The 57,671-nt window shown below is 41.7% G+C and carries 55 protein-coding genes and 7 tRNA genes (1 of these 62 running past the window's edge); 24 read left to right on the top strand and 38 right to left on the bottom strand.

The genetic code is table 11. The features are described from left to right. The 4 genes from QZZ55_RS09975 to QZZ55_RS09960 form a co-directional block, all read left to right on the top strand. Positions 1-305, top strand: the 3' portion of a protein-coding gene (locus QZZ55_RS09975; RefSeq protein ID WP_293267176.1) for an amino acid ABC transporter permease. The gene continues 898 nt to the left of window position 1, outside the view; only the last 305 of its 1,203 coding nucleotides appear in the window; its start codon lies beyond the left edge, outside the window; the stop codon is at positions 303-305. A 13-nt stretch (positions 306-318) separates the two neighbouring features. After that, entirely contained in the window at positions 319-1,416 is a 1,098-nt protein-coding gene (locus QZZ55_RS09970; RefSeq protein WP_293267175.1) for an amino acid ABC transporter permease, read from the top strand. 14 nt (positions 1,417-1,430) lie between these two features. Next, positions 1,431-2,201, top strand: a complete 771-nt coding sequence (locus QZZ55_RS09965; protein WP_293267174.1) for an amino acid ABC transporter ATP-binding protein — start codon at positions 1,431-1,433, stop codon at positions 2,199-2,201. A gap of 135 nt (positions 2,202-2,336) precedes the next feature. Next, entirely contained in the window at positions 2,337-2,687 is a 351-nt protein-coding gene (locus tag QZZ55_RS09960; protein ID WP_293267173.1) for a HopJ type III effector protein, read from the top strand. Positions 2,688-2,719: 32 nt separating this feature from the next. On the opposite strand, the gene QZZ55_RS09955 is transcribed toward QZZ55_RS09960, so the two are convergent. The 3 genes from QZZ55_RS09955 to dinB all read right to left on the bottom strand — a co-directional run bounded on the left by QZZ55_RS09955 (position 2,720) and on the right by dinB (position 6,147). Next, positions 2,720-4,279, bottom strand: a complete 1,560-nt coding sequence (locus QZZ55_RS09955) for a SulP family inorganic anion transporter (RefSeq protein WP_293267172.1) — start codon at positions 4,277-4,279, stop codon at positions 2,720-2,722. A 195-nt stretch (positions 4,280-4,474) separates the two neighbouring features. Continuing rightward, on the bottom strand, positions 4,475-5,032 hold the full coding sequence (locus tag QZZ55_RS09950) for a nucleoside deaminase (RefSeq protein ID WP_293267171.1): 558 nt from the start codon (positions 5,030-5,032) through the stop codon (positions 4,475-4,477). Positions 5,033-5,091: 59 nt separating this feature from the next. Beyond that, complete coding sequence (gene dinB, locus QZZ55_RS09945; RefSeq protein WP_293267170.1) at positions 5,092-6,147, bottom strand: DNA polymerase IV; 1,056 nt, start codon at positions 6,145-6,147, stop codon at positions 5,092-5,094. Positions 6,148-6,327: 180 nt separating this feature from the next. Between dinB and QZZ55_RS09940 the strand changes: the two genes are divergently transcribed. Beyond that, complete coding sequence (locus QZZ55_RS09940) at positions 6,328-8,040, top strand: lysophospholipid acyltransferase family protein (protein WP_293267169.1); 1,713 nt, start codon at positions 6,328-6,330, stop codon at positions 8,038-8,040. A 51-nt stretch (positions 8,041-8,091) separates the two neighbouring features. Further along, positions 8,092-8,562: a hypothetical protein gene (locus tag QZZ55_RS09935; RefSeq protein ID WP_293267168.1), complete on the top strand. Its 471-nt coding sequence runs from the start codon at positions 8,092-8,094 to the stop codon at positions 8,560-8,562. On the opposite strand, the gene QZZ55_RS09930 is transcribed toward QZZ55_RS09935, so the two are convergent. After that, positions 8,563-9,525, bottom strand: a complete 963-nt coding sequence (locus QZZ55_RS09930; RefSeq protein WP_293267167.1) for a hypothetical protein — start codon at positions 9,523-9,525, stop codon at positions 8,563-8,565. A gap of 86 nt (positions 9,526-9,611) precedes the next feature. On the opposite strand from QZZ55_RS09930, the gene QZZ55_RS09925 reads away from it, so the two are divergent. From QZZ55_RS09925 to QZZ55_RS09905, 5 genes are all read left to right on the top strand, one after another. Then, positions 9,612-10,205 carry a TetR/AcrR family transcriptional regulator gene (locus QZZ55_RS09925; RefSeq protein ID WP_293267166.1) on the top strand — a complete coding sequence of 198 codons (594 nt, stop codon included), beginning with the start codon at positions 9,612-9,614 and terminating at the stop codon, positions 10,203-10,205. A 243-nt stretch (positions 10,206-10,448) separates the two neighbouring features. Further along, positions 10,449-10,760 (top strand): hypothetical protein, encoded by a 312-nt coding sequence (locus QZZ55_RS09920; RefSeq protein WP_293267165.1) that lies wholly within the window; start codon positions 10,449-10,451, stop codon positions 10,758-10,760. Between the two features lie 105 nt (positions 10,761-10,865). Beyond that, positions 10,866-12,263, top strand: coding sequence for an ATP-binding protein (locus QZZ55_RS09915; RefSeq protein ID WP_293267164.1), 1,398 nt, complete (start codon positions 10,866-10,868; stop codon positions 12,261-12,263). A 30-nt stretch (positions 12,264-12,293) separates the two neighbouring features. Next, a complete protein-coding gene (locus QZZ55_RS09910) occupies positions 12,294-12,800 on the top strand; it encodes a hypothetical protein (protein WP_293267163.1) in 507 nt (168 codons plus the stop codon). Positions 12,801-12,803: 3 nt separating this feature from the next. Continuing rightward, positions 12,804-14,177, top strand: coding sequence for a sigma 54-interacting transcriptional regulator (locus QZZ55_RS09905; RefSeq protein ID WP_293267162.1), 1,374 nt, complete (start codon positions 12,804-12,806; stop codon positions 14,175-14,177). On the opposite strand, the gene ybaK is transcribed toward QZZ55_RS09905, so the two are convergent. Together ybaK and QZZ55_RS09895 are read right to left on the bottom strand one after the other, a co-directional pair. Beyond that, positions 14,174-14,656 (bottom strand): Cys-tRNA(Pro) deacylase, encoded by a 483-nt coding sequence (ybaK, locus tag QZZ55_RS09900; protein WP_293267161.1) that lies wholly within the window; start codon positions 14,654-14,656, stop codon positions 14,174-14,176. The genes QZZ55_RS09905 and ybaK overlap by 4 nt on opposite strands. Then, positions 14,653-14,913: a DUF3820 family protein gene (locus tag QZZ55_RS09895; protein WP_366512305.1), complete on the bottom strand. Its 261-nt coding sequence runs from the start codon at positions 14,911-14,913 to the stop codon at positions 14,653-14,655. The genes ybaK and QZZ55_RS09895 overlap by 4 nt, the downstream gene beginning before the upstream one ends. 70 nt (positions 14,914-14,983) lie before the next feature. Between QZZ55_RS09895 and QZZ55_RS09890 the strand changes: the two genes are divergently transcribed. Beyond that, on the top strand, positions 14,984-16,369 hold the full coding sequence (locus tag QZZ55_RS09890) for a tetratricopeptide repeat protein (protein ID WP_293267160.1): 1,386 nt from the start codon (positions 14,984-14,986) through the stop codon (positions 16,367-16,369). Here the strand turns inward: QZZ55_RS09890 and QZZ55_RS09885 are convergent. The 3 genes from QZZ55_RS09885 to QZZ55_RS09875 all read right to left on the bottom strand — a co-directional run bounded on the left by QZZ55_RS09885 (position 16,362) and on the right by QZZ55_RS09875 (position 19,987). Then, the gene (locus QZZ55_RS09885) at positions 16,362-18,545 is read right to left on the bottom strand and encodes a GNAT family N-acetyltransferase (protein ID WP_293267159.1); all 2,184 of its coding nucleotides are present in this window, start codon (positions 18,543-18,545) and stop codon (positions 16,362-16,364) included. The genes QZZ55_RS09890 and QZZ55_RS09885 overlap by 8 nt on opposite strands. Positions 18,546-18,551: 6 nt before the next feature. Then, entirely contained in the window at positions 18,552-19,304 is a 753-nt protein-coding gene (locus tag QZZ55_RS09880; protein WP_293267158.1) for a GGDEF domain-containing protein, read from the bottom strand. 77 nt (positions 19,305-19,381) lie between these two features. After that, positions 19,382-19,987 (bottom strand): DUF924 family protein, encoded by a 606-nt coding sequence (locus tag QZZ55_RS09875; protein WP_293267157.1) that lies wholly within the window; start codon positions 19,985-19,987, stop codon positions 19,382-19,384. Between the two features lie 226 nt (positions 19,988-20,213). On the opposite strand from QZZ55_RS09875, the gene QZZ55_RS09870 reads away from it, so the two are divergent. Genes QZZ55_RS09870 through QZZ55_RS09860 form a run of 3 tightly spaced genes read left to right on the top strand, consistent with a single transcriptional unit; the run spans position 20,214 to position 22,144 of the window. Beyond that, complete coding sequence (locus QZZ55_RS09870; RefSeq protein WP_293267156.1) at positions 20,214-21,062, top strand: hypothetical protein; 849 nt, start codon at positions 20,214-20,216, stop codon at positions 21,060-21,062. Further along, positions 21,059-21,682: a glutathione binding-like protein gene (locus tag QZZ55_RS09865; protein ID WP_293267155.1), complete on the top strand. Its 624-nt coding sequence runs from the start codon at positions 21,059-21,061 to the stop codon at positions 21,680-21,682. The genes QZZ55_RS09870 and QZZ55_RS09865 overlap by 4 nt, the downstream gene beginning before the upstream one ends. A 15-nt stretch (positions 21,683-21,697) precedes the next feature. Continuing rightward, positions 21,698-22,144 (top strand): YaiI/YqxD family protein, encoded by a 447-nt coding sequence (locus QZZ55_RS09860; protein WP_293267154.1) that lies wholly within the window; start codon positions 21,698-21,700, stop codon positions 22,142-22,144. 22 nt (positions 22,145-22,166) lie between these two features. Here the strand turns inward: QZZ55_RS09860 and QZZ55_RS09855 are convergent, their stop codons facing one another. Then, the gene (locus QZZ55_RS09855; RefSeq protein ID WP_293267153.1) at positions 22,167-22,742 is read right to left on the bottom strand and encodes a DUF1285 domain-containing protein; all 576 of its coding nucleotides are present in this window, start codon (positions 22,740-22,742) and stop codon (positions 22,167-22,169) included. Positions 22,743-22,900: 158 nt separating this feature from the next. Here QZZ55_RS09855 and QZZ55_RS09850 point away from each other — a divergent pair, with 158 nt between their 5' ends. Next, positions 22,901-23,854, top strand: a complete 954-nt coding sequence (locus tag QZZ55_RS09850; protein ID WP_293267152.1) for a hypothetical protein — start codon at positions 22,901-22,903, stop codon at positions 23,852-23,854. Positions 23,855-23,886: 32 nt separating this feature from the next. Here QZZ55_RS09850 and QZZ55_RS09845 read toward each other — a convergent pair whose 3' ends face one another. The 5 genes from QZZ55_RS09845 to QZZ55_RS09825 form a co-directional block, all read right to left on the bottom strand. Then, positions 23,887-24,636, bottom strand: a complete 750-nt coding sequence (locus QZZ55_RS09845) for an aspartyl protease family protein (protein WP_293267151.1) — start codon at positions 24,634-24,636, stop codon at positions 23,887-23,889. Between the two features lie 5 nt (positions 24,637-24,641). Continuing rightward, on the bottom strand, positions 24,642-25,016 hold the full coding sequence (locus tag QZZ55_RS09840; RefSeq protein ID WP_293267150.1) for a translation initiation factor Sui1: 375 nt from the start codon (positions 25,014-25,016) through the stop codon (positions 24,642-24,644). A 10-nt stretch (positions 25,017-25,026) separates the two neighbouring features. Further along, the gene (locus QZZ55_RS09835) at positions 25,027-26,349 is read right to left on the bottom strand and encodes a deoxyguanosinetriphosphate triphosphohydrolase (RefSeq protein ID WP_293267149.1); all 1,323 of its coding nucleotides are present in this window, start codon (positions 26,347-26,349) and stop codon (positions 25,027-25,029) included. Positions 26,350-26,447: 98 nt separating this feature from the next. After that, on the bottom strand, positions 26,448-28,139 hold the full coding sequence (locus QZZ55_RS09830; protein ID WP_293267148.1) for a methyl-accepting chemotaxis protein: 1,692 nt from the start codon (positions 28,137-28,139) through the stop codon (positions 26,448-26,450). Positions 28,140-28,611: 472 nt separating this feature from the next. Further along, entirely contained in the window at positions 28,612-30,303 is a 1,692-nt protein-coding gene (locus tag QZZ55_RS09825) for a methyl-accepting chemotaxis protein (RefSeq protein ID WP_293267147.1), read from the bottom strand. Between the two features lie 382 nt (positions 30,304-30,685). Between QZZ55_RS09825 and QZZ55_RS09820 the strand changes: the two genes are divergently transcribed. Next, complete coding sequence (locus QZZ55_RS09820; RefSeq protein ID WP_293267146.1) at positions 30,686-31,258, top strand: peptidylprolyl isomerase; 573 nt, start codon at positions 30,686-30,688, stop codon at positions 31,256-31,258. 65 nt (positions 31,259-31,323) lie between these two features. On the opposite strand, the gene QZZ55_RS09815 is transcribed toward QZZ55_RS09820, so the two are convergent. From QZZ55_RS09815 to QZZ55_RS09795, 5 genes are read right to left on the bottom strand one after another with little or no spacing between them, the layout of a single operon-like run. Continuing rightward, positions 31,324-31,782, bottom strand: coding sequence for a YiiD C-terminal domain-containing protein (locus QZZ55_RS09815; protein ID WP_293267145.1), 459 nt, complete (start codon positions 31,780-31,782; stop codon positions 31,324-31,326). Then, positions 31,782-32,345: a nitroreductase family protein gene (locus QZZ55_RS09810; RefSeq protein WP_293267144.1), complete on the bottom strand. Its 564-nt coding sequence runs from the start codon at positions 32,343-32,345 to the stop codon at positions 31,782-31,784. Before QZZ55_RS09810 ends, QZZ55_RS09815 begins: the two co-directional genes overlap by 1 nt. Before the next feature lie 12 nt (positions 32,346-32,357). After that, positions 32,358-33,182 carry an NADPH-dependent 7-cyano-7-deazaguanine reductase QueF gene (gene queF, locus QZZ55_RS09805; protein ID WP_293267143.1) on the bottom strand — a complete coding sequence of 275 codons (825 nt, stop codon included), beginning with the start codon at positions 33,180-33,182 and terminating at the stop codon, positions 32,358-32,360. Beyond that, positions 33,182-33,955 (bottom strand): ABC transporter permease, encoded by a 774-nt coding sequence (locus tag QZZ55_RS09800; RefSeq protein WP_293267142.1) that lies wholly within the window; start codon positions 33,953-33,955, stop codon positions 33,182-33,184. Before QZZ55_RS09800 ends, queF begins: the two co-directional genes overlap by 1 nt. Next, entirely contained in the window at positions 33,952-34,884 is a 933-nt protein-coding gene (locus QZZ55_RS09795; protein WP_293267141.1) for an ABC transporter ATP-binding protein, read from the bottom strand. Before QZZ55_RS09795 ends, QZZ55_RS09800 begins: the two co-directional genes overlap by 4 nt. Positions 34,885-34,919: 35 nt before the next feature. Here QZZ55_RS09795 and QZZ55_RS09790 point away from each other — a divergent pair, with 35 nt between their 5' ends. Further along, on the top strand, positions 34,920-35,399 hold the full coding sequence (locus tag QZZ55_RS09790) for a PA2817 family protein (protein WP_293267140.1): 480 nt from the start codon (positions 34,920-34,922) through the stop codon (positions 35,397-35,399). Positions 35,400-35,430: 31 nt separating this feature from the next. Here QZZ55_RS09790 and QZZ55_RS09785 read toward each other — a convergent pair whose 3' ends face one another. From QZZ55_RS09785 to QZZ55_RS09735, 11 genes are all read right to left on the bottom strand, one after another. Further along, positions 35,431-37,449 carry a diguanylate cyclase gene (locus tag QZZ55_RS09785; protein WP_293267139.1) on the bottom strand — a complete coding sequence of 673 codons (2,019 nt, stop codon included), beginning with the start codon at positions 37,447-37,449 and terminating at the stop codon, positions 35,431-35,433. A gap of 18 nt (positions 37,450-37,467) precedes the next feature. After that, positions 37,468-38,658: a hypothetical protein gene (locus tag QZZ55_RS09780; RefSeq protein ID WP_293267138.1), complete on the bottom strand. Its 1,191-nt coding sequence runs from the start codon at positions 38,656-38,658 to the stop codon at positions 37,468-37,470. Beyond that, entirely contained in the window at positions 38,645-39,070 is a 426-nt protein-coding gene (locus QZZ55_RS09775) for a hypothetical protein (RefSeq protein ID WP_293267137.1), read from the bottom strand. The genes QZZ55_RS09780 and QZZ55_RS09775 overlap by 14 nt, the downstream gene beginning before the upstream one ends. A 94-nt stretch (positions 39,071-39,164) precedes the next feature. Then, positions 39,165-39,240 (bottom strand) — tRNA-Glu (locus tag QZZ55_RS09770). Positions 39,241-39,253: 13 nt separating this feature from the next. Next, positions 39,254-39,329, bottom strand: a tRNA-Gly gene (locus QZZ55_RS09765). Between the two features lie 36 nt (positions 39,330-39,365). Next, a tRNA-Glu gene (locus QZZ55_RS09760) sits at positions 39,366-39,441 on the bottom strand. Positions 39,442-39,516: 75 nt separating this feature from the next. Continuing rightward, positions 39,517-44,682, bottom strand: coding sequence for a DUF6701 domain-containing protein (locus QZZ55_RS09755; RefSeq protein WP_293267136.1), 5,166 nt, complete (start codon positions 44,680-44,682; stop codon positions 39,517-39,519). A 102-nt stretch (positions 44,683-44,784) separates the two neighbouring features. After that, positions 44,785-44,860, bottom strand: a tRNA-Gly gene (locus QZZ55_RS09750). Between the two features lie 25 nt (positions 44,861-44,885). After that, positions 44,886-44,961 (bottom strand) — tRNA-Glu (locus QZZ55_RS09745). Between the two features lie 34 nt (positions 44,962-44,995). Continuing rightward, positions 44,996-45,071: transfer RNA gene (locus QZZ55_RS09740), tRNA-Gly, on the bottom strand. Between the two features lie 36 nt (positions 45,072-45,107). Beyond that, positions 45,108-45,183 (bottom strand) — tRNA-Glu (locus QZZ55_RS09735). A 130-nt stretch (positions 45,184-45,313) separates the two neighbouring features. Here QZZ55_RS09735 and QZZ55_RS09730 point away from each other — a divergent pair. Together QZZ55_RS09730 and QZZ55_RS09725 are read left to right on the top strand one after the other, a co-directional pair. After that, positions 45,314-45,994: a hypothetical protein gene (locus tag QZZ55_RS09730; protein WP_293267135.1), complete on the top strand. Its 681-nt coding sequence runs from the start codon at positions 45,314-45,316 to the stop codon at positions 45,992-45,994. A gap of 108 nt (positions 45,995-46,102) precedes the next feature. After that, the gene (locus QZZ55_RS09725; RefSeq protein WP_293267134.1) at positions 46,103-46,756 is read left to right on the top strand and encodes a glutathione S-transferase family protein; all 654 of its coding nucleotides are present in this window, start codon (positions 46,103-46,105) and stop codon (positions 46,754-46,756) included. A 51-nt stretch (positions 46,757-46,807) separates the two neighbouring features. On the opposite strand, the gene QZZ55_RS09720 is transcribed toward QZZ55_RS09725, so the two are convergent. The 5 genes from QZZ55_RS09720 to ampD all read right to left on the bottom strand — a co-directional run bounded on the left by QZZ55_RS09720 (position 46,808) and on the right by ampD (position 51,892). Further along, positions 46,808-47,080, bottom strand: a complete 273-nt coding sequence (locus QZZ55_RS09720; RefSeq protein ID WP_293267133.1) for a hypothetical protein — start codon at positions 47,078-47,080, stop codon at positions 46,808-46,810. A gap of 120 nt (positions 47,081-47,200) precedes the next feature. Continuing rightward, positions 47,201-48,268: a YeeE/YedE family protein gene (locus QZZ55_RS09715; RefSeq protein ID WP_293267132.1), complete on the bottom strand. Its 1,068-nt coding sequence runs from the start codon at positions 48,266-48,268 to the stop codon at positions 47,201-47,203. Between the two features lie 183 nt (positions 48,269-48,451). Beyond that, positions 48,452-50,164: an ATP-binding protein gene (locus QZZ55_RS09710; protein WP_293267131.1), complete on the bottom strand. Its 1,713-nt coding sequence runs from the start codon at positions 50,162-50,164 to the stop codon at positions 48,452-48,454. Next, a complete protein-coding gene (locus tag QZZ55_RS09705; protein ID WP_293267130.1) occupies positions 50,161-51,234 on the bottom strand; it encodes a substrate-binding domain-containing protein in 1,074 nt (357 codons plus the stop codon). The genes QZZ55_RS09710 and QZZ55_RS09705 overlap by 4 nt, the downstream gene beginning before the upstream one ends. A 94-nt stretch (positions 51,235-51,328) precedes the next feature. Further along, complete coding sequence (gene ampD, locus QZZ55_RS09700) at positions 51,329-51,892, bottom strand: 1,6-anhydro-N-acetylmuramyl-L-alanine amidase AmpD (protein ID WP_293267129.1); 564 nt, start codon at positions 51,890-51,892, stop codon at positions 51,329-51,331. Positions 51,893-52,026: 134 nt separating this feature from the next. Between ampD and nadC the strand changes: the two genes are divergently transcribed. Continuing rightward, entirely contained in the window at positions 52,027-52,881 is an 855-nt protein-coding gene (gene nadC, locus QZZ55_RS09695) for a carboxylating nicotinate-nucleotide diphosphorylase (protein WP_293267128.1), read from the top strand. Between the two features lie 71 nt (positions 52,882-52,952). On the opposite strand, the gene QZZ55_RS09690 is transcribed toward nadC, so the two are convergent. Together QZZ55_RS09690 and QZZ55_RS09685 are read right to left on the bottom strand one after the other, a co-directional pair. After that, positions 52,953-53,300, bottom strand: a complete 348-nt coding sequence (locus QZZ55_RS09690; RefSeq protein ID WP_293267127.1) for a hypothetical protein — start codon at positions 53,298-53,300, stop codon at positions 52,953-52,955. A gap of 105 nt (positions 53,301-53,405) precedes the next feature. Continuing rightward, complete coding sequence (locus QZZ55_RS09685) at positions 53,406-53,927, bottom strand: prepilin-type N-terminal cleavage/methylation domain-containing protein (protein ID WP_293267126.1); 522 nt, start codon at positions 53,925-53,927, stop codon at positions 53,406-53,408. Between the two features lie 329 nt (positions 53,928-54,256). Between QZZ55_RS09685 and pilB the strand changes: the two genes are divergently transcribed. From pilB to QZZ55_RS09670, 3 genes are all read left to right on the top strand, one after another. Next, positions 54,257-55,972 (top strand): type IV-A pilus assembly ATPase PilB, encoded by a 1,716-nt coding sequence (pilB, locus tag QZZ55_RS09680; protein WP_293267125.1) that lies wholly within the window; start codon positions 54,257-54,259, stop codon positions 55,970-55,972. A 39-nt stretch (positions 55,973-56,011) separates the two neighbouring features. Beyond that, positions 56,012-57,235 carry a type II secretion system F family protein gene (locus QZZ55_RS09675; RefSeq protein WP_293267124.1) on the top strand — a complete coding sequence of 408 codons (1,224 nt, stop codon included), beginning with the start codon at positions 56,012-56,014 and terminating at the stop codon, positions 57,233-57,235. A 100-nt stretch (positions 57,236-57,335) separates the two neighbouring features. Then, on the top strand, positions 57,336-57,671 hold a 336-nt coding region (locus QZZ55_RS09670; RefSeq protein ID WP_293267123.1), incomplete at its 3' end, for a prepilin peptidase.

The raw sequence follows: 57,671 nt of genomic DNA, 5'->3' as shown, positions 1-57,671 counted from the left end.
AAGCAGCGAGTGCTTTAGGGCTTCCTCGTGGAAGAACACTAAGGTTTATTATTCTTCCTCAAGCACTGCGGGTAATTATTCCTCCACTGACCAGCCAATACCTTAACCTCACAAAGAACTCATCTCTAGCAACCGCTATTGGTTACCCTGATCTGGTATCAGTGTTTGCAGGTACAACACTGAACCAAACAGGCCAAGCCATTGAGGTTATTTTCATGACCATGGCCGTATATCTGACGCTTAGTATTCTGACGTCAATCTTTATGAATTGGTATAACAGCCGTAAAGCCTTGATTGAGCGATAGGTGGAGAGAAGATATGAAATATGATTTAGAACCCACCCTACCAGCACCTCCCAGTACAACTGGAGTTTTAGGCTGGCTAAGAAGGAATCTTTTTAGTAATGCTACTAACTCAATCGCCACTCTAGTTATTGGTTATTTTTTAGTAACATTGCTTGGCCCAGCTTTACAATGGGCTTTTATCGATTCTGACTGGTTTGGTGATTCGCCGGCAGTTTGTACCAGTGGCGGTGCATGTTGGGCGTTTATCACTTACCGTATGGACCAATTCATGTATGGGTTCTACCCTGATACTGAATACTGGCGCATTAATACTACCTTCCTAATCTTTGCGGTTGCTATTGTTTGGCTCGTCGTTGATAAGACTCCCTACAAAGGGTATGTCTCTGCATTTGTTCTCTTCATCTACCCAGTCATTGCTTTTTACCTACTCTATGGTGGCAGCTTTGGTTTAGAAGTCGTAGAGACACATAAATGGGGCGGGCTCAGCCTTACTCTAGTACTCGCCGTGATTGGAATTGTTGCTGCGATGCCCTTCGGCATCCTATTAGCACTAGGACGGCGCTCTAACATGCCAATTGTGAAATCATTCTCAGTGATCTACATTGAGTTTTGGCGAGGCGTGCCACTGATTACCGTTCTCTTTATGGCCTCAGTCATGTTGCCTCTGTTTATTCCTGAAGAGATCACCTTCGATAAACTGTTGCGAGCCTTGATCGGCATTATACTTTTCCAATCAGCTTATATGGCAGAGGTTATTCGTGGAGGCTTACAGGCAATACCAAAAGGCCAATATGAAGCCGCTGATGCACTAGGTTTGGGCTATTGGAAATCAATGTCCTTAATCATTCTTCCACAAGCACTCAAGTTGATGATTCCAGGTATTGTTAATACCTTCATTGCGCTGTTCAAAGATACAAGCCTAGTACTTATCATTGGTTTGTTCGATATCCTAGCGATTGTTCAAACAGCTAATAGCGATGCTGATTGGTTAGGGTTCTCAACAGAAGGTTATATTTTTGTTGCTTTTGTTTTCTGGGTCTTTTGTTTTGGTATGTCTCGTTATAGCCAAAATCTTGAAAAGCGCCTACAAACCGGACACAACACGCGTTAGACGTGGAGATTATTATGAGTACACAAGAAACAAGCGAAACATCAGATAATCTGATGATAGAACTAAAAGAAATGAACAAGTGGTACGGTGATTTTCACGTCTTAAAAAATATAAATTTGCAGGTTAAAAAAGGCGAACGTATTGTTATCTGTGGTCCTTCAGGTTCAGGAAAATCAACGATGATTCGTTGTATTAACCGTCTGGAGGAGCATCAAAAAGGTGATATTATCGTTAATGGAATGGAATTAACTAACGATTTAAAAAATATTGAAACTATCCGTAAAGATGTAGGCATGGTGTTTCAACACTTCAATCTATTCCCACACTTAACTGTTCTTGAAAACTGTTGCCTAGCACCTATTTGGGTTAGGAAAGAGCCGCGAAAACAAGCAGAAGCTACCGCAATGAAATACCTCGAACGTGTAAAAATCCCGGAACAGGCCTTAAAGTTCCCAGGCCAGTTATCTGGAGGACAACAACAACGTGTTGCCATTGCTCGCTCGCTCTGCATGAACCCTGACATAATGCTTTTTGATGAACCTACATCGGCACTCGATCCGGAAATGATCAAAGAAGTTCTAGATGTAATGATTGAGCTAGCAGATGAAGGTGGTATGACCATGCTATGTGTAACTCATGAGATGGGATTTGCTAAAACAGTAGCCGACCGTGTTATTTTCATGGATGCAGGACAAATTGTTGAGGAAAACGAACCTCATGAGTTCTTTAACAACCCACAACATGAACGTACACAACTATTCCTTAGCCAAATTATCCAACACTAGTTGGTAACATTAAAAAAAGGCGACTAATTAGTCGCCTTTTTTATGCCTGCTAGCCGTGATTATCAAATCTATCCATGTTACAAACAGCCTTTATTTTCACACATATAAATATTAATCATTAAAAGTAGAGTCCCTATGACACCTGAGATTTTCATATCTAAACTCGGCACACCTGAAACAATCGATTTTCAAGACACGATGGCAGTCATCAATGAACACTTTAGCTATGTACCTACCGCTTTTACTAACGGCCTAAGTGACAAACGTGTAGCTAATGAGGCTGGAAAAAATGAAGGCTCATGCAAAATTTTTGCTTTTGCACATTTGTTTGCGCTAGATAATGAACAAACGTTACGTTGTTTTGGTACGTTTTATCAGGATGTTCTAAATACACCTGAAGGTGATGATCACGGCAATATTCGAAACTTTATACGTGATGGCTGGGAAGGTATTCGTTTTGAAGGACAAGCCCTCACTCGTAAGTGAGGCGCTCATCTGCTTTGGTAACCGGCTTACAACTATGCAAGTCGGTCATCAGCAATTTTATAGTCAGGGTCTTCTATGAGATTGACCTCAACCAAGCTTCCTGCCTTTTCAAGCAACGCTATACACTCATGGCTTAAGTGACGTAAGTGCAACGTTTTCCCTGCCGCCATATAGCGTTCAGCGACTGCATCAATCGCCTCAATCCCTGAGTGATCCATTACACGAGAATCTTTAAAGTCGATAATCACATCATCCGGATCACTTTTAGCTTTAAAGTTATCCCTAAAACTCTGCGCTGACGCAAAAAACAGTGGCCCATGAGAAAGATAAACTTTTGTTTTCCCTTCACTTTCCGTCCAAGTTTCAAACTCAACATGCTTAGCATGCTTCCAAGCAAACATAAGAGCTGACATGATGACACCCACCACAACGGCAATGGCGAGATCACTCATTACCGTAACGACGGTAACCGTCAAAACAACCAGTAAATCTGCCTTGGGCACTTTACCCCATAAACGAAAGCTAGCCCACTCAAACGTTGCAATCACAACAATAAACATCACCCCGACCAATGCGGCAACAGGGATCATCTCGATAAGACTCGCCCCTACAACAATAAATGCGAGCAAGAACAAAGCAGCAGAAATACCTGACGCTCGCCCTCGTCCACCCGAGTTTATGTTGATCATACTCTGGCCAATCATGGCACAACCACCCATACCACCAAAGAAGCCAGTGACGATATTTGCGACACCCTGACCAACACATTCTTTATTGCCACGCCCGCGAGTTTCAGTAACTTCATCAATCAGCGTCAATGTTAGCAAAGATTCAATCAAACCAATTGCAGCCAAAATAACAGCATAAGGCAGGATGATATAGAACGTTTCAAAGGATATAGGTACGCTTGGGATACTAAACATCGGTAACCCACCAGCTATTGTAGCGTCAGCATCCCCAGTCATATTAACCAACACATCCTGAACAGTTCGCGTATCTAGGTCGAGGAAAATAACCAATAAAGAGACAGCTAGAATGGCGGCTAATGAAGATGGGATTGCGCGGGTCAATTTTGGTAAGAAATGAATAATAGCCATAGTTAAGGCGACCAATCCTAGCATCATGCCCATTTCACTACCTTGCAACCAATGAAACACTCCCGACTCATCAGCAAACTTAAACTGCTTCATCTGGGCCAAGAAGATAACAATAGCAAGGCCATTTACAAAACCTAACATAACAGGGTGAGGCACCAAACGTATAAACTTGCCTAACCGGAAAGCCCCTGCAAGCATTTGTAAAATACCCATCAACACTACTGTCGCGAATAGGTACTCAACACCATGCTGAGCAACTAAGCTCACCATAACAACCGCCAAGGCACCCGTTGCCCCCGAAATCATTCCTGGGCGGCCACCGATAGTCGCAGTGATTAAACCTACAAGAAACGCTGCATATAGACCCACCAAAGGCTCGACGCCAGCAACGAAAGCAAAGGCTACGGCTTCAGGCACCAACGCCAAAGATACCGTTAATCCAGAAAGCACATCGTTTTTCATACTTTGAGTTTTAGATACGAGCAGTTGAAACATTCATAGCCCCGATTGAATTTTGAAGAGATCTTTGAAATTAAAAATAATTTCTAGGGAAGATTTAAAAGGCGCGAATTTTAACAGAAATGCACAGCAGTGTCAGGAAAGACTCGACTATATAACGTATCTATAATCATTAGCCTTATCCAAAGCGTCGCTGGTTTATAACTACCCTCTATTTTTTAGAATGCAGGCTCACTTTTCGTTACCACGTTGCTTCATCAAGGCCTCTCGCAAATAAACAATATTATGCTGTGAAAGCTCCAATGCTAGTTGGCATAGTTCATCACTTGCATGGGCATGATAAAACGACTGCAAGTTCGCTAAATTTTGCCAAGCAGGTGGCATATCACTCATGCGCTCTACCATACCGCCTGCAGAATCTTTGACTAAATACTTAATTACGCCAATACCGCTGAGTAATATTCGAGACAGGCACATTGGACAAGGCTCCAAAGATACAACGAGTTTTAACTGGCCTGGCGGATACGTTTCTCTAAAATCGCTTTCATACTTATCAATTACTCTCATCTCAGCATGAGCAGAAGAACAAAAACGGGTAGAAAAAACAGCATTATTTTCTTCTATCAAGACGTAGCCATTAGCATCTAACAAAACAGCCCCTACTCCGTAATTACCGGATGACAAAGCATCCAACGCTAACTCACAACAACGCAAACCAACTTCTTCATCTCTAAAACTTTCCTTAATCGGAAATTTTTTTACACGCAAAGCCAGTTGATCAAGCGTCATGACACACTCCCTCTCCCATTTCTGAACGCTCACAGTGCGCAACGTAACGCATTAAACGTCTAAGACCAAAAAGTTAATTGTTTTAACGATATCTCTTCTTTATCCTTCAAACGAAATCCGATTCCAAGTAACCTTACAGGCTTACTTGCTCTATGGTAGCCCTGTACCATAAGAGCCGACCATAGTTCTTCATTATGTACTAAAGATCGCTGTTCGATGGTTGTTTGACTAAAATCATTAAATTTTAGCTTTACGAACGAACCATGGATCGATCGTGACTGTTTAAGCTTATTAAAACGCTGCATCAACTCCCCATATAATGCAGGTATATGAGAGAGACATTCATCCACAGTAATGAGATCACTTGCAAAAGTGTGCTCAACACTAATAGATTTTCTTACTCTATGCGTGATGACTTCGCGCTCATCGATACCACGACTTAATTCATAAAGCCGTTGCCCAAAGCGTCCAAATTTTTCTGTTAAATCTATGGCCGAGAGTTTTTTCAAGTCCCCGCATGTGTACACATGTAATAGTTGCAATTTTTCAGCTGTTTTTTTGCCTACACCAAACAACTTTTCTACGGGTAAAGAATGAACAAAACCTTCGACCTGCTCAGGAGTAATAACAAATAATCCGTTTGGTTTATTCCAATCACTCGCTATTTTCGCTAAAAATTTATTAGGTGCTACGCCTGCTGAAATAATAATACCTGTTTCATTGAAAACCCTTTCACGCAACATTTGTGCTATGCGAGTAGCACTTCCTTGAAACTGCTCGTTATCGGTCACATCCAAATATGCTTCATCTAGCGACAGCGGCTCAATGAAATCAGATACGTCACGATAAATAGCCATGATTTGGGCTGAAACATGTTGATATTTTTCCATCTCGCCCGGAATAACTGTTAATGAAGGGCATAGCTTTAATGCATGTGCAGTAGCCATAGCAGAACGAATACCAAATACACGGGCCGGATAGTTACAGGTGGATATAACCCCCCTTCTATCTGAGCGCCCGCCAATGGCTAATGGAATGTCAGCATATTCCGGGTTGTCGCGCATCTCTACCGCGGCAAAAAAGCAATCACAATCACAATGAATAATTTTTCTCATACATTCTTTACTTAAGCTGTATACATATACAGTATAACTAAAATATCAGATACGTCCCACTACTTACTAACCACTAGCAATGCCTCCAGAATCCATCACAATTTTGTCATGCCCTCGTCAAATAACTGCCATATAACTGCCATATTATTTCTGATATAAATTCTGCTACAGGGAAAAAACATGATTAATATTGAACAGGCATTGGTACAGAAATACCCTGCCTTTTCTGCGAAACCCGCAACACTTCGCCGTTCTGCAATTTATTGCCTACGTCGCTTAATACATGAAGACGAAATCAATTCTTTTTTAACAAAAAATACTGAAGCCAGAGGTTTTGAGTTTGTTGATAAAGTGTTGGACTATTTCGATTTCAGCTACAGCCTTAGCCATGTTGACCGCATGAATATTCCTTCATCTGGTCGAGTCGTCATTATTGCTAATCATCCTTTAGGAGCTCTAGATGGCTTAGCGCTTCTCAAACTTATTGGTGAAGTTCGTCGCGATGTTAGGATTGTTGCTAATGATGTTTTAAGTCATTTCGAACAGCTCAGCTCTCTATTTTTACCCGTTGATAATTTGGGTAACGGTACGAAAAAGAAAGATATCGAGCGCATTATACATTCACTGCAAAACGAGGAGGCCGTTATTGTATTTCCTGCGGGGGAAGTTTCTAGAGCAGGTATGACAGGCATCAAAGATGGAAAGTGGAATAGCGGTTTTCTTCGTTTTGCACGAAAAGCAAATGCACCCGTTTTACCGGTTTATTTAGGCGGAAAAAACTCTCCTCTCTTTTACGGCGTATCTTATATCCATAAATCATTATCTTCCTTGCTTTTGGCCAGAGAGATGTTCAATAAGCAATCTACCATTATTCCTATTCGTATAGGCCAAGCAATACCCTATAGCCATATAGATGCGGTTCCTATATCGACAACCGAAAAATCCAAACTTGTACGCAAGCATTTATATCGTATTGCAAAGCGTAAGAGCCCTTTATTTAACACAGAAAAAACCATTGTACATCCACAAGATAGACGTCTCCTAAAACAAGAACTTAAAGCATCAGAGCTACTGGGGGAGACCGTCGACGGTAAAAAAATATATCTATTTGACCACTGCCCTGATTCAGCAGTTATGCAAGAAATAGGAAGATTACGAGAAATATCATTTCGATGTGTTGGAGAAGGCACCGGAAAGAATAAAGATTTAGATAAATATGATCACTACTATCGACACATAATTCTATGGGATGAGGACGATCTTGAAATCGCCGGTGCCTATCGCCTAGCTGAAGCGCATAAGCTCATTCACGACTCTAATAGCCCCCTCTATAGCGAAACCTTATTTCAGTACGGTGAAGCAATGCATCCCTATTTTGAGCAAGGAATAGAATTGGGACGTAGCTTTGTTCAACCGCGCTACTGGGGAAGACGAAGCTTAGATTATCTATGGTATGGTATTGGTGCATATTTGAAAAAGCACCCTAATGTCCGTTATCTGTTTGGTCCCGTAAGTCTTAGCAACCGCTACCCCAAACCTGCTAAAGATATGTTGGTATGGTTTTATCAACATTATTTTGCTGATAATAATCGATTAGCAAAGGCACACACGCCATATGAGTTATCAAGCAAAGAAAGCGTGCTTACTGTATTTATTGGTGACGACTACCAAACTGATTTTAAAATACTCAAAGAGCAGCTAAATTATTTAGGTGTATCAGTCCCCACTCTTTATAAACAGTACAGTGAGCTTTGCACTACCGGTGGTGTTCGCTTTATGGATTTCGGTATTGATGCTAATTTTAATTATTGCGTCGATGGTCTTGTAATGGTCGATACCCATTTTATTAAAGAGAAAAAACACCAACGGTATGTAGGTAACAAACTTCCCTAAAAGCCTTCTGCCCTATACTCTGTAGCATCTATTAAAAAATCTGAGTAGACGATGAGCCCTGTAATAATAATCATTTTAGGAACTATCTTGATTGCCGGAATATTCTGGATGAAATCTTTACCCGCACACCGTCGCAGATTTGCTCTTTTTAAACTATTGATTTTATTGTTAATAGCTATCATTGTTATTTTAACAATCACAGGTCGCCTTCATTGGATAGGTGCATTACTGGCCAGCTTTTTTCTTCTTTTCAAAAAATACAATTTTATCTTCAGAGCCTTACCTTTTTTACAACGCTTCTTCAAAAAATCTAACTTTCAAAAAAGTAAAACAACACAAAAAGGCTCTCTGATGAGCCGCCAAGAAGCTCTCGACATCTTGGGATTGAAAGAGGGGTGTAGCTCGGAAGATATCATTTTGGCACATAGAAAGTTAATGCAGAGGCTTCATCCAGACCAAGGGGGAAGTGATTACCTTGCTGCTCAGATTAACGAAGCAAGAGCATTACTATTAAACAAATAGTCACTCTGAGCGCTTAAGAGAAATTCCTGCCCGCCCGAATTCAGAGGAGAAACCTTCTTGCACGAATTCACCTGAATAGGCTCTTCTTAGCAACAGAACTGACTCCTGCTTGCGCCCATCCTGCTGAGTAAAATGGATAATTAACTTATCATTACTTTTCCATTGCCACGTCCCTTGCATAACAATCAAAGCTTGGCCGTTTCGGTAATCCAGCAGCATAGACACCATATTTTCTGGCAATATATCCAGCACAACAAAAGCCTCATTGTCTGTTAAAAGGTTACTGTAGCGCCCTAACAAGGCTCGGTTAGTTAAATCGCCTTGACGCGCGCACCCTTGGAATGTATTCCCGCTTAGATCCATACTAGTACTCCAACGATACCAAATATTAAGGGCATCCGTACAAGGCTGGTCACGAATTTCTAAGCGAAGTGAATAAGACTGTCCTTTGACGCCTTTAAGTGAACTTTCCCATACGCCTTGAGTGCCATCAAAACTATCAATGGGAAAATTTAATGTGCGTAATGTTTCATACGACTGAACACGGACGCTGCCCGGTAAAACATCTGCTAACCACGGAGGATTCCCCCCCTGCGCACGAAAACGTATATTGGATAAATTAACATGGCACATTTTACTACCACCACCAGCAACCATTACATCATCAATACGCCAGACTAAATCAACCCCTTGTTCAGCTTTCACTTCCATATAGGTAGGCAGCCCAGTACTGCCGGTATAACCGGAGAAGTGCTTTTTCAACAGTCCTCTAGGGTCATCTAAGCGGCGGCGTTCCTGACTATAACAAGGTGTTATAGTAAATTGACTATCGTCCTTACTTACAATACCTCTGACAAATTCAACATTAGAATTTTTTTGTTTTAATCCTAGAGAATCCACACAACCTGATAAAAAAACTGGAACGAAGACCAGCAATACCAAACACTTTTTTATTCTCCTCATAGTTGACGAATTCCTTTCTCTGTACCATAAATAAGTAGTTAGCAATATTATTGCTTAATTAACTGATGACTCAGGAACCATGATTAATGGCAAGACCAGCAGAGTTTGATAGAAGCGAAGTGCTCAATAAAGCCATGGAAATTTTTTGGCGCACGGGATACATCGCCACGTCCGTTACTGATCTTGTGCATGCAACAAACCTAAAACCCGGATCCTTATATGGAGCATTTAATAGTAAACGAGGATTATTTCTTGAGGTTATCGATAATTATGCGAATCGCAGCTTAACACGCATTAGCGAATGTATGGAACAATCTGATTCAGCCATTGACGCTATCGCTCATTTCTTTTCTTGCATGTGCAAAGAATTAGAAAATGATGAGCTTGGTAAAGGCTGTTTAATGATTAATACCCTATTAGAACTTGCCACAGAAGATGATGATATTCGAATCAAGGTGACAGAATACCTAAACCGAATTGAACACCATTTTTACGTTGCGCTTGAGAACGCTCGATTAAACGGTGAAATAAAACCTGAAACTGACTGTAATAGTCTGGCTAAAATGCTAATGACAGGAATATGGGGACTACGTGTAATGAGCACTACACGGCCAGATCCGGCTATCTACTCTGGAATCGTTGTTCATTTACTATCCTCACTTGAAAGAGTTAGAAACTAATATATACAGACATCGAACAAAACCGTCCTTATTAAGAGACACTATAAGCCACTGTTATAGTTAAGTTTTTTATCAACTCCTCCCCCATGGACTCCAAAAAGAGACACTTTCTTCAATAACGTATTGCCAATTGCCCTACTCTCTATCAAAAAAACTTATAACATATTGAAAAATAGTGATTTTATAAAACTCGGCCTAAGATTTGCTTTATCTGATATATCATTTTTTTTCGAAGGGCACCCCATGCGCTTATTCATTGTTATTCTCTCAATTATCACAACAACACACCTTTTTGCAGAACCCATGCAGTCTAAGCATATCAGCGCTTTGGAGCATTTAAATCCAGTCGTGCTAATGGAAAACCTCGATAGTAATAAAGATGGCCGACTCAACTATCTAGAAGCGATGGCGGATAGTGAAATATCTGATCGTTTTCTTCAAATCGATGTGAACAACAATGGTTTCTTAAGCCTCAATGAGCTAACACTGCCTAAGAATGTGGACAATAGTCAACTCAAAATACTGCTCACTTTTGCTTCTCTTCAATGCATTTAAGTAAGAGGGTCATTACCAAAAAAGTGCAATTATTTACATCTGACTTAACCTATCACTCATAATTAAGGATAATCAACAAATCATCATTAAAGAGATCGAGGCAATATGACCCCCTCACCAAGAGCTTGGCAGCCACGCTCATTAAAACAACTGGTGTTTATTGCCTTCTTTTTAATCAATGTTCCTATCGGTTTCATGCTTTATAAAAGCAACATTGTATTAGAAAATCAGTTACAACAAAGTTATAAACAGACTCAAATATCGCTTGAACTTAGCCAACAGAATAACTCTCTGGAACGCCTAGCGGAAGATATCGTTCGCTCATCAACGCAATTCCGTATTCTCAAAGTACCCACAATACAAGAACGCCTAGCAGAGCAGGTGGAGAGCTTTAATAACCATTTATCGATACAGATGTTCATTACTGAACAAAACCATAAAAAGCAAAAATTCCAAGATTTATTTAACGATCTGCAAGAAGACCCCTTCAGTGAGACGATTAACTCATTGCCTCAACTAACAAGAGACCTCGCTGAGGAAAGCTTTAAAAAAATGGCAATTGAACTGGCTAGCCTTCAGGAACAAGCCCATGTAACCCGCCAAGACCTATGGTGGCAAACGGCTCTGCTTGCACTGACGACATTAGCACTAATGCTTTTCTTTTCTACCCTAATAACGCGACCAATAACAGAACTCAGTAGCCGAATAGAAGCAATAGGGCGTAGAGAGAACCTGCCCAAAACGCCTATACGTGGGCCAAGAGAGATCGTTCAACTCAATAACCAAATTGTTTGGCTAGACCAACATTTACTCCAACTCGAACAGCTAAAGGGTAAATTTATTCAGCATATTTCTCATGAACTCAAGACCCCCTTAACAACATTGCGTGAAGGGGCTGATTTACTTGCTGAAGAAGTCCCTGGAGTACTGAATGACCAACAACATCATGTTGTATCGCTACTGCAAAGCAGCAGTATTAATCTTCAAAAATTGATTGAGCAACTACTTGATTACAACAAACTTCAGCAGCCTCACCTTTTACAAACACAAAAAGTAGATATCTATAAAGCTATAATGGGGGCCGTCACACCATGGCAATTATTGATTTCTGAAAAATCGATAAAGCTGGCTCTTCCGAAAACTTCACTTATTGTCCAGTTAGACCCAGACATGCTTCATCGTGTGCTTGGTAATCTAGCGTCGAACGCCATTTACTATACCGATAAGAATGGACGTGTCACAATTGAAGCGTCTATATCTGAGAACCAGTTGATCATTGATATTGAGAATAATGGTCCTGCAATCCCGCCAGAAGATGCCAAAAAGATTTTCGAACCTTTTTATCAAGGTAAAAAGAAGCGTAGTGGGCCCTTAAAAGGCTCTGGCATCGGTTTAAGTATTGCAATGGAGGCGAGTAAAGCAATGCATGGTAAGCTTATACTTCAGACAAACAAAGAGAGCCAAATAGTCTTTCGCCTGACTGTGCCCTTAGAGCCCAAATAATTTTATAATCGATTTGAACAAGCTATCTATATGACAAAGTATTTTTTATCAATTTTATTATTACCGTTCTTTTTTTTGATCGGCTGCCAGCCATTGCCTAAAATGGTGCCTCTGACTGAAAAACCACTGCCAAACTGCTTTTTAACTGAAGAAGCTTTAAGCATATTTTTAGAAGATGAGCATCAGTACATGATGTCTAACGCAGCACAACGCAAACAGATTTTATTATCGGTTAAAGCATCCCCTGAGCGCTTAGCGAACATACTCAGTAACGAAAGAAACAACAAAACGGCTCTAGAAAAGTCACTCCCTTTGTTCAACCAATTACCCTTGTTGCCTAATAAATCTTGCACGGCAGATCGCTATCTTTATCTAAGGTTCAGGCATGCTCAGGCAAACTTAGCCGCGATCGAGGACAAAAGCGCTATTTCTGCTCGGCTAAACACTGCAAAACTAACCATTGAAAAGCAACAGCAGCAAATTGATGCTCTCACTCAGATTGAACATGCAATAACCCGTCAACGTGAGGAACCTTAAACCATGACGCAACTTTCACGAATTCTTCTAGTCGACGACGATAATGGCGTGCTATCACTGCTAACCATGCGCCTGGAAGCATCCGGATACCAAGTGCTTACTGCTTCAAGTGGCGAAGAAGCATTGCGTCTATTACCTTCTGAACGCGTTGACTTAGTATTAACTGATCTATGTATGGATGAGATGGATGGTCTCACCCTTTTTAAGCATGTACAGCAAAATTGGCCTGGCTTACCCGTCATTATTATTACCGCTCATGGTTCAATTCCTGAAGCGGTAACTGCAACTCAACAAGGTGTCTTTGGCTTCTTAACTAAGCCAATTGATAAAGTCCAGCTTCTTGATACTGTAAAAGCAGCACTTGTTTCTGCTGAGCGCCGACGAAACACTAAATGGCGTGACGAGATTATTACCAAAAGCCCCGTGATGTTACATCTCTTGGATCAGGCTCACCGTGTTGCAGAATCTGATGTTAGTGTTCTCATTACAGGGCCCAGCGGTAGCGGTAAAGAATTAATGGCACGCTCTATCCACCAGGCGAGTAAACGAGCGAATGAAAATTTCATTGCGATAAACTGCGGTGCTTTGCCAGAACAGTTACTTGAGTCAGAGTTGTTTGGTCATGCCAAAGGATCTTTTACCGGCGCGATTTCAAACCACATAGGGCTTTTTCAAGCAGCTCACGGAGGAACTCTGTTTCTGGATGAAATTGGAGAAATGCCTCAACCACTCCAGGTTAAACTATTGCGAGTGCTACAAGAAAGGGTTATTCGCCCAGTAGGGTCTGTCGACAACATTGATATAGATGTCCGCATTATATCAGCAACACACCGAAATATTGACCAAGCCATGCAAAGCGAAGATTTTAGAGAAGACCTCTACTATCGCTTGAATGTAGTTAATATTGAATTACCCCCCTTGCGAGATCGTCCGGAAGACATTCCCGTTTTAGCAAGGCATTTTTTAGCAAAAGCAACGCAGCAACATAACCGAAAAGTACGCAATATTTCACCTGGCGCATTACATTTATTAGCTCAGGCAGCGTGGCCTGGTAATGTTCGACAACTTCAAAATGTCATGGAGAAAGTCGTTGCGTTAAGTGCTAGTCCAGTGATATCCGAAGGGCTCGTTGCAAACGCACTGTCTAACCAAGACTTAGTCATACCGTCATTTAATGAAGCTCGAGCTGACTTTGAGAAACGCTACCTGATTAAGCTCATGCAAGTAACGGAAGGTAATGTCACACACGCCGCACGTATTGCACAAAGGAATAGAACAGACTTTTATAAGTTGCTTAGTAGACACTGTATTGAAGCCGCAGAGTATAAGCCATCTGCAGCTCACAATGATTCGGTGAAGGCTCGTAAAGCTAGTTAAGAGTCTTTCCGACCAATACCGGCAAGCTTTGCAGAAGTTAATCTTACGAGGTCGTCTGCGGACATCTCAATTTCTAAGCCCCTTTTCCCCGCACTTATGAAGATAGCGCCATAATCTACTGCCGACTCATCAATAACAGTGGGCAGTGCTTTTTTTTGCCCTAGTGGGCTAATACCCCCTACGATGTACCCTGTCGTTCGCTCAGCAGCTTCAGGCTCAGCCATAACAACCTTTTTTACACTTAGTGCGGATGCCATTGCTTTTAAGTTAAGCAACCCACTCACTGGAACCACAGCCACCGCCAACTTTTTCTGATTTCCTTCTATTGCCACGAGTAAAGTTTTGAATACTTGCGCTGGGTTTTGTACAAGTAGGTCTGCGGCTTCCTCACCATACGACGCACTCCCAGGGTTATGTTGATACTCATGTAACTTATAAGAATACTTTGCCTTATTAAGCACGTTAACTGCAGGCGTCATGATTTTCTCTTTGGGTAATACTTACCAGAATTTTGCGACTGCTCTTTTAAGGGCTGTAGCAGGTATTCCAACCCATTAAGTTTAATCTCATATAACGTACGAAGTAGATCGCCTATTTCTCCAGAGGGAAACCCTTTCTTTTCGAACCAGCAGATATAGGGTTCTGGAAGGTCGACTAAGATTCGACCCGCATATTTCCCAAAGGGCATTTTCATTGTTGCTAGCTTTTTAAGCTGCTGGGGTTGAAAAGACATCATAAGTTGTATCGTTGCTATCCATTAATTTTGAGTACAAAATGCATCCCAAATTCACTTTTGATAATGTGCGATGAAACAGTCTGAACAAACTATCAGCAAAGCGATGGCTTTACTCAATCAAGGCAAATACAAATCAGCACAGCACATCTGTAAAAGAATTATTGCTCGTGCACCTCTGCATTATCAAGCAAATTTACTATCAGGTGTGATTGCGCTAAATACGGGTGAGCTCGTCATTGCAGAAAAGCTCTTACAAATCGCTCAAAAAAGTGCACAAAGTCACAATGATAAAGCTCAAGCACTCAGCAATTTGTCGCTTTCTTTAAACTATCAGCAACGATTTCCAGAAGCCTTAGAATATATCAGCCAAGCTATATCACTTAGAAAACAGCCTCTTTTCTACTGTAACCGGGCTAACATATTTGAACAACTGTCTCGCTGGTCTGAAATGCATGAAGACCTAACAACAGCGCTGACCTACTCCCCTAATATCCTAGACGCCATTATTAGTTTAGCGGTCGCTAAAAGACACCTTAATGATCCCACCACAGCATTAGCGCTATTAGAAAGCCACCCAGAATACCACGACCAAGAATGGCTAAATGAATGGGCTTTATTAAGCAGCCTCAATAACCATTTAGAAAATGTAGAGAAACAGCTATCTGCGTTATCTCTTTCTGATAGCGCCATGATTAATCTTGGAGATTATGCTCTAGAACAAAACCATCCAGATATCGCACAAAAGCTCTACTTACTCGTAAAAAGTAGGCTACCTAACAACCCTATTCTCAATCATCAGCTTAATGCGTTACAGGGTATCTCTTCGGCCCAAGCCCCGCGTGAGTACGTGGAGTCTTTATTTAACAGCTGTGCTGATAAATTTGACAATCGCCTTGTAAACCAACTCCAGTACACTTTACCTGAGCAGCTTATAGAGAGTTTGCACCTTTTTTTACCCAGCACCGCTATCTCGGCTATTGACCTTGGTTGCGGAACAGGGCTTCTTGGAAGAGCATTATCAGCTAAAGCATTAATAGCCACACTCACTGGCGTAGATGTATCTGAAGCGATGCTTGAACAAGCAATGCACACCAAGCTCTATCATCACCTTATCCATGATGACATTGTAACTAGCCTTCAAGAGGCTAAGGGCACAGATCTCATCATGGCAGCCGATGTATTAATTTATTTAGGCGAACTTGATATACTTTTTAACCGCGTCAGCCACGCTCTAAAGAAAGATGGTCTGTTTGCGTTTAGTACGGAGTCTTGCAAAACCTCTTGGCAAATTGAGCAGTCAGGACGCTATCAACACAGCACAGAGTATATTTGCTCACTCATGACTAAGAATAGCTTTTCATTACTTCATTCAACGACATGCCACTTACGTTTAGAGAAAAACCACCCTGTTTCAGGTGAAATATTTATATTAAAAAAAATAGAATCAGCTACTTAATCTTACCCGCCAGCTTCGCTTGTTGAAAAAGAAAAGACGCCGCCATACGAAGGGATTTCAAAAGTGCTTTCCGGTTTTGAAGATCGCCAGACTGTATCATTAACAACTCATTTTTTTGCTGAATAACACGCCCTTCAATTAATTTCTTTATCTGTGTATCTGTAGAACCTACATCCCAAAGAAGTCGATACTTTTCAGCCAGCCTAGCAAAAATAGAAGCACTGCTTTCATAAGATCGATAGTGAAACGCAAAGCCAGATAAGTCTTTCCACTCCTCACTCTCAGGCCGCAGATCTAAGACTGAAACGGGACGTTGCACACGTGCTAAAAGAGTTTTATCAAAATCCTGAAGCCACTCTTTTTGCAGATATATAAATCGTTTTTGAAACTGACTTTCCCACACACATAGCGCTAAATTCGCGGAGGTAGATAGCCCTTTAATAACGAGCGTTGCATAGGAGCCACTAACAGGATCACGCTGTGTTCCAATTCTTACTACCTGATACCCTTCAGCTTGCCAAAAATCTAATAGCGTAGGAGTAACAGCAAATGAAGCGCCTATCAGGTGGTATGAGCTATTTTCGCCTGCCTTCTGAATAACCGCTAGCAGAGCTGAAGCAACACCAAGACGACGATATTCATCTTTTACTGCAATTCGAACCACACGTAACATAGTGAAGTCAGCAGCATCTAAATACCCCTCTTGAGCGATCAGTAACTGAGGTATCAAATGCCCTCGTGGTCGCCGCCTTCCCTCCCAAATGTGCTGTACAAGCGTATCATCAAGCCCCCCTTCTTCTGCGACAAGACATGCCCCGATAATATCACCGGCCAGTTCGGCAACCCACACCTGCAAATTAGGGCTATCTAACATAATACGTAAGTCACCAGGCGTAGTTCGATAATGAGCATTAATCATTAAACCAAACAAGGACCTTAGTTGATCAGGGTCATCTACCAACCTCTGCCCATCAATACGCCTGTACTGAACGGTATCGATAGAATGAATTGTACCTTGTACTTCTTGCCTCGTAGGCAGATCAAAACGTGCACATGAGTCTAGCAACAATAGCTTATTGATAAAGGGTTCTAATGGATCATGATCTGACCAGCGGATAGGCTTTTCTAAGGTAAAACTCTGTAGTGTTTCAGAGCAACGCTTAAGGACTGGAAAAAAGCGTAGCGCAAACCCTTGTCCCGTTCCTTCATACCCTTGAGTGGTCGTCGCAAAAACTATTTTGGTGAACTGCTCAAGAAAACCCGTCAATAGTTGCACAGGGATTCCTGCGGCCTCATCTACCAACAAAATATCTGCATCAGACCCATCACAAAGTACATCTATTGGCGGCTTGAATACTAAAGAGGCCTGATTAGCACTATCAACCCGATAGCGCTCCCGCAGAGCCTCTGGAGAAATCGATGCTTGTTTAAATACGCTTTCAACTGCATCAATACTCGGTGCTGTCACTACAACATTTCGACCTTGGCTTAGATATTGACGGGCTAATATCCCTAATGCAGAAGATTTACCCCTCCCCCTCGCAGCTGTTAGCACGCAATTGCGCTTTCCAGGTAGCTCAAAGCACTGAGTAATTTGATCGACAACGCGTCGTTGATCAAAAAGCATTAATTCTTCAGAAGCACGAGGTATTGAGAAAGGTGAAAGTGATAACATCCCCTGTATCTGGTCAAAGTGAGATAGAGATGCCTCTTCAGTAAAGCAGCGTTTCAAATGATTAAGAAAATGATCAGCAACATCTACACTTGCATACGGCTCTACTCGTAATCGTTGCTTTTCGGGGTCATTATAGAAATCTGGGGATTCAGGATGATGGCTCAAAAAAATAAAAAGACCACCTCCTTTTAGTAACCCTGAAACTTGGCCAAGTGCATCAGGATTAATACCACTAAATCCATCGTAGACCAACAAATCTACTTCCTGACCCAGTAAACGGTGGGCTTGATGAATATCACAGGTGGTTTGCCCTTCCCATTCACGGGACGAAATAACAACGCTGTTTAGATGGTCATTACGATGGAGGTATGTGAGCACTTGCTCAGCAGTCCACTCAGGAGAACCTGTTAACCAACAGGAGTGTCGAATATACCCTTGTTTTGCCTCTCTCTCTAAGCGACAGAGAAGGCTTTGAGGGCTATGTAATGTGGGGTCTGACATATACGATCAATAAGAATATGTCACTGAAGGATTCGCAAGAGGCTCTGCATCAGCACACACTTGATCTCCCCCACGAGTCTTCGCATTAATCAATAACTGCTGAACATTAGCCATGGCAGCTGTACTTTCCAAATCAGATCTTGGTTGAAACGTACATAAGCCAATACTCACTGGAGGCTTAAGTCCTAACTGCTTTACTCCCTTCAAGCACCGGTCAGCCAATTGCAATACAAGTTCATTAGTGGAAGGTAATATCAGTCCAAAGGTTGTTGCATCGACTTTAGCCACCATATCGCCAGGGCGGCAAACGACATGAATGAGATTTTGTGCCACTTTAATGGCGTCTTGTTCTTCAATATCCTCAACATCAAACCCTACGTACATGAGTGTTAGAGGGGTAAATTCTCTAACACATCGACGGCATTCAACATCGACTCGCACTTCAAACTCGTGAGGGTCAGGTAAGCCCGTCACGAGGTCCTTGCCCGTGCTAATTAGATCAATGCGCACCTGTAGTGCTCTATATTTTTTTAGGAGCTCGACCAACACATAAACTAGCACACCAGATGCAAAGACCATTCCCCAAAAAACCCATAACAAAGATTGGGGAGAGACCAAGGCTAGCTGAAGTGCAATAGCCGTTACAAAAAGGCACACCAAAATACCTACCGCTAACAATAACGGTTTCATTAGATTACGTTGACTCTTTAACTCTTGTGAGTCGGTTTTAAGAAACGTTATTTTTTGCTTGTTTGACAATTCGGCCTCTACTTCCAGTCATTTAATACCAATTCAGTATAACGCAGAACTTTCTATCGCGTACATTAAGCAAAGGACTATTGGCCCCAACGGTTATGCGATTGATGCAAATATGCCAGTTCCTCTGCTGTCGACTCACGCCCCAGCGCTTGATTACGATGCGGAAAACGACCAAAGCGTATAATCATATCTCGATGCTGCGACGCAAAATCAATAGCAGAATCAACCCTATGTCGCTCTTTTAATGAAACTTCAGACAGTAAGCCTTCTAGCCGAGCTATACACAAATCCTGAGCCTCAAGTGACTCACTATGCTCTAGCGGCATATAAAAAAATATGCGCTCGGAAATCTCTAATGCTTCATCATGTCCATTCTCAAGACTTTCTAACACTATTTTTCTAGCAATATCATCTCCTTTAAAGGCTTCCGCCATTCCTCGATAAATATTTCGTGTAAATTGGTCTAGTAAAATAACTAAAGCAAGCTTGCCCCTAGGGGTACTCTTCCATCCATCCAGCTCACCCCGCAGTGCTGCACTAACTTTAGCGCCAAAGAGCAAGTCAATCTCCCTATCAAGTTCCGCACTACCCTGCCACCAAAGAGAGTCTTTGTTTGTTAAAGGAAATCCATTTTCAAGATCACCAAACCAAAACTGCAACACTTCATCAATATCGATTCTCATACGCACCCCTCTAAGAAAATGATATATCCCTTGATACATTTCTAAAACAATAATACGAGCTACTGCTCAGAATACTGATACTCACTTATAATATGTTTACCTTATAAAGGGTTTTGCAACAATACAGCTAAAATAACTATTCTGTGTTTTCACCCTTTATTCAAGATTGAAACTGCTTTAGAGTCATGTAATACAATGGATTTTATATCTATGGGGAATAGAGACAATGACTCGCATATTACTGATTATCGTTCTTCTGGGAATCATCATAACAAGCTATTTCTATTTACCTCCCACTGTACCCAGTACTGCCACAAATGTCTCAGACAATGCCGCGCCTCCTGCCCAGAAGATGAGTCAAACAAGCCCCGAAAGTGGTAAAGAAAACGCCCAAGCGCTTACTCATATCAAAAAGATTACCGAGCATTCTGATAAATCAATTGACGCGACAACCGCCAGCCACTTTGTTACAGAAGACCAATTAATCAAGTTACCAGATACTGCTGATGCTCGACTTTTAATTGGAAAAAGTGCCGATATCAGTAATAACAATACGGTACAAACCTTTGGCGTGAGCCTTCCTGTTTTTAACTCTCAAAAAAGCACATCTACCGATAACAAACCAACCCTATCTAGCACAGCTAATAGCACCACTTTAATTGGTACCCACGTTCAATTAAAAGAGCTTTTAAAGCAATCTGACAGCAATGGAAAGAAAGTATTTTACATCCATGCAGTTAACCAGAATGACGAGCAAGGTATCTGGGGTATCTTACAAAAGGGCTTAACTGATACTTTCGCACAAGGTATCAAGCTATCAGATAGCAACACTCTCATTCAGACGACCATTCCAGAGGAAGCGGACGAGACTCTTAACAATAGAAATAGCTCTTTCCTAGGAAAACTACTTCATGAGAAAGTCGCTAGCACCCATATATATAACTTTGAACAAGGCCTACTTGGGCAGAATCCAAACTTAATTACCCCAGGCCAGCAATTGATTATCGTGACCTTCAGTGAGGACGAGTTGCTCAATATTTATAAACATTACAGTCTGCAAGGCCAATTACAATGATCAATTTATATACATGGGGAACCCCAAACGGAAGAAAAATATCCATCATGCTAGAAGCCATCGGCGAGGAATATCAGACTTTTACTGTTGATATATTAAAAGACCAGCAGTTTTATCCGGAGTTTCTTCAAATCAGCCCAAACAATAAAATCCCTGCTATTGTTGACCCTCAAGGTCCTAATGGAGAGCCGATCTCACTTTTCGAAACAGGTGCAATTCTGCTTTATTTAGGCGAGAAGTCAGGAAAGTTCATTCCAAAAAAACCTAGTAAACGGTATGAAATGCTTGAATGGCTTATGTGGCAAATGGGCGGGTTTGGCCCCTTCCTTGGGCAAGCTCATCACTTTAACCGCTTTGCTCCCAATGAAGTACCTTATGCTAAAAATCGATATAATAACGAAGCACAAAGGCTTTGGAGCGTACTCAACAAGCGCCTATCTTGTAGAGATTATGTTGTTGATGAGCTAAGTATCGCTGATTTTGCAATTTATCCATGGGCAGCACGTTACGAGTGGCAAGAAATTGCGCTAAATGACTACCCGAGTGTAAAAAACTGGATGGAAAGAATGCAATCGCTAGACGCCGTTCAAAAAGGAATGGCGGTTCCTGATACATATTAAATTACTGGAGTAATTATGCACATTTGGGTTGATGCAGACGCTTGCCCACGCGTCATTAAAGATATTCTGTTTAGAGCTGCAGAACGAACTAATACAACAATGACATTAGTTGCTAACCAACTCATTAACACTCCGCCAACACCCCTAATTAACGCTATTCGTGTACCTGCTGGCTTTGACGTGGCCGATAATTACATTGTACAAAAACTAGCTGAAGGTGATTTAGTCATTACCGCTGATATCCCTTTAGCTGCAGAAGTGGTCGAAAACAAAGGTATAGCGCTCAACCCCCGAGGAGAGTTATATACAACAGAGAACATACGCCAACTCCTTTCCATGCGGGATTTCATGGATACTTTGCGTAATACAGGAGTAGAAACTGGCGGACCGAAATCCCTTAATGAACAAGACCGCAGGACATTTGCAAATAAGCTAGACAGCCTACTCGCAAAAATAAGATAAACAACCCTGGAAGTTAAGTTAACTACTCAACACGCCCTAATACGTAAGATTCACCGGCACTACGGATCACAACGTGCAGTACTCCTTCTATAGATTCTTCATGAGCCATCTCTACTAAACTATAGAAAACCGAGCGATTGATGAGGCCTTCCATACCGAATCGCACATAGAGATACGGAGACGGCTCCCCTGTTAGGGGATCTGTTTCCACGCGAATAGGATTTTCAGCACTCGCTATAACTTTGTCTCCGGTAAGGCTTATAAAACATAACGCCTCTCCACGTTCATGAGCAACTTTCTCAACATGTATAAAATGGAAAGGCGCATCTTCAACCTGTATTCTCATCTTTTCAACAGGTGTTTTTAAAAAATAAGCATCTTTCTCTTTCCATAGAACCGTAGCAAACAACTTAACCATCGCTATACGCCCTATCGGCGTACCGTTATAAAGCCAAGTTCCATCACGTAAAATACGTATATCTATATCACCAGAGTGCTTGGGCTGCCATTTATCTACCGGAGGCAACCCCTTTCCCGATGCTTTTTCAATCTGTCGGCTCACTTCTGTAAAATCAAATGTTGGCTTACTTACTTCCATTATCTACCTTTCCCAATTCTTATATACGAACCATCATCTATCCATCATTAAAATATCTCAACTTATATCAAAAATATTTCATCTATTCAGTCAAACACATGAATCACATTCACTGTTAGACTGGGTACATATTAATGATTACGAAGCACTAGGCAATTATGAACTCATCACTTAAAGAACGTTTCTCAGATCCGCAGCGAGGGGTTTACTTTATTGGTACTACACCACCACGGAATAACACCCCTTCGGACCAAGTCAATGAAATCGCTGATAAATTACTGGGGCGTCTTTCTGCTATCGATTTTGATGGTGTCATTGTCTACGACATACAAGATGAGAGTAGTCGAGTTGATAAACCTCGCCCGTTCCCTTTTATGCAAACACACGACCCGAGAAATTATTCACGCCTAATTCGTGAAAAATCAAGCCACCCAGTTATTACCTATAAAAGCGTCTCTCAACGAGATAGACATGATTTCGAACAATGGCTTGAAGAAGCGTGGAACGACTACGGAATTCGCGATATTGTTATGGTAGGTAGTCCATCCTCAGATGGTAAAGTACAACTCTCTTTAAATGATGCATATGATGCTCTTACAGAGCACCAATTAGATTATAACTTGGGCGGTGTAACTATCGCTGAAAGGCATGCTAAAAAAGGGGATGAACACAAAAGATTGCTAAAAAAAGGGGCTCAAGGATGCTCATTTTTTGTATCACAAGCAGTCTATAATCCACAAGCAACGGTCGATATGCTAAGCCGCTATGCCCGTGAATGCAAAGAGCAAGGCATTACACCCCAACGAGTTATTCTGACCTTTACACCTTGTGGTAGTGCTAAAACCTTAGAGTTTATGGAATGGTTGGGAATCTCTGTTCCAGAAGCTACCTGCTACCGTATTTTGGAAGCTCATAATCCACTCGCTGAATCTATTCGAGTTTGCCGCAGTAATTTAGAACAAATTATAGAAGCGTGTATACCTTTAGGGATTCCTCTAGGACTCAACATAGAGAGCCTGACTAACCGTAAAGACGAAATCGATGCAGCGATCCGTCTTTTTAAGTTACTCAAAGCCACGCTAGATTTAAAATTAGCAGAGCAGTCACTTTAGTAAAATAAAGATAAGAAGATACACCTCTACATTCAAGGAGTTGATTGTGCCTCTTTTAGACGCTCTTCCATCTCCTTGTAGCCTTCTGGATTCCAAATAATCACTTGTCTTTGATAATCGACTTCGTACTTAACATTCATTAAAAAATCCATACCCAGAAGACCATCAAAGGTACCACCAGGCGATTTATTATCGATAATAAATGAACGAATGTTTTTAGCTTTATAAGGCCCAACCTTAATTCGATCGAACTCTATGCTGCTTACCCTGATTATCCCTCCGCCTGCTACCCGAGCATACCCTGCCGATTGGCTCGCAGCCTCCAGACGTGCCAGTGCATCACGATGGAAAACAGTACCACTGGCCCCAGTATCCATCAACATATGAACATTCGCCTCCTTGCCATGATATGTCACCAAAACAGGTATCAGCACTTGGTTTCTTACAATTTTGACTGGCGTTTCCATTTGAGCCATCAAACGTTCTAAACGCCTTATTTTAGAACGAGCTTTTAAGGAGTTTGATGCTTTTTCATTCTTCGCAGAAAAATTACTCGAGTTACTGACTTCATCAGAAGGCTTGTTAAGCTCCGTCTTCTTTTTATATTTTTGTGGAATCTGACTCAGGCTTCCAACAAAAACTTGTTTCCCATTTTCATCGGTATATTTGTAAACTTCTGCTTGCGATTTACCCATCATCATCAATAACAAAATAGCGACCATACTGAATACAATAGCCACGACTCTTATTTGCTGACAACGTCTACACTTTTTCTTTGGCATTTAGCCTAGCCTCCTGCTAGTTTTACGGTGTAATTCAACGTCTCAAGCAAAGTTTTAATACTCTCTCTATGATCGCCTTGAATTTCTATCACGCCATCTTTTAGAGCACCGCCGGTGCCACAATGTTGCTTCAGTCGTTTAGTGAGCTTCTTTAACTCAGCACCTGTAAGCGGGACACCTGATACAGTGGTAACCCCTTTCCCTTTTCGTCCCGATGTCTCACGACGTATGCGAATCACACCATCCAAAGAAGCAATTCGCTCACTATCGATATTTTCCTGACAACAACATTCTTTTTGAGGTTTTCTACAATCAGGGCAAACATCCCCTGCTTCTGTAGAATAAACCAAGCGACTAAGCTGATCTTGTAATGATGCCATTTTCTCTTTCCTAGCGGGATAATCCACCAATTTGTCTAGCTAAATAAGCGGCGTAATTGTCAGTCATTCCGCTGATAAAATCCAGAGCCCTCATGTAAGCATGATACAACGTCCAACTTGGATCTGGAGCATGAATCCCCATTAAGCTCATAATTTTTTCACTACGATAACTTAAACCCTCCGCGCTTCCATTTTGGTACTGCTCAAACACAGCATGGCAAAAAGCATCCAGCAAAATACCTAAACAACTATAAGCTCCGACTTCTAATTCGGTCTTTCGTGTGTCCGGAAAGATCTGGTTCTTTGCTAAAGCTTTCGCTGCACTTAGCCCTTCTTTTACCCCTGAGTCACCATCTAGTAATAACTCTCCCTGATACTGTCCTGCCATAATTGATGAATAATGCTTTGTAAAAGCAGCGACTGCAGAATTAACCATATTCTCCATCGCCTTCCCTCTTAACGCGGAAATTTTTCGCCTTGCTGACGCTTGGCTATAAAATATTCCATCTTCAAACTCTGCATCGCCACACAACTGTAACAAAATAGGTTTAATGGCATCAAAAGTAAGAATATTCAGCTCAATAGCATCTTCTAAATCTAATATCGCATAACAAATATCATCAGCGGCCTCCATCAAGAATGCTAAGGGATGACGACTCCAACAGTTATGCCCTAGTGGCACTAAACCTAACTCATGAGCTAATTTGGTCAGTGTATCTTTTTCTGTTAAATAACAACTAAACTTCCCTTTTCCTATCGCGTGCTCTGCTGTCCAAGGGTATTTCAACAACGTTCCTAATGTCGGGTATGTTAAACGTAACCCTCCATCATATAAGTGGTTTTCAATACAGGTAACAACTCGAAACCCTTGAGCATTCCCCTCAAAAGTTTCCAAATCTAAACATTCTAATGTTGAAAGCGGTTTTAAAAAGTCAGCCCCTTTTGACTGTTTAAACCAGTCCCTTATAGCAAACTCACCGGCATGTCCAAAAGGGGGGTTACCAATATCATGCGCCAAGCACGCTGATTGCACGATCATTCCAATATCATGAGAACTCGCCCACTCAGGAAGACTAGATGCTAATAACTCACCAACCCTAATGCCCAGTGTTCGCCCTACACTACCTACTTCTATTGAGTGCGTTAAGCGCGTATGAATATGATCATTCAACACAAGTGGATGTACTTGTGTTTTACGCCCTAAGCGCCTAAATGCACTGGAGAAAACAACACGGTCGTGGTCTTTATGAAAATGACTACGCCCTATTTCAGGAGTACCCATCGATTCATGCCCATAACGTTTTACCGTTAGCAGTTTATCCCACTGCATCATTTATCTATTCCCTATTGGTTGCTCTTGATATTGTAGTTGTACATAAAAATGCCGGTAGCATGAGTGCACACTACCGGCATATTAGCGCTTAAGCAAAGTTACACTTTAAATTGATTTACTATTCTTAGTAAGCGTTGCTCCAGGGCTGACATCTCTTTTGTCGTATCAGACAAAGCATCCGCATTACTAGCAGAATGCTCCGCTATGTCTGCAATTTGCTGAACATTTTTGCTAATCTCATCAGCGACTGCCGTCTGCTCTTCAGCGGCACTGGCTATTTGCGTGTTCATTTCTGTAATGGTGCTCACTGAGCCTGTAATTACCGTTAATGATCCACTCGCTTCCGCCGCCCTCTCAACCGTCGCCACACTTTGAGCCTTGCTGGTATCCATGACCCCAACAGCCTCTCTTGCTCCCGCTTGCAATCGCTCAATCATACTTTGTATTTCTTGCGTACTTTGTTGAGTTCTATTTGCTAGTGTTCTCACTTCATCAGCAACAACGGAGAAGCCACGTCCAAATTCTCCTGCACGGGCGGCCTCAATGGCAGCATTTAGTGCCAATAAATTTGTTTGTCCTGCAATCTCTTTAATAACATTAACAACGTTACCTATCTTGTCAGCATCGACATCTAATTGGCCAATAACATCAGATGCTTTATTCACATCATCTGATAGAGCTTTTATGGCGACAATGGTGTCTTCTACAATTTTTTGTCCGCTAAGTGTTTCACTATCCGCTTCTTGAGCGGCTGAAGCAGCGCCTACTGCATTACCTGCCACTTCCTGAACCGCTGCTGCCATCTCATGTACAGCTGCCGCTGCTTGCGCTGTTTCATGCCGCTGCTTTTGCACATCTGAATGAGTTTTAGTAACAACAGTACTCATTTGTGATGTCGAGTTTGATAGGTCAGCAATGCCTTCTTTTAGATCAATTACAAGATGTTGTATTTTATCCGCGAAATCATTGAAACCCTGCGAGACCTGACCCACTTCATCATTTGAAACCACTTTTAATCGACGTGTTAAATCACCTTCTCCTTGGCTGATATCAATCAGCGCTTCGGCAGTATCACGCAATGGCTGTGTTACTTTCCCTGCCATATACAAGGCAACAAAAATAAAGAAAATAAGTAATATTCCGCCAACCCCCGCAATAACCATCATGGTCTGAGCCATTTTCGCGTCAATGATATTCTGTGTATCGGCAACCACATCATCAATATCATCAATATAAAAACCAGTACCTAACATCCAACCAAATTTTGTAATCCCTAAGGCATAACTAAGCTTTTTGACATCCATATCCTTTGAAGGTTTATGCCAAATATAAGTAACAAAACCTCCTCCTTGCTTAGCCTTGTTAATCACCTCTTTAATAATATAGACACCATTAGGGTCTTTAAGGTTTATTAAGTTCTTGCCCTCTAAAGCAGGCTTGGGCCGCATAGCAATTGCGGTACCGGAGTAATCATAAACAAAGACATAGCCATCTTTCTTCTCACCATAAGTAATTGACCTAAGTATTTCCGCCACTTGCTCTTTGGCTTTGCTGTCGTCGGGCCCTGAAGCTCTATCAACAATAGGTTTTACAGCACTGAGTGCCATATCCATAAAAGACTTTGCTGTTTCTTGTTTTGCTTGCATCATACTTGAGCGGATGGTGGCTATTTCACGCTCACCCATTTCACCCAACTTCACTTTGACCACCAGCATGACGACTAGGATAGCCAGCACCAAAGGTATGATCGTTAGCAATAACATTTTATGCTTGAGCTTTAATGCACTCATGGTAGGAATCCTCAACTCATATTACTTTACATTTTAATGAGAACAGTTCCATCTATCCCGACTTGAAACCTATGACTTTTGGGTTTCGAAAATGCTGACTACTTTCAAAAACATTGTCCGAATGGGCTTTTATCCACAACTCAAGTGGTTACCCTTGTGTAATAATTACTCGTAACTACTTCTCTCAACTTCAAATAAAGTACTCAAGTACCAAGCTTCTATTTACAGCTTAGTCATAAAAATCGAAATAGCTAAAACTGATCCAGCTTTCCATTGACTTACATCACAACGACAGACTACAAACGGTGTGTACAAAAAACACCTATACAGCCAAAAACAAATTAATGAAAATCTAAATACTTCAGCATTACGTAAGAGTTTTTATACAATTAGTGCGGGATAAAAAAATTGGCCCATATAAAAATGCCGGCAGCATGGAATCACGCTACCGGCATATTAGGCTTTACGAAATTTACACTTTAAATTGATTCACAATTCTTAATAAGCGCTGCTCCAGGGCTGACATCTCTTTTGTCGTGTCAGACAATGCGTCCGCATTACTCGCGGAGTGTTCTGCTATATCTGCTACTTGCTGAACATTTTTACTAATCTCATCAGCGACTGCCGTCTGCTCTTCAGCGGCACTGGCTATTTGCGTGTTCATTTCTGTAATGGTGCTCACTGAGCCTGTAATTACCGTTAATGATCCACTCGCTTCCGCCGCCCTCTCAACCGTCGCCACACTTTGAGCCTTGCTGGTATCCATGACCCCAACAGCCTCTCTTGCTCCCGCTTGCAATCGCTCAATCATACTTTGTATTTCTTGCGTACTTTGTTGAGTTCTATTTGCTAGTGTTCTCACTTCATCAGCAACAACGGAGAAGCCACGTCCAAATTCTCCTGCACGGGCGGCCTCAATGGCAGCATTTAGTGCCAATAAATTTGTTTGTCCTGCAATCTCTTTAATAACATTAACAACGTTACCTATCTTGTCAGCATCGACATCTAATTGGCCAATAACATCAGATGCTTTATTCACATCATCTGATAGAGCTTTTATGGCGACAATGGTGTCTTCTACAATTTTTTGTCCGCTAAGTGTTTCACTATCCGCTTCTTGAGCGGCTGAAGCAGCGCCTACTGCATTACCTGCCACTTCCTGAACCGCTGCTGCCATCTCATGTACAGCTGCCGCTGCTTGCGCTGTTTCATGCCGCTGCTTTTGCACATCTGAATGAGTTTTAGTAACAACAGTACTCATTTGTGATGTCGAGTTTGATAGGTCAGCAATGCCTTCTTTTAGATCAATTACAAGATGTTGTATTTTATCCGCGAAATCATTGAAACCCTGCGAGACCTGACCCACTTCATCATTTGAAACCACTTTTAATCGACGTGTTAAATCACCTTCTCCTTGGCTGATATCAATCAGCGCTTCGGCAGTATCACGCAATGGCTGTGTTACTTTCCCTGCCATATACAAGGCAACAAAAATAAAGAAAATAAGTAATATTCCGCCAACCCCCGCAATAACCATCATGGTCTGAGCCATTTTCGCGTCAATGATATTCTGTGTATCGGCAACCACATCATCAATATCATCAATATAAAAACCAGTACCTAACATCCAACCAAATTTTGTAATCCCTAAGGCATAACTAAGCTTTTTGACATCCATATCCTTTGAAGGTTTATGCCAAATATAAGTAACAAAACCTCCTCCTTGCTTAGCCTTGTTAATCACCTCTTTAATAATATAGACACCATTAGGGTCTTTAAGGTTTATTAAGTTCTTGCCCTCTAAAGCAGGCTTGGGCCGCATAGCAATTGCGGTACCGGAGTAATCATAAACAAAGACATAGCCATCTTTCTTCTCACCATAAGTAATTGACCTAAGTATTTCAGCTACTTTTTCTTTTGCTTTACTATCGTCGGGCCCTGAAGCTCTATCAACAATGGGTTTGACCGCACTGAGTGCCATATCCATAAAAGACTTTGCTGTTTCTTGTTTTGCTTGCATCATACTTGAGCGGATACTAGCTATTTCACGCTCACCCATCTCTCCCAATTTCACGTTAACCACTAGCATAACGACTAGAATAGCCAGCACTAAAGGTATGATAGTTAGCAATAGCATTTTATGTTTGAGCTTTAACGCACTCATGGTAATAAGCCTCAATTCGTATTGTTATTTTAAATTTTGATCGTTAATGAGGACTATTTTTATCCCATCATAAAGCTCTAGTTTTTCTAGATACTCCAATACAATCTTTATTATTTTAAAAAATGAATCTGATAGTAAGAATTACTCTGAGTATAAAAATGCTCTTAAGAGCTCGATCGCTCAAACATTCATCTACATGCACTTTATCTAATACGATTCACATTCCGTCATAATTCTCATGTGATAGTCTAGTCAACATTTAAAAAAAGGCATAAAACAAATTAGACTTTATAGTGAATAAGTAAAAACCATAACTATTGCATGTACCTGTTTTGACGTAAACTTACCTAAATTTTTACTCTTGATAGGATCATTTGAATCTATGTTTTCTCAATTCAAAAAACTGCTACTCATCACTTCAGTGCTTCTCTTCAGCCAAGTATCTAGTGCAGATAGTACAAGCACGAACCCCATAGTAGTGCTCGAAACAAGTGTAGGCAGTATTACATTAGAACTTTTTGAAAACGAAGCACCCGCAACGGTAGAAAACTTCTTACGATATGTGAACGAAGATGGGTACGTAGACACCGTGTTTCATAGAGTCATCAGTGGGTTCATGATTCAAGGCGGGGGCTTTACAGAGGATATGAAAAAGAAAACTGTACACGAGCCAATCAAGAACGAGTCAACCAATGGATTGAGTAATAAACGGGGCACCATTGCTATGGCTAGAACGCAAAACCCTGATAGTGCTACGAACCAATTCTTTATCAACTTAGTCGACAACCTCAATCTTGACGCAGTAGGAAACCGCGCAGGATATACAGTTTTTGGAGAGGTTATAAAAGGAATTGAGGTTATAGAATCGATAGGAAAAGTTAAAACAACCACTCGCTCACGCTACCGAGATGTACCTACTCAGCCTATTTTAATTTTAAGTACCAAACAGCTTTAATATTTATCTAAAACATATTGCCATACTGATCGCTCATTTTACGTCACGAGTGATCAGTACCATGTCTAGGTGCGTTGAATAGCTACGTAATTTCCTGTCATTTTTAAAGCCACAATACCGTTCTGCTTAATTGAGACATCAAGTGCCAGGCGTGCACGCCCCTTCTCTTTTAAACGTAATAAAAAACTATCTACGTCTAAGGTGCTAGGCACCACCACCTGTGCATAAAAATCATTTGTTATAGGAGCTATATATTGCATCTCGCAATCACGAATCATGACATCACAATCCAATGATTGCTCTCTCAACAGCAGCGTCGTCAAACACCATCCTGAAATAGTTGCTAACGTCGCTAGTGACCCCCCAAACCCCGTTCCTTTATCATTAATGTTTGGAGCTAATTCGGCAGGTAAAACAAGCCGTTTTCCATCGTACTCCAGCTCACCTAAACCCATATGGTTAAGCAGTGGTATTTGTGTTTTAAGCCAGACTAGAAACTGCTCTGGATTTGATGTTGTAGGCATTAACTTTTTCCTTTCCAGTCAGAAAACACGCCATCAACATTGATTTGATTAACTTCTCGCATTCTCTTTGCCGTTCCAACATAAAGGAAACCTATTACTTGTTCATGAGCTTGTAGACCTAACCCCGCTTTCACGACAGGATCAAAGGCCATCTCACCGGTTCTCCACATAGCACCGAGGCCTTGTGCATAAGCGGCTAGAATCAAACTATGGGTCGCACACCCTGCTGTTATAATTTGCTCAACTTCAGGCACTTTCAGGTGCTGCTGTATTTTAGCAATAGCCACAACTATCATTGGCGCGCGCATTGGCTTTTTCTGAAGCTTAGCCGCTTTATCATCAGCAAGATCATTTCCCTTAGCACGCATCGCTTTTACAAAAAGTTCGCCTAAATCATTTCTAGCATCACCCTCGATCACTAGGAAGCGCCACGGCTGCAACCCTGCATGATCTGGAGCCCTTAATGCTGCCGTAAACATTACATTTAACTGATCCTTAGAAGGAGCAGGCTCAATCAATACCGGAACAGATACCCGGTTGTGCAGCATTTCAATTGCATCCATATACTCACCCTCTTACTGCCGGCTTAATCTTAAATTGGTAGATATAACAGGTTCACTGCTACGCAATGGGTTTATATCCAACCCTCCACGACGAACATACCTAGCATAAACAGTTAATGACTTAGGTTGGCATCGAGACCAAATATCCATGAAGATATTTTCAACACACTGCTCGTGAAAATCACCGTGCTCACGATAAGAAATAAAATACTTCAGGAGGTTTTCTTGATCAATTTTATACCCTGTGTATTTGATTTGAATAGATGCCCAATCAGGTTGCCCAGTTACAGGGCAGTTAGACTTTAATAGGTGACTGTACAATACCTCTGTAACCTGACTTCCCTCAACACTTAACAAGTTCGGTGCAGGCCGGTAGTCTTCAACCACAATATCCAGCTCATCCAAACACTCGCCCTCGAAATGACCCAAGTTTGGCATTTGATCAGGGTGGCACAATTCAACTTTAACAGCCCCTCCCGCCGATTCAGAAAGGTCTTTTTGCATCTGGTTTATCACGGCACTATCACTATCGAACCGGCTCAAGTTATAAGAATTCAAATACAACTTAAATGATTTTGATTCAATTATGTTTTGAGAGTCTGCTGGGATAAAAAAGCTAGCAATTCTAACGACAGGTTTGCCTTTAAGATTAAGCCAAGAAACCTCGTAGCCATTCCAAATATCTTCACCCACAAATGGCAATGATGATCTCTCAATGCCACGGTTTTTCCAATTAGTATCGCGTTGAATAGGAAACAAAAGATCCGGAGTATATTCGTTTACATAAACGGTCTCATTGCCTAACGGCGACTGATCAAGAATATCTTGCTCACTCATTATTGACGAATCCCTTTACCCATATCTAACAACTTTAATGCCACCAGAAATAGCACAACGTTAAATAAAACAATCACTGTAAAAGCAAAACCTACATTAATATCACTAACGCCAAGAATGCCGTAACGAAATGTATTAACCATATAGAGTATGGGGTTTAATTGTGAAACACCTTGCCAGAAATCAGGCAACAACTGGATTGAATAAAACACCCCCCCCAAATAAGTCAAAGGCGTTAGAATAAACGTTGGGATAATCGAAATATCGTCAAATGAGTTAGCAAAAACGGCATTAATAAAACCGCCTAATGAAAACAGTATGGATGTCATTAACACCGTAGCAACTGTCACACCAAAACTATGAACCTGTAACTTAGTAAAAAAGAGAGAGAGTAAAGTAACAATGAAACCGACGGCAAGTCCTCGCGAAACACCCCCTAATACATAACCCGACAAAATAACCCAGTTGGGTGTCGGTGATACCAATAGCTCTTCGATATTTCTCTGAAATTTAGTACTAAAAAAAGAAGATACAACATTTCCATATGAGTTAGTAATAACCGACATCATAATTAAGCCGGGAACAATAAACTCCATATAATTAAAGCCGCCCATCTCTCCAATGCGACTACCAATTAGATTTCCGAAAATAATGAAATAAAGGGTCATGGTTATAGCAGGAGGGAGGAGTGTCTGAGCCCAAATACGGGTAAAACGCCTAATTTCCTTTCTAACAATGGTGCTAAAAGCAATCCATAATTCTTGATTACTCATACTTCTTTCTTCTCCAGATTTTTTTCAACCATGGAAACAAACAACTCCTCCAGCCGGTTAGATTTATTACGCATACTGGTTACTTCTATCTTTTGGCTCTCTAGCTGTGAAAACAGGTCATTCAAGCCTTGGCCTTTGTTAACCTGAACAACTAACGTGTGAGGGTCATCAAGTTGCACAGAGTAACCATCGATAACAACACTGCTTACTTGATCAGGTCTCACATCTAAAATGAATGTTTCAGTAGTTAGCTGCTGAAGAAGCGACTTTATTGATGTGTTATGAACAATGCTCCCATGATCAATAATGGCAATATTTCGACATAAACTCTCTGCTTCCTCCAAGTAATGTGTTGTCAAAATAATAGTAGTACCTGCCTCATTAATCTCCTGTAGAAAAGCCCACATAGAACGCCGTAACTCAATATCAACACCCGCGGTAGGTTCATCCAGTATCAATAATTTCGGCTCATGAACAAGTGCTCGCGCAATCATCAAACGCCTTTTCATACCACCAGAAAGCATTTGAGCACGATCATCTCGTTTATCCCACAAACCTAACTTTTTTAAATAAAACTCTGCACGCTGCGCAGCCACCGCAACAGGAATACCGTAATACCCAGCTTGAGTACGTACAATATCACCCACTTTTTCAAACATATTAAAATTAAATTCTTGCGGAACTACGCCTAAACTTCGCTTGGCTTCCGCTTTGTCTTTTTCTAAATCAAACCCAAAGACTTCAACCTTGCCACTGGTTTTATTAACTAAAGAAGAAACGATACCCAAAGTGGTCGATTTTCCCGCACCATTAGGCCCAAGCAAAGCAAAAAAATCACCTTGTTGTACATCAAAGGAAATCCCTTTTAGGGCTTCAAAGTCATTACCATAGACTTTACGCAAATCTTTAACTGATAGCGCTATTGTCATTTTTCTTTATCCTAGTTATTTAATCGGCACAGGGAATGAATAAGATTTTCAACATTTACGGTATTGTATCAGGTAAAATTAGTGGTTTGATAAAAGCAACAGAGTTATCCCAGATGTCTAACAACTATCATGACTTCCATATCGACCTTTTAAAACAAACATATAATCACATATTGCAGTTTACGCCGTTCTGTCAGGAGGAGCTCTCTACTGAAGAGAGTGAATTCTTGCAGTTGTTCAGTGAGCTCATCCTCCAAACAACGGAGTTTCAAGAAAGCTATATAGAAAACGGCCAAAATTTAATAACTCGCTGGATCCGTTCTTACCCTGAACTAGTGCCACTTCTACCAAGAGATTTACTATTTTTCTTCGGGGGTGACTGCTTACACTTTATGCCAGATGAAGAGCTACAACTATTTCAAAAACTCGACGAAAAACGTTATACGGCAGAGTCACAAGGCGACACTTTTGAGTATTCCCGCGAAAGAGCTATTGCATTAGGTTTAGCGCATTAAAATTACATATTCAAAGATATTCACTAGCGGGCTATGACGGCTCTACACAAGAGTATTTAAAGTTGTTTGCCCCCTCTTCTTTTGATAAGTACATTGCAGTTTCGGCATTTTCAACTAGTTCAGCAACATCATTTGACTGACTTGGGAACGTGCATATACCAATATTAATGTTCACCTTATGATTTGAACTATCAATAGAGAATGGTTTATCAAAAGCAGTAATAATTTTTCTTGCCACATCGCCTGCATTCTTCTCAGTTTTTATACTACTAAGGATAACCATAAATAACTCATCGCCAAAACGTGCGATAACATCATCACCACGCAAACAATCAGAAACTCTATCCGCTGCAGCCGAAAGCAATGTAACATCACCTCCGGTGGTATCTATCGAAAAGTGGTTATCTGTTAAATTCTTAATTTCACAACATAAGACGGCAATTGAGCGCTGATTCTCCAAACTGCTTGCCATCATTTCAGGCAATAACTGTAAGAAAAGTCGCTTATTGGCCACTTCTGTAACAGGATCATGAAAGGCCAACCAGGCCAGCCGTTCTTCAGCTTTTTTGTTGGCTGTAATATCGATACCAATAGAGAGTATGGTAGGTCGGTCTAGGTTGCTCGCCATGCTGGTATGAATCCAATAAAGATATTGCGAACCTCCTTTAAGATCCACACATTGGCTTTCAAAACAAACAAGACTTTCTCGACCAATATATAGCTTATTCATATCATCGATTGCGGCAAGGTTATTTTTCCCTGCTAAGAAGCAGTCAGAAAAAGTTAACTCCGGATCATGTTCAAACTCGCCAAATAACTGCTTCCCAAACTCATTTGTTGTTAATACTCGTCCGTCCATGGATTGTGTTAAAACAACACTATTAGCATGGCTTGTTAGGTTAGTGACTACCTCTCTTCCTGAAAGCTGAGTAACACTTAGCTCTTCAAGGCTTTTGACTGCTGCCAAGCCATCTTTTTTCAAAGAAGAGCCTTCCTCATTTATTTCAATACACTTTTGTTGTATTTGATCTATTTCATCAACGAGAGAGGCTTGATAAATCATCTGGTTTTTCTGTGAAATAGAGCCTGCCGCTAAGGTTTTCAATATAATCCTTAGTCGCTTAGTCACACTCCCCATTACCATCGCGATTAACAGCACCATAAGAAGACTAGCGATGGCTATTTCTAGCCTAACTCGAAATTGCGCTTCGTCTAAACGTTCTTTGTTAAGGGTTTCATCTTGAACAAACACCCATACAGTGTCTATAGATTTTACACTTTCAGGGACCGTAAAAAAAACTCCATAGCTATGACCAAATGCACGCACAGAGTACAGTTTATCAATGACGAAGGCCGTTTCAGTTTGACTCAACAAACGGAGCAATTGAATATTTTGATTTTTTTGTGTCATCTGAGTAAAGCTGAGTGACCAATTCTCGATGTCTGCGCTTGCTTGCTCTACTCTTTTGGCAATACCGATATCCACACCCGTTAATTGCTTAAAATCTAAAACCGTATCTTGGATAACACGGCCGACGACAAGAGCCCCACTCACAATTCCATCACTTAACAAGGGGATCGCAATATAACGAAAACATTGATTGTAGCAAACTAGATCACGTACAGGATATTCCTGCTCAATAGCCTTACCTACAATATTATCAAATGAAGAATTTTGATGCCCCCAACGTTTAATAAGCTTGGCTGAAGGATCAAAAATAACTGCACTATCCAAAACACCTTCCGCCTCTAAGCGAGTAAAGCTCATGTCTAATGCTTTTTGAACCTGTAAAATTTGATCTTCAGAAGAGGATTGGGTAAGAGTTGAAATGGTTTGAGCAACTTCGAGTAGCTTATGGTACGACGTTGTTAATGCTCCATTTAAAGCCTTAAGGCTTCGAGTATGAGACTCGCCGCGTGTTGCTTCGTACTGGTGTGATAACTGCTGATTAATATAACTATAAAGCACTACGTTAATAAGAATAAGCAAAAAAGCTAACGGGATTAACACCTTCCAACGTAAGCTCATAAAAGCAGGCCAGATAGTCATCCTTACTTAACTCCTTCCTTAAAATCGATACGCTGCTTGTAAAAGGTAAAGATTCCAATCTTTCTTCAGGCTTCCTGCATCTAGATTATCCTGAACAGCTAACCAAGCCGTCCCTTGAACATGATGCCATTCAGCACGAAAGCTAATATTTGGTGTAGCCTGCCAGCCAGCTCCCAATGTAACATCTTTTGACCACTGGGAAAAAGCAGGCCTGCCTGAACGCTGCTCAGTAATGGAACCATTTCGATCCTTTTTGTTGAGATAAAACACATCATAGCGGAGCAAGAGGTCCCAATCTTTAGCAAAACGATACTCTGTTTGCAGGTAATATGATTCAGAGGTGCTTTTGCCGTTAAACTCAAAAACGCCCCCTAGGTCAGTTCGATCAACTTGAATGTACATATACTCTGAAGTAAATGACCATTTCTCAGTATTGTATTGCCCGCCAAAAATAGCAACCTCAAGATTTAGCCCCCCTTCTTTAAGTCCTAGCTCACCTAAAGGACCAGGAATATATGTTAAATCAAACTGCCCCAGAGTTAGACCAATTTTCCATATATCGGCGCCATCAGATAAAGAGACACGAGACATGATACCGAGGTCATCTTCAAACCTACCTGAATAGTTTGCTCTGAAGTAACCATATTCATTGTTCACACTCTCTCTTGGAGCCCCAACAAGAAAGTCTATATCTAGTCGCATATCCCCTAGAGGAAGATGTCCATAAACAATGGCTCCATCAGAAGACAATTGAAGCTCTCTTGTTGTGTTGAAGTAAATAGATTGAGGAAGCGCTATAGAGGGCCTTGTAAAAGATACATCCCTCGTCTCATTATAAAAACCATAGGGCAATTTCACTCTGCCAATCCGTATTCCATACTCGCTAGAAACACTAGGAGACAAACCAAAATCAACGAGCAAATAGTCAAATTGGAGATTCCCATCATCCACTTCGCCAAATTTTCTCGACATCAATTGACCGGAAAAATGCACCAGGTCTGCTGCTCTCCATGTTGCATAAAAGGCCACTTCTCGCAAATCAGCGCTAATCCCTTCGCTACTTTTTCCAGCAAAATTATTATGATCACTTGAAGCAAGACCTTGAGTAATAAACCCGCCCCAATACCACTCAGAGATACTATCTTCTGCCAGTAAGGCCGTAGAAAAAAACAAGCAGCAATATAAAGAGAGTAACTTACTGTATTTCAATTATTTTAACTCCTGTCAGAATAGGATAACCACTATCATCCATGTACCCCACAGCTCCTTTAGTATTCTGAACACGCAACAGCATTGCTTGAGTAGAAGGCACTAAGATGGGTGGAAAACCTGCACCACTGAAAACAGAACGATCCCAAATCATTCTCAGTTGGTAAGGAAACATACCAAGCTTTGATTTCACAAAAGAGCGATGAAGAGGCTCTTTATCTGCAAGCACAAAAACATATACCGGTTTTTGATTCGGCCATCGCGAAGTACGCATAGTGAATATGGAACGCAGATCTTGTTGCGATAGACTTGAGATAGGAACATCAGGATGGGCAATAACTATTTCTGCCTCAGCAATAGGAGACAAAAGAAATAGGATCACAATTAGAGATTTTAGTAGATTCCGCGTCACTACGGTCCCTCGTAAAGCGACAATAAATAGCATAAGCGACTGATTATATATAAAAAATCAGAGAATCTATAGGTAATTTTAGGATAAAAAAAAGTGGCGTCCCATAGGGGGTTCGAACCCCTGTTACCGCCGTGAAAGGGCGGTGTCCTAGACCACTAGACGAATGGGACATACTAAAAAATTTGGAGCGGGAAACGAGATTCGAACTCGCGACCCCGACCTTGGCAAGGTCGTGCTCTACCAACTGAGCTATTCCCGCAACATCACTTTAGATATTCACATACGCTAAAATGATTGGCGTCCCATAGGGGGTTCGAACCCCTGTTACCGCCGTGAAAGGGCGGTGTCCTAGACCACTAGACGAATGGGACTATTTCGATGAGAGCAAGGCTCTTCAAAGAGGCGCAAATCTTATTGATTCCAAGGACCTATGTCAAGGATAAATATTACCATTGACGCTGAAATATTATTTTATCGTTACTTCTGTATTGGCCGAAAACTATATTTGCATTAGGATCATCGTCAAAACTATCTCCATCCCCATTATCATCAATACCATTCCAGTCAAACTTTAAATAAGGAACACGATTTAAGTCCACCGTCACGTTAACAACACCTCGGTTTCCAGCCCCCGGAGCGCTCAACACAACCCCCGCATCACCCATGTTCACGCGAAAGTCTGTGGCTGAAAAAGCATAAGCTGGCCCTATCAAGCCAGACGAAAACAACACCCCGTCAGTATCTGTATAAGACACGTCAGACTCAAGCCAGACACTGCAGCTATCCATTTCATTCAGTACAAAACGATTACCGTCATAGTATTCCACCCGCCAAGGCAGGGAGATACTCTCTGTTTCTGGACCAAATGCATTAACGACATTAAGCCGCCCAAAACGTATCTCTTTTGCAGAAATACTATCAATAGTAAAATCCTTACAACTCTCTTCAAGCCAATTTCCATCACCATCTGTATCATCACGATAGCACACGCCATCATCATCACTCAGGCCTGCTGCAGTAAAAGTCAGATCAACAAGCCCCTCAAATGGCGCTTCAATGCCGCGGCGTTGATATAGGATTGAATCCCGTCCTAATGTATTAACAGCCTCACCATTATAATCAGCTTCGGAGCCACTCCAAGTATCAGTTCCAGAGTTAATCGTGCTCGCAAATATTGCCGAAACAGTACCGCTTTTATCAGAATAGGAACGAGGCCGCTGCGCAGACAGCTTCCAAAGCCCCGCTCCGTAGTTATACACCCGATCACCCACAGCGTTGTAGGCTGTGATTGAAAGTTCAGGTAACGTTTGATAGCCAATCGGCTCATCCATATACGAAAAGATATCTGAAGAACAATGCGTACCCCATTCAGGGGTGTTAGCAGCTACATCCAGATAGCCTGGCACAAAACGGCCGACAGAGATTATTTTTTCATCTAAATTATGCCCATAATAATCCGCATCCCGGGCACGTACCTCTATAACACCGACTTCCGAATAAGCAGCGGCTGAATCTTCAAAAACGCCAGCACTAAAGCCTGTTGAAATATTAAGCCAATTCAGCGAGTCATTTAACGTCAACACCCCCGCCACTGTCGCTAAAGCTCCGCCTACCCCTCCAACAGACACAGTCGGCATTTGCAAAACAGACCCCAGCTCAGCATTGGATGGCTGATAGTTAGCCGTAACCGTACCATTTTCACACTGCCCCTCAACACGAAGAGTAAAAGGGTTAGCTGCCGCCCATACCGCCCCCCCGGACACATTACTATTATCTAACAACGCCCCACTAGGTTGCTCTGCCACAACATGCAGTGTAGAGGGGTACATAACAAAAGTATCTGACCCTAATAGCGTTTTCTTACCTACTTCCAAAGAAGCATGCAAACCAACCATACCTGCATCTGGGTACGCCACCTTCATTCGAGCTTGGCCCTGAGCATTAAAAGACATAGATACCTGGGTCCCTGGCGCACTTAATGCTAATGGGTAATCAGTACCATTCGAAGACATGAGCAAGACACTAGCATTAGAACTAGCCGTAGGTGCCACATACTGGCTATAGAAACCAACCAACTTATCACCCACTACCGCACTCTCACAACTTGGTGAGTTATCAGACTTCTTCACCGCACTAACAAGAACCTCCACTGATGGCTTACACGACTCGGTATCTGGCACTGTGAAAACCAAGCCTGAATCAGAGACAGAGATATTTCTATCCTCAAGATGAGATGCCGCCCCTTTGTCTGAAGAAACGCCATCTGATACATTAAAATTAACTAACTCAGGATCTATAGCTAGATCAGGATAAGAAAAACGCAACGTAACACTCGTTTCACCATTATCCGGGAACTGATACGTTGCCCGCCCTCCACCCAAGTCAACCAATGTACCGGCACCCAAAACCACTGAGAGCCATTCCCCTTTCGAGGTAGAAGTTGATATCTGCAGCAACGCATCTTTTGCATCAACGGCCAAATCTGCATCATCATGTGCCGTGAATGTAATCTCCTCCACTAAACAGCTCACCATCGATTGATCATGAATGATTTCGTAATGGTCAATCAACTCAGGTTCAGTGCAATCACACGGGCGCAATGCGCCGTCATAATTTCTACCGGTTGCTTCATTAGCGACTATATCCTCAATCTCAAAAGGCGTTAGGGCAACATCAAAAATCTTCATTTCATCTATGTCACCATCAAAAAATCTTGCTGCCACACCTTGATCTTGCCCTACCTGCAGGTCAGCACTGTTGGTTATCAGTTGGCCTGTATGAGTTTGACGAGCTACTTCACGCCCATTGATATACATTACTTGACGTCCATCTCTATAGGTAACAGCTACATGCTGCCATTGCCCCACACTAATAGTGCTTCCAGACGCAAAACTATGCGCTACATTATTAGAGTCAACCCACTCCCAAAATACTTGACGATTTCTATCAATATGAATTTTATAATTAGTATTTTTTGTTATGGCACTCTTTAATTCTGTAGGCGTACTATTCGGCCTAACCCAAGCCATAGCTGTCATAGCAGCCGGCAAGTCAACAAAATTATTGTCAGGCAATCTTACGTAATCATCAACACTGTCAAACTGGGCCAGCCCGCATATTTGCCCATCAATAGTAGAGAGCACACCATTTACCGCATATGCATCTAACCTATTCGGCCCACTGTCTATTACATTTTGACCATCTACCCAATCGCAACTATCAAACCGATAATTAACGGCAGGGAGAGGTAGCTCGCAGTGCCGATCCGAGCCGTCATAATTTTTGCCTGCTTTTTGGTTTGCATAGATAACCGACACTTGCACTGGGCCAAGCTCAACTTCAAAGATAGTTGGCTCATCAATCCAGCCATCCCAATCCTGAGAGATATCAAATCCACCACCAAAAGAGTCCTGTTCCTGCCCTATAATCACGCTCCCAGGAGAGAGACGTAAAGGTCCCGTTGCTACACTAGATTTACACCCTTGCAGCACAGCATCAATATACAAACAATTCTTATCCGCTTTACGCGTATAGACAAAATGGTGCCACTCATCCCTATTAGCTGCACTGGCAAAGTTTGAGACGGAAAATCCATTAGAACCAATACTGAAAGAATCATTTTTTACTAATGGCTGGAAATAGTCACTACGATCAAACCAGAGCAACAACTCATTGCCATGATCAGGCCCAAAACCCGATAATAACGCCTGATTCCCTGCTTCTGAAGACCTTCCCCACACAGAGAAAGAAAACTCATTTAAGCCATCAAATGCAGCCGAATCTAAAGAAATAAAATCAGTAGTCACTCTATCTTTAACCGAAAAATCTATAGCACGGCAAACCACTCCATCAACGTTGGTATCCATAGCTTCACTAGCAACGCTATGAAAATCATTGCCGCTGTAATCTTTGATTTCATCCGCAGTTGCGGACCACCTCATTTCATCAAGATGCCACTCAGCTCGCGGCACTGGCAACACATCTAAACAAGCTCGTACAGTACCATCCCAGTTCTCACCTGCTAATTGATGAGCATAAATAGAGCGCACATCTGAGGCTGAGAGCTCGCCACTAAAGATTAGAGGCTCATCAACCAACCCTTCCCAGTCCTGAGTAGCAACAAACCCTCCCCCCACAGAATCTTGCTCTTGACCAACAATCAACCCACCAGAAGATACTGACACTACACCCGTATAGGTACCCGTTTTGCACCCCTGACTCACACCATCCACAAACAGGCAGTGCTGTCCTTCATTACGCGTCCATACGTAATGATGCCAGCGATTATCACTAATTGCCGCCAACGAATAGGTAGCCACGATCGTATTGAGAAAATGAAGTTGCAGACTAGTTGTGCTACTGAAGTACATCAGTACACCATTTGTGTGCGAACTAGACGCGGCAGAAAAAATAGTTTGAGCGCCACTACGCGAGGAATCCAACTTCCCCCACACAGAAACAGAAAAGTCATTAAGGCCGCTAAGCGCAGAGCTGTTTAAAGAAACATAATCACGCGTACCATCTTCACGAAAATCGGCAGCCTTGCAGACAACACCATCCGCCGAATTCAACATCGGCTTACTTGCAACACCGTGATAGCCATTTCCAGAGGAATCCAGCACTTCGTTCGCAGTCCCAGCCCAGTCAACCTCATCAAAATACCACGTAGCTTGCACTACAGGCGTACATGTAGGCTGATAACGTATATTGATATCGTCAATATACATGCCAATAACCGCATTACTGCCTGATGCTAAAAAACGTATTTGTGTATTGCTTGCCGCGTAAGCTGAAATATCGAAAGAAGCCGACACAGCGGAAGTATTACTGCTGTTGATGAGATAACTTTGTACATCTGTCCAACTACTGCCGCCATTTTTGGAAACTGAGAGCACAACGGTTTGACTACCTTGAGATCTGCCTCTACGGTAAACAAACGATAGTGTTGCGCTAGTAACGCCACTTAGGTCTGCTTCTCTATAAACACCACGATCGCTAAAGGTTTGTGCTCTATTACCGGACGGCACACCCAAACGTAAGCAATTTCCGCTAGTACATAAATCACTACGCACCCTGGCGATACCTGCACCAGCACCATCCGATTCACCAACTTCAGTCCAGTCACCGCTCCAATCTGAACTACCACTATTTTGACTGTAAGAAACACTCGAGAAGCTATCAGCCACACTTTGTGCTGCACAATTACTCGTTGCTGCTGTCCAGGTTGCTGAAAACCCTCTATCCACGACAGAACCATCACTCGTAAAGCGCACCAGCATAGTTCCGGAATTAGCTGTATAAACGCCACCGGTTGACCCTGTTAAACGAGCTATCTGAGGCGACGACGTATTAATACCATCATACAAATAGACGTAGTCATAATTTGTCTCAAGAGAGAAGGTAGTAAACGTCAAGGTAACACTGGTAGCGCCTGCAGATTGAATCAAAAAGGAACAATCCTCTCTGCTAGAATAGCTGCCACCACTCCCTCCCGAATCAAACAAACTGCCTGATATCGCGGAAGTAGAAACGGATGAACACATGTTTTCAGCTTTTACATTCAAAGAGAAAAAAGCTAAAAATCCAAGGAGGCCCCAAATGAGACTTTTCATGAACTGTACACTTGCTCCATCTTGATACCAATAAAGACTACAAGCGACTTTAATAGATAAATTTCAAGGATATGAACAAGTATAGATGAAGGATGAGATTTTTGGAGCGGGAAACGAGATTCGAACTCGCGACCCCGACCTTGGCAAGGTCGTGCTCTACCAACTGAGCTATTCCCGCTGATTCTTTCTGTGAAGAAAGTTGGTGGCGTCCCATAGGGGGTTCGAACCCCTGTTACCGCCGTGAAAGGGCGGTGTCCTAGACCACTAGACGAATGGGACATATCATAAGCATTTGAAAATGCTTTTACAACTTTGGAGCGGGAAACGAGATTCGAACTCGCGACCCCGACCTTGGCAAGGTCGTGCTCTACCAACTGAGCTATTCCCGCAACAATATTTTAGATATTTACATATACTAAAATAATTGGCGTCCCATAGGGGGTTCGAACCCCTGTTACCGCCGTGAAAGGGCGGTGTCCTAGACCACTAGACGAATGGGACGCTAAAACACTTAAAGCTTTACCTCAAATGCGGGGCGTATATTATGCTTGGGGTGACATTTCGTCAAGCGTTTTTTAAAATGATTTTCCTATAAAATCAATTACTTTATTATTTAGGAAGTTACACACTTATGTCTTCTACTGGAACAGCCATTACTATCATTATTGTGGTTGGTGTTTTGATAAGCTTGGCCTACATTGTTCAGAGCATTGAAAACCAACGCCAACAAAAGCGCGCACGTATACAAGCGATTCGAAATAACATACGAAATGTAGAACGGCTCTACGACACATTACCTAATAGGGTTATACCAGAACAACTTAATCACTTTATAAGTCATCATCTGCATTCTCAATGGAAAAAAATACTTCTCTTAGATAACAACTCATCATTTCAAAAAGCAGCCCAGCAAAGCCTGCAAAATTCATCAGAATTCTCGGTTGATAATACATACCCATCTGGCTCGCTAACACTTCTGAGTGACCAACGTGAAGCTCAAAAAACAATGACTGCAGCCCAAGAGCTTTCCCAATGGTTACAAATGCTAAAAAAAAGCAGCCCTCAATCTCAAACGATTAATGATCTTCTTTCACATCTTCAGTATTGCCACGCCCAAGCCAGCATAGACCGCATGCTATTTGATGCGATAGAGTGCGAACAAACGAAAGGGGCTAAAGTCTCGATACCTCAATACAAAAACTGCTTAAACTCTCTTGATAACATGCATTACTCACAAAAAAATGACAGACAAGTATTTGAATTAAATAACCACATAGAAGCACTTTCCAATCCTTCAGTAGAGGAAGATTAAGCTCGATGACCAGTAAGCAGGACAAAAATAAATTTTACACTAGCATAAAGAGGGTTTTCCCTTATTATAACAATACCTTCATATGATAGTTTAATAAGGAGCTCATTTATGAAACCTTTACTCTACGGAGCACCACTTTCTCCTTTTGTGCGTAAAGTAAGATTACTGCTTGAGTTAAAAGAAGTTAGCTACGATTCGAAAATGATTATTCCTTACGCCACTCCTGAAGAGTATAAGAGCCTGAACCCACTAAGGAGAGTACCAGCACTCACATTGGGGGAGCATGTTTTTGCAGATTCTGCAGTAATTTCGCACTTTTTAGACGCCCACTACGCAAATAAGCAGCTGATACCAAACGATCTATTTTTAAGAGCTCACTGCGAATGGCTTGAAAAATACGCTGACTATGAGCTCTCAGCACTCACCACTTTCACCGTATTTAGCCAAAGAATACTAAATCGAATATCAGGAAAACCTACTGATGAAGGGGCTGTTCTCGACGCAGTAAATAACAAACTCCCTCCCCTTTTCGACTATTTAGAGTCGCAGTTGAATGGTTTGTTTTTTATTAATGATGAAATAACACTCGCAGATATTAGTATCGCCAGCCAACTCATTTCCTATGAGCATGCGAACGAGTCTGTTTCGAAAGAGAAATGGCCAAAACTAGCTCGGTTCTACCAAAATTTCACTCAACATAGCGTAGTCGAGCAAATAATTTTATCAGAAAAGACAATGCTGAATAAAATTTTGAGGAGTTAGCCTAACAAGCAGAGCAATAGTGAGCCATCCATTATTAAATGAAGTGGCTTATTATCTATACGTCCACTCAATATTGATAACCAGCCCTCTTTTAACATCAACAAACCATTTACGACCATCAAAACGATACACCATACGTGTGACAGAACAGGTGCGTCCTGACCCACATCGGGTTCTAGCTTTATATTTTGTAATCGGCTTACCAAGATGTTCGTAGACTTTAGACAAATCATCACCAGAAGATAATAATTGTCCATTCGGCAGTCTCAGTGCATGCGCCTGACTGGCAACAAGCAGTACTAATATCACAAATATTCTACGCATACAGTTTCCATCATCCTTGATGTGCGGTCTTAGTATTAATTTATCCAACTTAATACAAACTGACTTCTTTCACTTTAGCAACACTAACACTCTACTATTATTTTTCTCAGCGGTAGGGATTCAAACGCCCTTTGCCAAACTCCAATCACGATCCACAGCGGCATCAGTCGACGCGGCACCAGCCCACATAGCCGCCAAAGCCACCCAAGCCGTTATCGAAAAAGCAGATCCTCCTGTTAGGCCTGCACCCACAGCACACCCACCCGCCAGCATCCCCCCCATCCCCATAAAAGAGGCACCTGCGATATAGCGAATCATACTACGCCCTTCTTGAAATCCCTGCAGCTTCAATTCGCGAGAGAACAGAGCAGCCACAAAAGCCCCTAAGAACACGCCAGGCACCAACCCAACGTCAAAATCCAAAGCAACATTATCGGGTGTAAGTAGATACATAAGAGTATCAGCAGATGGGCCGGTAAAGGTCATGCTTTCAACTTGAGTGGGATCGAATGTTTGATATGACAAATGATAGGTAAACCACCATCCCCCAACCACCATAGCCCCAACTCCGACTGAACCAACCCACGCCCATGCAGTGAGGTTGTTTTTGATACCGTAGAAAATAGCAACCATCATGCATACGACACCCAGATAAATCCCTGTATAAGAGCCCCAACCAAGAAATGAAATTAACTCTAGGCCTCCATCATTATGCAGCAGCCAAGCACCGGCAATATTATCTCGCACAGGAGCCAGTACTCCTTTTAACGAAGCCTGTGCCACTGCTGCAAATAATAACCCCGAAAACAAAGCCCTTAAATTCCCTGTCGCTGCTAATACCAACAAACGAGAGCCGCACCCTCGCGCTAAAATCATACCCGCACCAAACATTACGCCACCCACAACCGCCCCAGACAAGCTCCCATAACTTGCTAGCATCCGCGAGTCAGTGATATCTAACTCACCTAGCGTGATAAGAATCTGCGTGCCTCCGACTGCAGCGGAAAACGTAAGTAACCAAATTGCTACTTTTTCACCAATACGGCCCCGAGCGAACTCAACAACAGCAGCACGCAAACAAAATCGACTTTTCTGTGCGAAAAAACCAAATAAACACCCCAGCAACAAACCGCCGAAAGCATTAGTGCCAGACTCACCTAGCGCAGAAATAAGGAACTCAAAATCCATTACTACACCTAAAAAAATAACGCATTATGAATTTTCATATCACAAAAATCATATTAAACACCACTGGCAAAAAAGACCTCTCATCACCAGAGAAGCCTTATATTAGATAGCCATCATAGAGCTTTTTCACAGGTATCGTGTTGCTATAGATCAAAAAACAACCAACGAAAATCACCCCAATATTTACACCAACTCATCACTTAAAGGCACAACCACCCTTAAACTAACCCCCTCTTCAGAAGCAATTGATAGTTCAGCACCGATATACTCACACCTCTCTTTCATCCCAAGCAACCCAAAGCCCTCATGTTTTTTGAGACTCCCTCCTGACTGCTCTAACCCTTGCCCATTATCGATAATACTCAGCACAATTTTATTTTCATCACTGTACAAAGAGATGGCTACTTCAGTGGCCAGCGCATGTTTCATAATATTAGTCAGAGCTTCTTGTGCAATTCGATACAAGTGAATATCGGCACCGGGAGGCACGTTAACCTCTTCAATATCCAGAGCAATTTTCACTCCCGTCTGCCTCAAGCTACTCAACGTAGATATTTGTTGTATAGACTGACTCAGTCCAAGCCCATCAAGCTCAACAGGCCTGAGTGACATAATTCGATCATAAACGGTGGCATACATATCTGAGACTAGCTGCTTAATTTTCGTACTATGTTCTAAAGATCGACTACCTTGAGGAAGCTGGTGCTCTAACAAAACAGTCTCCACCCTAACGGCGGTCAATAACTGTCCTAGCTCATCATGAAGTTCCTGCGCTAAATGACTCCTTTCTTGCTCTTGATTTTGTATTAGTTGATAAAGAATAGTGCGTTTTTCCATTAACGTTTGCTCAAGTCTCGCATTGGTCCCTTTAAGCTCAAGCCTATTTTCAAATAGCTCTTTTACAATGAAATCAATTTCTTCACCTATCCGATTAAACTCATGAATAGTCCCCTGACTCCACTCCTCACCTTCACCATCTTTTACTAGGTTACGAATATATATCACTAAATTTTGCAACTGCTTATCCAGTGCTGCCGATAATAATGCAGCAACAGCCGCACTCACTATTAAACCAACGAGAGCCCCAATGCCCAACAACTTGATAAACTGAATGGCTAAGGATCGCGTATTATCCTGAGAAGCCGTTAACGTTAGCTCTAGACCTTCACCGAACTGACTAAAGTCACTGGTATATTTTTCTAGTGAGCGGCCTTGCAACCATTCTTTTTTAGACGCATCAGCCTTATTCAAAGTGGAGTAATGATTTACTGTTACACCTGAAAGCGTTAATACCGCACTATCCAGATCTACTACCGCCCTGTTAACTAACTGACTTAATAAAAGGGTATTGTTTGATAATTTAATTCCTCCCACCATCCGGCCAATAACTTTTTTGTCACTGTCGGTAACTAGATAATCTTTTGCTAATAATACGTCCTCCTCAGTACGAAAAACATTCCACTCTTTGCTCATCCCTTGCGTATACTGTCGATAAACTTCGCGACATACATTATTACCAATACTTATCAAACGGCTTTTAATAAGATAACAACGACTGTTATTTAGTGAACTTAATATGACAAACTGAAAACGACGCTTAGAAATAGAACGATCACTTTCCATGATCAACTGCTGCAATGAAAGCTCTCCTCCATGCGCCATTGCGGTCTGTAAACCTTCTACAGATTTCAAGCTATGAAGTTCTTGGTCAACCAATCTCAAGTATGTGTTAAGTTCATGGCGAATAGCACCAGAACTCTGAGATAAAGAAACTAAAGCCTCTTCTTTTAGTAACTTCTCAGTGGCATGGTAAGCATTAAAAGCAAAAACAGTGAGGAAACCCGATAAGGTAATCAAAATAAGTAAAAACGTCAGCGTACGAAACCGCAAAATCATTTGCGGCTATATCCTGAATAAATAAAAGCATCTTTGATGTAGTGGTTAATCACACGGGGCTCCATTCCTTTAATAAGTACCCTAAAGTCACCAGAATAAATACTTGGGACAGGTTTATTTAACAAATCTAACCTGATCGCCTCAGCCATGGCTATACCATTTTGGTCGTTCACCCGCATGAGCACAACGTCTAACATTCCCTTTTGAAAAGCATCAAGCTCTGCTTGCCCACCGCCCCAACCATTAACCTCTACATCAAATCGCCCTAACTCCTGAAGCGCATCAACCACTCCCAAAGCGGCGTCAGTAGCGCATGCATAAATATATTTCAATTCAAGATTATCTTTAAGCATGAGCAAAGCTGAGCGCCTTGCTTCTTCTCGACTAGTAGCATAAAAACTTGCTTTAAGATGATGAAAATTATTAACAGCTCTCTCAAAAGTTAACCCTCTTTGGTCACTAACAACCCCCGCCCCCCAAAAAACAACCCCATACTCTGAACCTTTAGGAAAACGCTCTCGAAAGTAATGTGCTAATTTACGAGCCCCCTCCACATGATCAAACCCGATATATATCAACGGCTGAGTATCATACCAATCAGCTATTGGTCGAGTGAGATTTTGAATAATTAACTTGGGTTTTTTTCGTTGCAGTAATGCCTCTACCATCCGCTGCTGACGAAGTGAATCAATGGTATAAACAAGATAGTCCGGATCACGTTCAAGCATCTCTATAATATGAGCTTCTTGAAGATCCTGTTGAATATGCGGCTGAGAAAATCGAATATCAAGTTTATACTTGATACCTAAATCATCAAGCCTTCCTCTTAATGCAAATATACTTCTCTGCCAATAATCTGATGCTTGCAAGCCTGGGTAAACGACAGCAATATTAACTGCATCTTTTTGGTTTACGACGGGAAAAATTGATACTTGATCAACAAGGTGCTTAAACTCCGCTTGCGCGCCCTCAGTGCTCGCCTCAGCGGGTGTTAGCATACCCATGAAACACGTATATAAAAGGCATTTCACATAAACAGAGTGTTTATTAATTCTTGGCTTCAGGCCCATATCAAGCCCATCCTTCACTGATGCATATAATGAAGAATAGAATACATATGAAGTTTTTTCTTTATATTGAATCTAATTAATATACAGACTGCATTTATAATTTATCTAGAAGCTGCCTAAAAAAAGGCCAATTAAAGGATTCACCAGGGTCAGTCTTTCGGCCAGGTGCAATAGAAGAGTGACCCGTTATCGAGCGTGCATCAAGTGTAGGATACGCCTTTAAAAAAGCATGCGTAATGGCAGCAAGCGTATGATATTGCTGATACGTGTATGGGATATCATCCGTTCCTTCCACCTCAACGCCAATCGAAAAGTCATTACAGTTTTCACGCCCATCAAAGCAGGAGACTCCTGCATGCCACGCTCTATCGTTAAAATTCACAAACTGTACTGCTTTACCGTCACGGGCAATCAAAAGATGAGCCGATACCGTTAGTTCAGAGATCTCAGCAAAATAAGGATGGTCATCCACAGGTAAGCGGTTTTGAAAAAATGCCTCAATGTAGCCGTTAGAAAACTGCGCAGGAGGCAAACTGATATTATGAATCACCAGCAAATCAACAGAAACACCTAACCCACGCTCATTGTAATTGGGGGAAGGGCACCATTTAGCACCACTTAAACGCCCATCTATAATTTTATAACCTGTTTTCTGCACTTAACCTACTCGACTCGATAGTATTGGGCTAAAATCGTCACAACCATAATTTAACGCATACTAACATGTATTGTTTATGCATCCATTTAGCCCATTCTTTATTCAATGCACTATTCAAATAAGGCCGGATACCTATGTTGACTATTACTGACCTAAAACCAATTATACACGCCAACGTTACTGCAGCATTGGCAGAAGATGTTGGTGATGGCGATATTACGGCCCTACTTATCCCTCAAAATGAGCACGCGACTGCCCGGGTTATTTCGCGAGAAGTGGCCGTTATCAGTGGCGTTGAGTGGGTCAATGAAGTTTTTCGCCAAGTAGACCCAAACATGCTCATCCAATGGCAGATAAAAGACGGCGACCAGGTAAAAGCAGACCAAGTACTCTTTACTGCAAAAGGCCCTGCCCGCTCACTGCTTACAGCAGAACGTTGTGCCCTCAATTTTTTACAAACACTTTCTGGTACGGCCACTATTAGCCAATATTATGCAGATAAAGTGGCCAGCACGGCTGTTCGCCTGCTTGATACACGCAAAACAATACCCGGTTTACGCATGGCACAAAAATATGCCGTGACATGTGGCGGCTGTTACAACCATAGAATTGGGCTTTATGATGCTTTTTTAATTAAAGAGAATCACATCATGGCGTGCGGAGGAATTTCGCAAGCGATTGAAACTGCACAGTCTACAGCCCCAGGAAAGCCAGTCGAAGTCGAAGTCGAAACAATACAACAACTGCAGACGGCACTGACAGCAAAAGCCGATATAGTCATGCTCGACAACTTCACTGAAGATGAAATGCGTGAAGCAGTTGCTATCAACCAAGCACTACCTAAAGCCTCTCAAGCAAAATTAGAAGCATCAGGAAATATCACAGATGAAACCTTGCTCTCTATAGCCAAAACAGGCGTTGATTATATATCAATAGGGGCATTAACAAAGCATTGTCGCGCGGTTGATTTATCAATGCGACTTATCTGATACCTTATCTTGCTTACTATTAATAGCCCTTGCCTTGATGGAAAGGGCTATTAACACATCATTAACGTTATTTATTTACAGGCAGCAGAACCCAGCAAACTCCAGTCATCTGCTTTTTGAATCTTGATTACATCATAGATTTCGATCACTAAACCCGAAACAGGCAAAGATTGATTCATCAATAATTCACATGCCTTTTGAGCCGCCGCATCTCCATTCAGCTTTTCGGGTACAACACCCAATGCTAAAATTTTATCATCACTCCACCACACCGGGCGCGCAGGAAATAATGGGTCACTCAGTAAAGTCTGCTCAATCTTTGCTTTAACCTCAGGAGGGAGAAGCTTTGTCGTCTGATTAATATAAAGAGTAATAGCTACACAAGCAGCGATAAGAAGGATAATTATTGTGCGTTTCATAATTCGGTTCGTCTGGTCCAACTTTAATAAAACCTAATCATACGTTGAATAAACCTAGAAAACAAAAAAGAGGCCGAAGCCTCTTTTTTTCATACTATATACTATTTAGAAAGGATTACCTCTACATTCTTGAGGTACATACTTAGAAGTATTTGCATCTACAGAAGTCTGTACACCACATATCCACGTTACACTGCCATTAATATTTGCAGTACCTGTCAATCGAAGCAAAGCTGCAGGTGTTGCGACATCGTTTGCACCAGCAAGAATCCATTCAGGAGTCATATCAACTTGTACAAGCGTACCAGCAACGGTAATAGCGACTGAATCCACCATTGGAATAGGATTTGAACCCGCAACACCTAAAGTTGCAGGAAGACCAACCTCTGCAAGGGTATCACACGCAGCTACTTTCTGGACAACGGTACCAGGTGCAGATATTAAGCACTCTCCTACAGTACCTTTTAAAGTACCACCGTAGACTACAGCCTCTGTTAAACGTGCTCGAGCGGTATAATCTTGATAAGCAGGCAATGCAATCGCTGCCAAAATACCAATAATCGCAACTACAATCATTAGCTCGATTAATGTAAAGCCTTGTTGTTTCATGTTTCTCATGTTTCTCATGTTTTGCTTCTCCAGCGATTTTTAAAACAAATTAAAATTTTAAAATTGGTAAATCCGTATTCCCTTATGTCGGTAGTACTTACTGACCAGTGTAGACTAGCTTTTGGTATTTTCCACAGAGACAAGAAAAAATATTATAATAAAATAACGATTTCTATCCTTAGAAAGCCAGTCTCCTAGTTTATATTTTTGCAGGCCAGATTTTAGCCTATAATTATGAATGACTTGTGAACAAGCTTACATTTAAATTGAGAGTAAACTATGGTCTTCTCTTATATAATAATGTTCACAAATGGATCTAGACATATTAGTAGCACAAAGGAGCGCGCATGCAAGTTCAACAACCCTTAAGTGGCTTAGCAAGACGACTTGTTAAAGACGGTGTTTTTTCAGCAGATGTTGCTCGTAATGCTATAGAAAAGGCAAGGGCTTCTCAAAAGCCTTTTATCAGTCACATTATTGACGAGCGCTTAGTAACCGCCCATCGAGCAGCGACTGCCGCCTCTGATGAGTTCGGTTTACCTTTACTAGATCTGAACTGTGTTAACGCTGAATCTATTCCCCAGGGTTTAGTTGCTGATAAATTAATTTCAAAACACCATGCGCTCCCCTTGGTTAAACGTGATAACCGCCTCTACGTTGCATTAGCTGACCCGACTAACATTCAAGCACTAGACGAATTTAAATTTCACACAGGAATCACCACTGAAGGCATTATTGTTGAAGAGGATAAACTCAAGCAATACATTGAGTCTTTTCTTGAGGGCCAAGATACCGCCTTAGAAGAGCTAGATGATACAGATTTAGACTCTCTAGAAATTGATGACGGTACTAATAAACCAGAAGAGGAAGAGCAAACAAGCGAAGACGCCTCTAAAGATGCCCCCATTGTTCGCTTTGTTAATAAAATTTTACTCGACTGCATCAAAAAAGGCGCATCAGACATTCACTTTGAACCCTATGAAAAAGTTTATAGGATTCGCAGCCGAATAGATGGGATTTTACAAGAAATTGCTAAACCACCTAATAACCTTTCTAAGCGCTTATCAGCCCGTTTGAAGGTCATGTCTCAAATGGATATTTCTGAACGACGCATGCCCCAAGATGGGCGTATTAAAATGAAGATATCTAAAAACAGAGCGATCGATTTTCGTGTCAATACCTTACCCACGCTATGGGGCGAGAAAATAGTACTACGTATACTAGACCCCTCCAGCGCAAAAATGGGCGTTGATGCTTTAGGCTTTAGCCAAGTTCAGAACGATTTATACATGAGTACCTTACATAAACCACAAGGTATGATTTTGGTAACTGGGCCTACGGGTAGTGGTAAAACGGTAACCCTTTATACCGGATTAAACATTCTCAACACACCTGAACTCAATATATCTACCGCGGAAGACCCAGTAGAAATAAACCTTGAAGGAATTAACCAGGTACACGTTAATGCAAAAGTAGGCCTGAATTTTGCTGAAGCGTTACGCTCTTTCCTTCGACAAGACCCTGATGTAGTCATGGTGGGTGAGATCCGAGATTTAGAAACTGCAGAAATAGCCATCAAAGCAGCCCAAACAGGCCATATGGTCTTATCGACGTTGCACACTAATAGCGCCCCAGAAACGCTAACACGTTTACGAAACATGGGAGTGGCTTCCTTTAATATTGCAACCTCTGTTAGCTTAATTATTGCGCAACGTTTAGCACGGCGCTTGTGTGAGCCTTGCAAAAAACAAGCATCCGTTCCAGAAACTGCATTAATAGAAGAAGGCTTCTCTCCTGAACAAATCCACAATATTGAGTTATATGAAGCCAATCCCGAAGGCTGCTCTAAATGTACACGCGGATATAAGGGCCGCGTAGGAATCTATGAAATGCTACCTATGACGCCTGAAATAGCTGAAGTCATCATGAACAACGGCTCTTCTATAGATATAATCCGTATTGCTCGTGATCAAGGATTCAGACCACTTCGCCAAACAGGGCTAGACAAGGTTGCTCAGGGCCTCACTAGTCTTGAAGAAATGAATCGTGTTATTAAGATTTGATACGATTTAACCCGATAGTTTTTTAAGAGAACAATCAATATGGCAGCAAAACAAAAAAAACCAGCAACTTATAGCTGGCAAGGTAAAGATAAAAGCGGAAATATTAGCAAAGGAAAAATAGATGCCACTGATGTAGCTACAGCAAAAGCTTTACTTCGCAAACAAGGAATTTTGCCAAAAAAGCTATCTAAAGAATCCTCAATTTCATTTTTTGGTGACAAAAACAAACCTATAAAGCCATTGGATATTGCTTACTTCACACGCCAAATTGCCACAATGATGAGAGCAGGTGTGCCTCTGATTCAAGGCATGGATATTGTTGCCAACGGAGTAGAAAAAACTAAGGTAAAAGAACTTATACATGATATACGTTCTTCTGTTAATGGAGGCCAAGACTTCGCAGCCTCTTTGAAGGAACACCCGAAATACTTCGATGACCTATATTGCAGTTTGGTCGGTGCAGGCGAGCAATCCGGTGCCTTGGAGACAATGCTTGACCGTATCGCGACCTACAAAGAAAAAGTAGAATCATTGAAGAAGAAAATCAAAAAAGCCATGACTTACCCTGCTGCAGTATTGGTAGTAGGTATCATTGTTTCTGCTATCTTACTAGTAAAAGTAGTTCCTCAATTTGAAAGTGTTTTCTCAAGCTTCGGGGCAGAACTACCTGCCTTCACACAATTTGTACTAGAAATTTCCGAATTTGCCCAAGCCTACTGGTTTATAGCGCTCATCGGCATAATTCTTTTAGGCTTCATTTTCATTAAAGTGAAAGAAAAATCACAAAAATTTGCTGACTTCATCGACAGAACAGTGCTAAAAATCCCCGTGCTAGGTGAAATTCTACATAAAGCAGCCATCGCTCGATTTTCACGTACCTTAGCAACAACATTTGCAGCCGGCGTACCTTTAGTGAACGCTCTAGACTCTGCTTCTGGAGCCTCTGGTAACGTTGTTTACCGCACTGCTATTATTCAAATTCGTAATGGTGTATCTACTGGGCAGTCACTACAAAATGCAGTCAATATGACCGGGATCTTCCCAAATATGGCAATACAAATGATTGCTATTGGGGAAGAAGCAGGTTCTTTAGATATGATGCTCGGAAAAGTAGCAGACTTTTACGAAGAGGAGGTAGATAACGCAGTGGATAATATGTCTAGTTTAATGGAGCCCATGATCATGGCGGTCTTGGGTGTTTTAGTCGGCGGTTTGGTTATTGCCATGTACTTACCAATATTCCAGTTAGGTAATGTTGTATAGATTAGCTAAGCTTTCAAACCTTTCTCATATGTAGAGCCTATACACTGCCCTAGCGGCACTATAGGCTTTTAACAAACACTACCTTGAGTAATTTTCACAGATGACTCCGCTAATTAGTTTCCTTAGTGCTGAACCCTTGTATGCAGCCGTGCTCACCTTTATTTTTTCTTTGCTCGTCGGCAGTTTTCTTAATGTAGTTATCTACCGAATCCCCGTAATGATGGAACGTGAATGGCAACAAAGCATACGTGAAGCCACCGAAGATGAGCCGGATCACGAAGACAACATAGATGAAAACACAAGCACTATCGAGCCCTTTAATTTATCTAAACCTGATTCAACCTGCCCTTCCTGTCAGCATAAAATAAGATGGTACGAAAACATCCCTGTTTTAAGTTACTTAATGTTAGGCGGCAAATGCTCTTCATGTAAAATC

This window comes from Neptunomonas sp., assembly GCF_016744175.1.
In the GTDB taxonomy this organism is placed as follows: Bacteria; Pseudomonadota; Gammaproteobacteria; order Pseudomonadales; family Balneatricaceae; genus Neptunomonas.
Note: the sequence above shows the minus strand (reverse complement) of the source record. Positions and strands in the feature narration are given on the sequence as shown.

Coding starts and splice junctions, on each gene's coding strand:
- nadC (WP_293267128.1), top strand. CDS start 52,027: ATGTTGACTATTACTGACCTAAAACCAATTATACACGCCAACGTTACT.
- QZZ55_RS09815 (WP_293267145.1), bottom strand. CDS start 31,782: ATGCCTACAACATCAAATCCAGAGCAGTTTCTAGTCTGGCTTAAAACA.
- QZZ55_RS09860 (WP_293267154.1), top strand. CDS start 21,698: ATGCACATTTGGGTTGATGCAGACGCTTGCCCACGCGTCATTAAAGAT.
- pilB (WP_293267125.1), top strand. CDS start 54,257: ATGCAAGTTCAACAACCCTTAAGTGGCTTAGCAAGACGACTTGTTAAA.
- QZZ55_RS09970 (WP_293267175.1), top strand. CDS start 319: ATGAAATATGATTTAGAACCCACCCTACCAGCACCTCCCAGTACAACT.
- QZZ55_RS09865 (WP_293267155.1), top strand. CDS start 21,059: ATGATCAATTTATATACATGGGGAACCCCAAACGGAAGAAAAATATCC.
- QZZ55_RS09785 (WP_293267139.1), bottom strand. CDS start 37,449: ATGACTATCTGGCCTGCTTTTATGAGCTTACGTTGGAAGGTGTTAATC.
- QZZ55_RS09870 (WP_293267156.1), top strand. CDS start 20,214: ATGACTCGCATATTACTGATTATCGTTCTTCTGGGAATCATCATAACA.
- QZZ55_RS09830 (WP_293267148.1), bottom strand. CDS start 28,139: ATGAGTGCATTAAAGCTCAAGCATAAAATGTTATTGCTAACGATCATA.
- QZZ55_RS09920 (WP_293267165.1), top strand. CDS start 10,449: ATGCGCTTATTCATTGTTATTCTCTCAATTATCACAACAACACACCTT.
- QZZ55_RS09705 (WP_293267130.1), bottom strand. CDS start 51,234: ATGGGCCTGAAGCCAAGAATTAATAAACACTCTGTTTATGTGAAATGC.
- QZZ55_RS09810 (WP_293267144.1), bottom strand. CDS start 32,345: ATGGATGCAATTGAAATGCTGCACAACCGGGTATCTGTTCCGGTATTG.
- QZZ55_RS09915 (WP_293267164.1), top strand. CDS start 10,866: ATGACCCCCTCACCAAGAGCTTGGCAGCCACGCTCATTAAAACAACTG.
- QZZ55_RS09850 (WP_293267152.1), top strand. CDS start 22,901: ATGAACTCATCACTTAAAGAACGTTTCTCAGATCCGCAGCGAGGGGTT.
- QZZ55_RS09840 (WP_293267150.1), bottom strand. CDS start 25,016: ATGGCATCATTACAAGATCAGCTTAGTCGCTTGGTTTATTCTACAGAA.
- queF (WP_293267143.1), bottom strand. CDS start 33,182: ATGAGTGAGCAAGATATTCTTGATCAGTCGCCGTTAGGCAATGAGACC.
- QZZ55_RS09710 (WP_293267131.1), bottom strand. CDS start 50,164: ATGATTTTGCGGTTTCGTACGCTGACGTTTTTACTTATTTTGATTACC.
- QZZ55_RS09825 (WP_293267147.1), bottom strand. CDS start 30,303: ATGAGTGCGTTAAAGCTCAAACATAAAATGCTATTGCTAACTATCATA.
- QZZ55_RS09950 (WP_293267171.1), bottom strand. CDS start 5,032: ATGACGCTTGATCAACTGGCTTTGCGTGTAAAAAAATTTCCGATTAAG.
- QZZ55_RS09755 (WP_293267136.1), bottom strand. CDS start 44,682: ATGAAAAGTCTCATTTGGGGCCTCCTTGGATTTTTAGCTTTTTTCTCT.
- QZZ55_RS09730 (WP_293267135.1), top strand. CDS start 45,314: ATGTCTTCTACTGGAACAGCCATTACTATCATTATTGTGGTTGGTGTT.
- QZZ55_RS09675 (WP_293267124.1), top strand. CDS start 56,012: ATGGCAGCAAAACAAAAAAAACCAGCAACTTATAGCTGGCAAGGTAAA.
- QZZ55_RS09910 (WP_293267163.1), top strand. CDS start 12,294: ATGACAAAGTATTTTTTATCAATTTTATTATTACCGTTCTTTTTTTTG.
- QZZ55_RS09715 (WP_293267132.1), bottom strand. CDS start 48,268: ATGGATTTTGAGTTCCTTATTTCTGCGCTAGGTGAGTCTGGCACTAAT.
- QZZ55_RS09845 (WP_293267151.1), bottom strand. CDS start 24,636: ATGCCAAAGAAAAAGTGTAGACGTTGTCAGCAAATAAGAGTCGTGGCT.
- QZZ55_RS09720 (WP_293267133.1), bottom strand. CDS start 47,080: ATGCGTAGAATATTTGTGATATTAGTACTGCTTGTTGCCAGTCAGGCG.
- QZZ55_RS09685 (WP_293267126.1), bottom strand. CDS start 53,927: ATGAGAAACATGAGAAACATGAAACAACAAGGCTTTACATTAATCGAG.
- QZZ55_RS09820 (WP_293267146.1), top strand. CDS start 30,686: ATGTTTTCTCAATTCAAAAAACTGCTACTCATCACTTCAGTGCTTCTC.
- QZZ55_RS09795 (WP_293267141.1), bottom strand. CDS start 34,884: ATGACAATAGCGCTATCAGTTAAAGATTTGCGTAAAGTCTATGGTAAT.
- QZZ55_RS09890 (WP_293267160.1), top strand. CDS start 14,984: ATGAAACAGTCTGAACAAACTATCAGCAAAGCGATGGCTTTACTCAAT.
- QZZ55_RS09790 (WP_293267140.1), top strand. CDS start 34,920: ATGAATAAGATTTTCAACATTTACGGTATTGTATCAGGTAAAATTAGT.
- QZZ55_RS09800 (WP_293267142.1), bottom strand. CDS start 33,955: ATGAGTAATCAAGAATTATGGATTGCTTTTAGCACCATTGTTAGAAAG.
- QZZ55_RS09925 (WP_293267166.1), top strand. CDS start 9,612: ATGGCAAGACCAGCAGAGTTTGATAGAAGCGAAGTGCTCAATAAAGCC.
- ybaK (WP_293267161.1), bottom strand. CDS start 14,656: ATGACGCCTGCAGTTAACGTGCTTAATAAGGCAAAGTATTCTTATAAG.
- QZZ55_RS09930 (WP_293267167.1), bottom strand. CDS start 9,525: ATGAGGAGAATAAAAAAGTGTTTGGTATTGCTGGTCTTCGTTCCAGTT.
- dinB (WP_293267170.1), bottom strand. CDS start 6,147: ATGAGAAAAATTATTCATTGTGATTGTGATTGCTTTTTTGCCGCGGTA.
- QZZ55_RS09940 (WP_293267169.1), top strand. CDS start 6,328: ATGATTAATATTGAACAGGCATTGGTACAGAAATACCCTGCCTTTTCT.
- QZZ55_RS09895 (WP_366512305.1), bottom strand. CDS start 14,913: ATGATGTCTTTTCAACCCCAGCAGCTTAAAAAGCTAGCAACAATGAAA.
- QZZ55_RS09690 (WP_293267127.1), bottom strand. CDS start 53,300: ATGAAACGCACAATAATTATCCTTCTTATCGCTGCTTGTGTAGCTATT.
- QZZ55_RS09835 (WP_293267149.1), bottom strand. CDS start 26,349: ATGATGCAGTGGGATAAACTGCTAACGGTAAAACGTTATGGGCATGAA.
- QZZ55_RS09960 (WP_293267173.1), top strand. CDS start 2,337: ATGACACCTGAGATTTTCATATCTAAACTCGGCACACCTGAAACAATC.
- QZZ55_RS09905 (WP_293267162.1), top strand. CDS start 12,804: ATGACGCAACTTTCACGAATTCTTCTAGTCGACGACGATAATGGCGTG.
- QZZ55_RS09875 (WP_293267157.1), bottom strand. CDS start 19,987: ATGAGAATCGATATTGATGAAGTGTTGCAGTTTTGGTTTGGTGATCTT.
- QZZ55_RS09855 (WP_293267153.1), bottom strand. CDS start 22,742: ATGGAAGTAAGTAAGCCAACATTTGATTTTACAGAAGTGAGCCGACAG.
- QZZ55_RS09965 (WP_293267174.1), top strand. CDS start 1,431: ATGAGTACACAAGAAACAAGCGAAACATCAGATAATCTGATGATAGAA.
- QZZ55_RS09935 (WP_293267168.1), top strand. CDS start 8,092: ATGAGCCCTGTAATAATAATCATTTTAGGAACTATCTTGATTGCCGGA.
- QZZ55_RS09885 (WP_293267159.1), bottom strand. CDS start 18,545: ATGTCAGACCCCACATTACATAGCCCTCAAAGCCTTCTCTGTCGCTTA.
- QZZ55_RS09725 (WP_293267134.1), top strand. CDS start 46,103: ATGAAACCTTTACTCTACGGAGCACCACTTTCTCCTTTTGTGCGTAAA.
- QZZ55_RS09955 (WP_293267172.1), bottom strand. CDS start 4,279: ATGTTTCAACTGCTCGTATCTAAAACTCAAAGTATGAAAAACGATGTG.